The sequence below is a fragment of the Methylobacterium sp. J-048 genome (assembly GCF_022829515.1).
Lineage (GTDB): Bacteria > Pseudomonadota > Alphaproteobacteria > Rhizobiales > Beijerinckiaceae > Methylobacterium.
Genome location: NZ_JAKSYL010000190.1, coordinates 1 through 57531, shown reverse-complemented (window position 1 = coordinate 57531; position 57531 = coordinate 1). Strand labels below are relative to the sequence as shown.

The 57531-nt window shown below is 69.3% G+C and carries 48 protein-coding genes and 2 pseudogenes (1 of these 50 only partly in view); 20 read left to right on the top strand and 30 right to left on the bottom strand.

All coding sequences use genetic code 11. The features are described 5' to 3' along the window. From MKL09_RS19595 to MKL09_RS19585, 3 genes are all read left to right on the top strand, one after another. On the top strand, positions 1-375 hold the final stretch of the coding sequence (locus tag MKL09_RS19595) for a MetQ/NlpA family ABC transporter substrate-binding protein (RefSeq protein WP_409566952.1). The gene continues 441 nt to the left of window position 1, outside the view; only the last 375 of its 816 coding nucleotides appear in the window; its start codon lies beyond the left edge, outside the window; its stop codon occupies positions 373-375. A gap of 185 nt (positions 376-560) precedes the next feature. Beyond that, complete coding sequence (locus MKL09_RS19590) at positions 561-1898, top strand: LLM class flavin-dependent oxidoreductase (protein ID WP_244022889.1); 1338 nt, start codon at positions 561-563, stop codon at positions 1896-1898. 18 nt (positions 1899-1916) lie between these two features. After that, positions 1917-3257 carry an LLM class flavin-dependent oxidoreductase gene (locus MKL09_RS19585; protein ID WP_244022887.1) on the top strand — a complete coding sequence of 447 codons (1341 nt, stop codon included), beginning with the start codon at positions 1917-1919 and terminating at the stop codon, positions 3255-3257. 191 nt (positions 3258-3448) lie between these two features. On the opposite strand, the gene MKL09_RS32375 is transcribed toward MKL09_RS19585, so the two are convergent. The 11 genes and pseudogenes from MKL09_RS32375 to MKL09_RS19525 form a co-directional block, all read right to left on the bottom strand. Further along, positions 3449-3958: an FAD-binding protein gene (locus tag MKL09_RS32375; protein WP_409566951.1), complete on the bottom strand. Its 510-nt coding sequence runs from the start codon at positions 3956-3958 to the stop codon at positions 3449-3451. A gap of 45 nt (positions 3959-4003) precedes the next feature. After that, positions 4004-4204, bottom strand: coding sequence for a hypothetical protein (locus tag MKL09_RS19570; RefSeq protein WP_409566953.1), 201 nt, complete (start codon positions 4202-4204; stop codon positions 4004-4006). Between the two features lie 37 nt (positions 4205-4241). After that, complete coding sequence (locus MKL09_RS19565) at positions 4242-5972, bottom strand: dipeptide ABC transporter ATP-binding protein (RefSeq protein WP_244022885.1); 1731 nt, start codon at positions 5970-5972, stop codon at positions 4242-4244. Continuing rightward, positions 5951-6817: an ABC transporter permease gene (locus MKL09_RS19560; protein ID WP_409566950.1), complete on the bottom strand. Its 867-nt coding sequence runs from the start codon at positions 6815-6817 to the stop codon at positions 5951-5953. Before MKL09_RS19560 ends, MKL09_RS19565 begins: the two co-directional genes overlap by 22 nt. Beyond that, positions 6814-7824, bottom strand: a complete 1011-nt coding sequence (locus tag MKL09_RS19555) for an ABC transporter permease (protein ID WP_244022881.1) — start codon at positions 7822-7824, stop codon at positions 6814-6816. The genes MKL09_RS19560 and MKL09_RS19555 overlap by 4 nt, the downstream gene beginning before the upstream one ends. Before the next feature lie 38 nt (positions 7825-7862). Further along, positions 7863-9518 (bottom strand): ABC transporter substrate-binding protein, encoded by a 1656-nt coding sequence (locus tag MKL09_RS19550; RefSeq protein ID WP_244022879.1) that lies wholly within the window; start codon positions 9516-9518, stop codon positions 7863-7865. Beyond that, entirely contained in the window at positions 9515-10762 is a 1248-nt protein-coding gene (locus MKL09_RS19545; RefSeq protein ID WP_409566949.1) for an acyl-CoA dehydrogenase family protein, read from the bottom strand. Before MKL09_RS19545 ends, MKL09_RS19550 begins: the two co-directional genes overlap by 4 nt. A 19-nt stretch (positions 10763-10781) precedes the next feature. Further along, entirely contained in the window at positions 10782-11882 is a 1101-nt protein-coding gene (locus MKL09_RS19540) for an LLM class flavin-dependent oxidoreductase (protein ID WP_244022876.1), read from the bottom strand. Positions 11883-12237: 355 nt separating this feature from the next. Beyond that, positions 12238-12441: pseudogene (locus MKL09_RS19535) on the bottom strand (transposase); the annotation flags it as partial. Positions 12442-12892: 451 nt separating this feature from the next. Next, positions 12893-15667: a PAS domain-containing protein gene (locus MKL09_RS19530; protein WP_244022874.1), complete on the bottom strand. Its 2775-nt coding sequence runs from the start codon at positions 15665-15667 to the stop codon at positions 12893-12895. A gap of 490 nt (positions 15668-16157) precedes the next feature. After that, a pseudogene (locus MKL09_RS19525) lies at positions 16158-16496 on the bottom strand (integrase core domain-containing protein); the annotation flags it as partial. A 303-nt stretch (positions 16497-16799) separates the two neighbouring features. Here MKL09_RS19525 and solA point away from each other — a divergent pair. Together solA and MKL09_RS19515 are read left to right on the top strand one after the other, a co-directional pair. Then, on the top strand, positions 16800-17969 hold the full coding sequence (gene solA, locus MKL09_RS19520) for an N-methyl-L-tryptophan oxidase (protein WP_244022872.1): 1170 nt from the start codon (positions 16800-16802) through the stop codon (positions 17967-17969). A 353-nt stretch (positions 17970-18322) separates the two neighbouring features. Then, positions 18323-19666 carry an APC family permease gene (locus MKL09_RS19515; RefSeq protein ID WP_244022871.1) on the top strand — a complete coding sequence of 448 codons (1344 nt, stop codon included), beginning with the start codon at positions 18323-18325 and terminating at the stop codon, positions 19664-19666. Positions 19667-19691: 25 nt separating this feature from the next. On the opposite strand, the gene MKL09_RS19510 is transcribed toward MKL09_RS19515, so the two are convergent. The 5 genes from MKL09_RS19510 to MKL09_RS19490 all read right to left on the bottom strand — a co-directional run bounded on the left by MKL09_RS19510 (position 19692) and on the right by MKL09_RS19490 (position 25195). Next, on the bottom strand, positions 19692-20432 hold the full coding sequence (locus MKL09_RS19510) for a class I SAM-dependent DNA methyltransferase (RefSeq protein WP_244022869.1): 741 nt from the start codon (positions 20430-20432) through the stop codon (positions 19692-19694). 79 nt (positions 20433-20511) lie between these two features. Further along, complete coding sequence (locus MKL09_RS19505) at positions 20512-21270, bottom strand: ABC transporter ATP-binding protein (RefSeq protein WP_244022867.1); 759 nt, start codon at positions 21268-21270, stop codon at positions 20512-20514. A 5-nt stretch (positions 21271-21275) separates the two neighbouring features. Beyond that, a complete protein-coding gene (locus MKL09_RS19500) occupies positions 21276-23126 on the bottom strand; it encodes an ABC transporter permease subunit (RefSeq protein WP_244022865.1) in 1851 nt (616 codons plus the stop codon). Continuing rightward, the gene (locus MKL09_RS19495; protein ID WP_244022863.1) at positions 23123-23998 is read right to left on the bottom strand and encodes a branched-chain amino acid ABC transporter permease; all 876 of its coding nucleotides are present in this window, start codon (positions 23996-23998) and stop codon (positions 23123-23125) included. The genes MKL09_RS19500 and MKL09_RS19495 overlap by 4 nt, the downstream gene beginning before the upstream one ends. A gap of 33 nt (positions 23999-24031) precedes the next feature. Next, complete coding sequence (locus MKL09_RS19490; RefSeq protein WP_244022861.1) at positions 24032-25195, bottom strand: ABC transporter substrate-binding protein; 1164 nt, start codon at positions 25193-25195, stop codon at positions 24032-24034. Positions 25196-25369: 174 nt separating this feature from the next. Between MKL09_RS19490 and MKL09_RS19485 the strand changes: the two genes are divergently transcribed. Further along, a complete protein-coding gene (locus MKL09_RS19485) occupies positions 25370-26440 on the top strand; it encodes a malate/lactate/ureidoglycolate dehydrogenase (RefSeq protein WP_244022859.1) in 1071 nt (356 codons plus the stop codon). 392 nt (positions 26441-26832) lie between these two features. On the opposite strand, the gene fghA is transcribed toward MKL09_RS19485, so the two are convergent. Further along, entirely contained in the window at positions 26833-27666 is an 834-nt protein-coding gene (fghA, locus tag MKL09_RS19480; protein ID WP_244022857.1) for an S-formylglutathione hydrolase, read from the bottom strand. Positions 27667-27844: 178 nt separating this feature from the next. Next, positions 27845-28981, bottom strand: a complete 1137-nt coding sequence (locus MKL09_RS19475) for an S-(hydroxymethyl)glutathione dehydrogenase/class III alcohol dehydrogenase (protein WP_244022855.1) — start codon at positions 28979-28981, stop codon at positions 27845-27847. Positions 28982-29497: 516 nt separating this feature from the next. Between MKL09_RS19475 and MKL09_RS19470 the strand changes: the two genes are divergently transcribed. From MKL09_RS19470 to MKL09_RS19455, 4 genes are read left to right on the top strand one after another with little or no spacing between them, the layout of a single operon-like run. After that, entirely contained in the window at positions 29498-29974 is a 477-nt protein-coding gene (locus MKL09_RS19470; RefSeq protein ID WP_244022852.1) for a MarR family winged helix-turn-helix transcriptional regulator, read from the top strand. Continuing rightward, positions 29971-32013, top strand: a complete 2043-nt coding sequence (locus tag MKL09_RS19465) for an FUSC family protein (RefSeq protein ID WP_244022850.1) — start codon at positions 29971-29973, stop codon at positions 32011-32013. The genes MKL09_RS19470 and MKL09_RS19465 overlap by 4 nt, the downstream gene beginning before the upstream one ends. Next, on the top strand, positions 32010-32219 hold the full coding sequence (locus tag MKL09_RS19460; RefSeq protein ID WP_244022848.1) for a DUF1656 domain-containing protein: 210 nt from the start codon (positions 32010-32012) through the stop codon (positions 32217-32219). Before MKL09_RS19465 ends, MKL09_RS19460 begins: the two co-directional genes overlap by 4 nt. A 58-nt stretch (positions 32220-32277) precedes the next feature. After that, positions 32278-33219 carry an HlyD family secretion protein gene (locus MKL09_RS19455; RefSeq protein ID WP_244022846.1) on the top strand — a complete coding sequence of 314 codons (942 nt, stop codon included), beginning with the start codon at positions 32278-32280 and terminating at the stop codon, positions 33217-33219. Positions 33220-33447: 228 nt separating this feature from the next. Here the strand turns inward: MKL09_RS19455 and gudD are convergent, their stop codons facing one another. The 3 genes from gudD to kdgD form a co-directional block, all read right to left on the bottom strand. Continuing rightward, positions 33448-34797, bottom strand: coding sequence for a glucarate dehydratase (gudD, locus tag MKL09_RS19450; RefSeq protein ID WP_244022844.1), 1350 nt, complete (start codon positions 34795-34797; stop codon positions 33448-33450). Between the two features lie 114 nt (positions 34798-34911). Then, positions 34912-36267, bottom strand: a complete 1356-nt coding sequence (locus tag MKL09_RS19445; RefSeq protein WP_279605992.1) for an MFS transporter — start codon at positions 36265-36267, stop codon at positions 34912-34914. Between the two features lie 99 nt (positions 36268-36366). Further along, positions 36367-37281 (bottom strand): 5-dehydro-4-deoxyglucarate dehydratase, encoded by a 915-nt coding sequence (gene kdgD, locus MKL09_RS19440; RefSeq protein WP_244022842.1) that lies wholly within the window; start codon positions 37279-37281, stop codon positions 36367-36369. Between the two features lie 107 nt (positions 37282-37388). On the opposite strand from kdgD, the gene MKL09_RS19435 reads away from it, so the two are divergent. The 4 genes from MKL09_RS19435 (at position 37389) to paoC (ending at position 42403) form a co-directional block, all read left to right on the top strand. Beyond that, positions 37389-38294, top strand: coding sequence for a LysR family transcriptional regulator (locus tag MKL09_RS19435; protein WP_244022840.1), 906 nt, complete (start codon positions 37389-37391; stop codon positions 38292-38294). A gap of 306 nt (positions 38295-38600) precedes the next feature. Beyond that, entirely contained in the window at positions 38601-39233 is a 633-nt protein-coding gene (gene paoA / locus MKL09_RS19430) for an aldehyde dehydrogenase iron-sulfur subunit PaoA (protein WP_244022838.1), read from the top strand. After that, positions 39230-40180, top strand: coding sequence for an FAD binding domain-containing protein (locus MKL09_RS19425; protein ID WP_244022836.1), 951 nt, complete (start codon positions 39230-39232; stop codon positions 40178-40180). The genes paoA and MKL09_RS19425 overlap by 4 nt, the downstream gene beginning before the upstream one ends. Positions 40181-40183: 3 nt before the next feature. Next, positions 40184-42403, top strand: coding sequence for an aldehyde oxidoreductase molybdenum-binding subunit PaoC (gene paoC, locus MKL09_RS19420; protein WP_244022834.1), 2220 nt, complete (start codon positions 40184-40186; stop codon positions 42401-42403). A 158-nt stretch (positions 42404-42561) separates the two neighbouring features. Here the strand turns inward: paoC and pcaD are convergent, their stop codons facing one another. From pcaD to pobA, 6 genes are read right to left on the bottom strand one after another with little or no spacing between them, the layout of a single operon-like run. Continuing rightward, positions 42562-43755 carry a 3-oxoadipate enol-lactonase gene (gene pcaD / locus MKL09_RS19415; RefSeq protein ID WP_244022832.1) on the bottom strand — a complete coding sequence of 398 codons (1194 nt, stop codon included), beginning with the start codon at positions 43753-43755 and terminating at the stop codon, positions 42562-42564. Further along, on the bottom strand, positions 43746-45125 hold the full coding sequence (locus MKL09_RS19410) for a lyase family protein (RefSeq protein WP_244022830.1): 1380 nt from the start codon (positions 45123-45125) through the stop codon (positions 43746-43748). Before MKL09_RS19410 ends, pcaD begins: the two co-directional genes overlap by 10 nt. Continuing rightward, positions 45122-45835 (bottom strand): protocatechuate 3,4-dioxygenase subunit alpha, encoded by a 714-nt coding sequence (pcaG, locus tag MKL09_RS19405; RefSeq protein ID WP_244022828.1) that lies wholly within the window; start codon positions 45833-45835, stop codon positions 45122-45124. The genes MKL09_RS19410 and pcaG overlap by 4 nt, the downstream gene beginning before the upstream one ends. A gap of 1 nt (position 45836) precedes the next feature. Then, positions 45837-46544 (bottom strand): protocatechuate 3,4-dioxygenase subunit beta, encoded by a 708-nt coding sequence (gene pcaH / locus MKL09_RS19400; RefSeq protein ID WP_244022826.1) that lies wholly within the window; start codon positions 46542-46544, stop codon positions 45837-45839. 43 nt (positions 46545-46587) lie between these two features. Next, positions 46588-47958 (bottom strand): MFS transporter, encoded by a 1371-nt coding sequence (locus MKL09_RS19395; protein ID WP_244022824.1) that lies wholly within the window; start codon positions 47956-47958, stop codon positions 46588-46590. Further along, the gene (pobA, locus tag MKL09_RS19390; RefSeq protein ID WP_244022821.1) at positions 47955-49163 is read right to left on the bottom strand and encodes a 4-hydroxybenzoate 3-monooxygenase; all 1209 of its coding nucleotides are present in this window, start codon (positions 49161-49163) and stop codon (positions 47955-47957) included. Before pobA ends, MKL09_RS19395 begins: the two co-directional genes overlap by 4 nt. A 133-nt stretch (positions 49164-49296) precedes the next feature. Between pobA and MKL09_RS19385 the strand changes: the two genes are divergently transcribed. Continuing rightward, entirely contained in the window at positions 49297-50160 is an 864-nt protein-coding gene (locus MKL09_RS19385; RefSeq protein ID WP_244022819.1) for a helix-turn-helix domain-containing protein, read from the top strand. 109 nt (positions 50161-50269) lie between these two features. Further along, positions 50270-50647 (top strand): PH domain-containing protein, encoded by a 378-nt coding sequence (locus MKL09_RS19380; RefSeq protein ID WP_244022817.1) that lies wholly within the window; start codon positions 50270-50272, stop codon positions 50645-50647. A 90-nt stretch (positions 50648-50737) separates the two neighbouring features. Here MKL09_RS19380 and MKL09_RS19375 read toward each other — a convergent pair whose 3' ends face one another. The 3 genes from MKL09_RS19375 to serA form a co-directional block, all read right to left on the bottom strand. Beyond that, on the bottom strand, positions 50738-51298 hold the full coding sequence (locus MKL09_RS19375; protein WP_244022815.1) for a cytochrome b: 561 nt from the start codon (positions 51296-51298) through the stop codon (positions 50738-50740). After that, entirely contained in the window at positions 51295-52350 is a 1056-nt protein-coding gene (locus tag MKL09_RS19370; RefSeq protein WP_244022813.1) for a catalase family peroxidase, read from the bottom strand. Before MKL09_RS19370 ends, MKL09_RS19375 begins: the two co-directional genes overlap by 4 nt. A 216-nt stretch (positions 52351-52566) precedes the next feature. After that, complete coding sequence (gene serA / locus MKL09_RS19365; RefSeq protein ID WP_244022811.1) at positions 52567-53790, bottom strand: phosphoglycerate dehydrogenase; 1224 nt, start codon at positions 53788-53790, stop codon at positions 52567-52569. A 510-nt stretch (positions 53791-54300) separates the two neighbouring features. Here serA and MKL09_RS19360 point away from each other — a divergent pair. The 4 genes from MKL09_RS19360 (at position 54301) to MKL09_RS19345 (ending at position 57375) form a co-directional block, all read left to right on the top strand. Then, positions 54301-55344 carry an ABC transporter substrate-binding protein gene (locus MKL09_RS19360; protein WP_244022809.1) on the top strand — a complete coding sequence of 348 codons (1044 nt, stop codon included), beginning with the start codon at positions 54301-54303 and terminating at the stop codon, positions 55342-55344. Then, on the top strand, positions 55341-56120 hold the full coding sequence (locus tag MKL09_RS19355; RefSeq protein WP_244022807.1) for an ABC transporter permease: 780 nt from the start codon (positions 55341-55343) through the stop codon (positions 56118-56120). Before MKL09_RS19360 ends, MKL09_RS19355 begins: the two co-directional genes overlap by 4 nt. A gap of 3 nt (positions 56121-56123) precedes the next feature. Continuing rightward, positions 56124-56936, top strand: coding sequence for an ABC transporter ATP-binding protein (locus MKL09_RS19350; protein ID WP_244022805.1), 813 nt, complete (start codon positions 56124-56126; stop codon positions 56934-56936). 166 nt (positions 56937-57102) lie between these two features. Then, complete coding sequence (locus MKL09_RS19345) at positions 57103-57375, top strand: usg protein (protein ID WP_244022803.1); 273 nt, start codon at positions 57103-57105, stop codon at positions 57373-57375. Positions 57376-57531 lie beyond the last annotated feature (156 nt).

The following is a 57531-nucleotide window of genomic DNA, read 5'->3' as shown; positions in this document are numbered from 1 at the left end:
GACCTCGGGTGGATCGAGCTGAAGCCCGCGGCGAACCCGGTCGACGTGACCGAGCTCGATGTCGTGAAGAACCCGAGCGGGATCAGGCTCACGCTGCTTGAGAGCGCGCAGGCCCCGCGGGCCCTCGATGACGTCGACTTCGCCGCGATCCAGGGCAACTTCGCGATCGACAGCGGGCTCAAGCTGACCGAGGCGATCGCGCTCGAGAAGATGACGTCGCCCTATCTCAACGTCGTGGCCGTGAGACGGGGCAACATCGAGTCCCCATGGGCGCGCGACATCGTTGCGGCCTACCGGGGCCCCTTCTTCCGCGACGCGATCAAGGGCAACCGCATCTATGACGGTTTCGCGCTGCCCGACTATTTCCCTTCCTGACGCCGCTGCCCCGACAGCTCGCCTGGTGCGGACACAATCGCGATCGGGTCGATCTTTCTGCGATTGCCTGCGACGGCAGAAGAGCGGGTCGACACAGCCTCTGAATTTGAACGAACATTCTATGGACGGGAAAAGTTTTTCTTTGTCTTATTCGACGGACTGACTCCCGGTTCGGCCATCGCCCCATGTCGCGCAGACACTTGCATCTGAACGTGAACATTCTGCATGCCGGCTTCTTCGCGTCGGCGTGGCGGTTGCCGGACAGTCGGCCGAGCGCCTTCACCGAGATCGCGCATTACGTAAGAACGGCGCAGATCGCTGAGCGCGGCAAGCTCGATGCGGTCTTCCTAGCCGATACGCCGTCGCTCGCCGAACGCCCGGACCTGCGGTCGTTCCTCTCCCTCGAGCCGACGATCGTGCTCGCGTCCATCGCGGCGGCCACCGAGCGCATCGGACTGATCGCGACGGCCTCGACGACCTACAACGAGCCCTACAACGTGGCCCGCCGCTTCGCGACGCTGGACCATGCCAGCGGCGGCCGGGCGGGCTGGAACGTCGTCACCACGGCCGACGCCCAGGCCTCCGCCAATTTCGGCCTGGAGGCGGTGCCCGATCACGCCACGCGCTACGCCCGAGCCCAGGAATTCACCGAGATCGTGCGGCTCCTCTGGGACAGCTGGGACGACGACGCGCTCGTCGGCGACAAGGCGGCCGCCCGCCTGATCGACCCCGCGCGTCTCCATGCCATCGACTATCACGGGCGGCACCTGTCGGTTGCCGGCCCGCTCAACCTGCCGCGCTCGCCGCAGGGGCGGCCGGTCCTCGTCCAGGCAGGCGGATCGGAGGACGGGCGCGACCTCGCGGCGCGCTTCGCGGAGGTCGTGTTCAGCGTCGGCCAAACGCCGGAGGAGTCGCGTGCCTACGCGGACGATCTGCGCCGCCGCGCGGCCCGGTACGGACGAGGGCCGGACACGCTGGTCGTCCTGCCGGGTCTTGCCACGGTGATCGGCTCGACGGAGGCCGAGGCGAAGCGGCGCCGGGAGGAGCTGACCGAGCTCATCCCCATCGCCTACGGCCTGTCCCGCCTCGGCGCGACGCTCGGGGTCGACCTGACGCGATACGACCTGGATGCGCCGCTGCCGGAGATCGCGATCCCGGCGAACGGCAGCACGACCTTCGCCCAGGCAATCCTCGCGCATGCGCGGCGTGACGGCCTGACCCTGCGCCAGCTCATAGGCTCGCTCGGCGGCGGCACGGGCCACCGCATCGTCGTGGGCACGCCCGAGCAGATCGCCGACGATATCGAGCATTGGTTCCGCGCCGGCGCGGCGGACGGCTTCAACCTGATGCCGGACGTGCTCCCGACCGGCCTCGAGACCTTCGTCGACACCGTGGTGCCGATCCCGCAGCAGCGCGGTCTGTTCCGCCGCGCCTACGACGGCGTCACCCTGCGCGACCATCTCGGCCTCGATCGGCCCGCAAACCACTTCGCGGCGCGCACCCCGCACCGCCTGTCCGCCTGACCCAGCCGAGGATCCCGCATGCCGAAGCGGCAGCTCTCCCTGAACGTCTTCGTCTATCCGGGCGGCCACCACGAGGCGGCGTGGCGTCATCCGGATTCAGACCCGACACGTGTCCTCGATATCGGCTTCTACCAGGATCTGGCGCGCAAGGCGGAGGCCGCCAAGTTCGACGCCGTTTTCTTTGCCGATACTCCGGCGCTCGCCGACAACATCCGCTACGCCGCGCGCTTCCGCCTCGAGCCGCTGACCTGGCTGTCCGCGCTGGGCGCTGTGACAGAGCGCATCGGCCTGATCGGAACGGCCTCCACCACCTACTACGAGCCCTACAATCTCGCCCGGCTGTTCGCCTCCCTCGATCATCTCAGCCACGGTCGCGCGGGCTGGAACATCGTCACCACCTCGGCGGCCCAGGCGGCGCAGAATTTCGGGCTGGGCGAGCACCCGCCGCACGGCGACCGCTACGAGCGGGCACGCGAGTTCGTGGAGGTCGTCGGCAAGCTCTGGGATAGCTGGGCCGACGACGCCGTGCTGGCGGATGCTGCCTCCGGGATCTACGCGGACACGACGCGCATCCATCCAATCGACCATGCCGGCCGGCACTTCCGGGTGCGCGGCCCCCTGAACATCCCGCGCACGCCGCAGGGCCGCCCCGTCTACGTCCAGGCCGGCGCGTCGGATGACGGCCGCTTCTTTGCCGCGCAATACGCCGAGGCGATCTTCACGGCGCATCAGACCTTCGCCAGCGCGCAGGCCTTCTACGCCGACATCAAGGACCGCGTCGCCGCCCTCGGGCGCCGCCCGGAGCACGTGAAGATCCTGCCGGGGATCAGCCCGGTCATCGGCAGCACGCAGCGGGAGGCGGAGGCGCTGGAAGAGGAATTCAACGCGCTGATCCAGCCGGAATACTCGTTGACGCAGTTGCGCAACATGACCGGTCTCGACCTCGCCGGCCACGACCTCGACGCGCCCTTCCCGCGCCACCTCATCGACACGGACACGCGCTTCGGCGTCGCGAGCCGCTTCAAGCTGATCGTGGACATCCTCAACCGGGAGAAGCCGACGCTGCGGCAGCTCATCCAGCGGCTCGCCGGGGCGCGGGGCCACTACGTCTTCGTCGGGACGCCGGAACAGGTCGCCGACGAGATCGAGCATTGGTTTGTGAACGGCGCCGCCGACGGCTTCAACGTCATGCCGCCCTCGCTGACGGGCGGTCTCGACGCGTTCATCGATCATGTGCTGCCGATCCTGCGCCGACGCGGCCTGTTCCGTACGGACTATGCCGGGCGGACGCTGCGCGACCATTACGGCCTGCCGCGCCCGGAGGTGCCGTCTCTCTCGGAGGTACGCGCGAGCGCCTGAGCCGAGCCCCAGGCCATGCCCGACGTTCCGCACCTCGCCCGTATCCTAGTCGGCGCGCTGGCGCATGCCGCTCCCACCGTGATCGGCATCGGCATCCTCTTTTTGCCGTCTGCGCCTATCCGCCGGCAAAGGCGCCGGCATGCTGGCGGCCGATAGGCGCCGCGACGGAAGCGGCCGCAGCGGCGCTCCGCTCAAGGATCCTGGCACCGCCCGATCGCCCAGCGCACGAGCTTGCGCACATCCGGATCGGGATCGTCGAAATCCGCTTCGAGGGCGGGCAACGCGCGTGGATCGGCGATCGCTGGCAGCATTCGAGGTCCGCGAGCCGCGCGCCCGCGGTAGGCCATGGCGTAACCGTCGCCGCAATTGGCCGCGTTCTCGTAGGTGCCGAACAGGTAGCCGGAGGTCGGCAGCCCGAGCCGCCCGGCCGCGCCGCAGGCCAGCACCACGGCCTTGGCCTTCACTACCAGAAACTGTGAGGTGCGGGTGTTGACGCCGACCGTGCCCGCGATGCGCCCGTCCGGACCTTTCGGCAGCCGGGTCGCCATGTAGCGGTTGGTCAGGCCGACCTGGAGGCGACGCAGCTCCCGATAGAGCACCTTCTTGACGTTGTGCCCTTCCGGCATCGGCAGCACGTAGGTCCCCAGATGATGGACCTTGCGCATGTTGTATTCGCCGGAGCCATCCTTCTCGAATGTCACCCCGAGCTTGTCTGTAGCCGCGCTCGCCTGCCACTCCCAAACCCCTCAACGTATGGCTCGCGCATCCACGCCATAGCCGGTCGGGCTGGCCTCGCGTCTGACCCGCTCCCGGTCAGCCCTCGTGAGAGCGGGGCGCTCGAACACGCATGCCTGAGACGGGCGCGAGAATCCGCAATGCACCCTGCTCCATGGTGGGAAGTCCAGCGGCAGGGGGCGCCAAGCGCAGCCGGCGCGCAGCACGGACAGGACGGCGTGGATTGGGTGCTCAAGCGTGCAAAACCGGTCAAGCTACACACGCCTCGTTCCTGACGGCTTCAAATCGCGGGTGCGGCCAGCGGGCACGCTCTGCGATGCCGGATGGGACCGCCGCCAGCAGAGAGGCAGTGTAGGCCTGCCGTGGGTTGTCGAAGATATCGGAGACGCTCCCGTGCTCCACGATTCGCCCGCGGTGCATCACCGAGACGGTGTGGGCGAGTTGGCGCACGAGCGCCAAGTCGTGGGACACGAACAAGTAGGTCAGGCCGAGATCGGCCTGCAGCGTGAGCAGCACCTCGACGATGTCGGCCTGGACGCTAACGTCGAGCGCCGAGGTGGGCTCGTCGAGCACGATGACGTCGGGCTTGAGGACAAGCGCGCGGGCTATGGCCACGCGCTGGCGCTGACCGCCCGACAGGGCATCCGGCCTGCGGGCGAGGAGGTGCTCGCCGAGACCGACGTCGGCCAGCGCCTCGCGGACCCGCACAGCCCGCTCGTCGCGGGTCCCGATCCTGAACCGGTCGAGCGGCTCGCGCACCAACCCCTCGACTTTCCAGGTCGGGTCGAGCGAGGTGAAGGGATTCTGGTAGATGAGTTGAAGGTGGCGGCGTACCGTGCGCAGCGCCTCGTGCGACCGTCCCGTGACCTGTTCACCGGCAACCCGGATGTCGCCAGTATCGGGTTGGTCGAGCCCGAGCAGCAGCCGGATCGTCGTCGTCTTACCCGAGCCTGACTCGCCGACCAGCGCGTGCGTGGTGCCGGCTCGGACCGTGAACGATACGTCGTCGACAGCCGTCAGCGCCATGCCGTCCACCGTGAAGGTCTTCGTGACGGCGCTGACTTCGATCTTCGGTACCGCGGCACCGGTTTCGAGGCGGCGGAAGCCGGCGGCGCGCAAGCCGGCGTAGCGGTCGGGGTTGAGGGCCGGGACGTCGGCGTGAAGCTTGCGCGCGTAGGCCGAGGCTGGCGAAGCGAACACGGCCGCCGTACGCCCCGCCTCTTGGACGAGACCGTCTTTCAGCACCACCAGCGCGTCCGCCCGCTCGGCGGCGATCGCGAGGTCATGGGTAATGAGGAGCAGGCTGATGTCGAGGTCCTGCCGCAGCCGCGAGAGCAGGTCGAGGATCCGTTTCTGGATCGTGACGTCGAGGGCGGAGGTCGGCTCGTCTGCGACCAGCAACGCAGGCCGCGGCAGGACCGCAAGGCCGATCAGCACGCGCTGCAGCATGCCTCCGGACAACTGGTGGGGATAGGCATCGTAGACGCGCCGGGGGTCGTCGAGTCCAACCTGAGCGAACGTCTCCAGGATGCGTCCCGTGCGAAGCGCCTGATCGGTCCCGTCGAGGAGCGCGGCCGATTCCTCGGCTTGCGCGCCGATCGTGCGGACCGGGTTGAGCGCATTGCCGGGGTCTTGAGGGACGAACCCTATGGCCCGTCCGCGCAGGGGCCGGAACCGGCGCTCGGAAAGTCCGAGCACCTCCTGGCCGTCGAACTCGATCCGGCCCGTGGCATGCCCCCCGCGGGGGAGCAGCCGCAGCACCGAGCGGGCGATAGTCGACTTGCCCGAGCCGGACTCCCCGATGAGGGCGAGGCTCTCGCCGCGGCCCAGCGCGAACCCGACGTCGGTGACGACCTCGTTCGGCCCGTAGGACACCGACAGGCCATCCACGCGGAGCAGCGGCCCCGACGGCCGCGTCGTCGGTTCGGGTGAGGCCTCGGCGGGGGGGAGCGTCACGCTCAGTCCGTCTCGCGCAGCCATCGGCTGATCCTGTTGAGGGAGAGGACGGTTGCGATCGTGACGAACGCGGGTGCGTACACCAGCCACGGCCACCTGAGGTAATCCTTGCCCGTCGCGATCAGCAGGCCCCAGTCGGAGGCGGGTGGCGGGTCCCCGTACCCGAGGAAGGCGAGGCTCGCGATGACCAGGATCGACAGGCCGAATTGCAGCACCGCGAGGGTGAGCACCGAGCGCGACGCGTTCGGCAACACGTGGCGCCATAGGACGTACCAGCGCGAGCCGCCCTGCAGGAACGACGCTTCGACGAAGGTCGCCTGCCGGGTCTTGATGACCTCCGCGCGCATCACTCGGGCGAAGACGGCCACCGCCGAAACACCGGTGGCGATGGCGGTGTTCACGGTGTCGAAGCCGAGCGCGGTGACGACGATAACGGCGAGCAGGAATCGCGGGATGGCGAGCAGGATGTCGACGAGGCGGGCGAGGACGGTGTCGACCCAGCCGCCGAGGAAGCCGGCGAGCAGGCCCATGAGGCCGCCGACGGCGACGCCGATGACGACCGCAATGAGCGCGCTCGTCACCGAGGAGGCCGCGCCGTAGACGACGCGGGCGTAGACGTCGCGTCCGAGATGGTCGGTGCCGAACCAGTGCGCGGTACTGGGGCCGAGCAGCTTGTGGGCGGGGACGCCGTTCACCGGATCCTGGCTCGTGAACAGATGGGGGGCGAGCGACCAGGCGATCACAAGCGTGACGATTGCCAACGCCAGGGCGACGGTCGGCGACATCTGCAGGGGCGACCACCGGGGCCGTAGGGCCGACCGGCGGTCGGGCGCCGCTTGCACGGCCGAGGAGAGGGAGACGACGCTCATCCGGTCACGGACCCCGGGGCGGGGGCAGCGCTCTCGTTCGCGCTGGTTGGCCGGCGCTCGGTGCCGCCCACGAGCTTGAGGCGCGGATCGAGCAACGGATAAAAGAGGTCCGCAATCAGGTTGACGAGTACGAAGACCACCGCCGCGAGCGAAACGACCGCTTGCAGCACGGGCAGGTCCTGCGCCGCCGCCGAGCGCTGCACCAGGCTCCCGATTCCGGTGCGTCCGAACACCGTCTCGGTGATCAGTGAGCCGCCGAGTAACTCACCGACGGTCAGAGCGATGACGGTCACGACCGGGAGCGAGGACGGCTTGAGCAGGTGCTTGGCGAAGAGGCGCACTCGCCCGAGGCCGCGGCTGCGCGCGACGGCCGCATATTCTTGCCCGGACTCGTGATCGAGGTTGGCGATGAGTACCTCGGCTATCTGGGCCGAGATCGGGATACCGAGCGCGACTGCGGCGAAAACCGTTGCCCAGGCGCTGTCGGGCTCGATCACCCGGAAGAGGCCGAGTTGGAAGCCGAAGGCGTGGATCAACACCAGACCGATCACGAAGCCGGGCACCGAGAGGAACAGGGACGGGAAGGCCCGCACGATGCCCTGGCCTAACCGTTTCGGCAGGAACTGGGTCCCATAGGCGATCGCGGCGGCCAGCAGCAGCGCGACGGCAAGACCCGCGGACGCCAGAATCAACGTCGAGGGGAGCACCTCGGCGATCAGGGTCGTCACAGGCCGTGTCGAGCGCATCGACACGCCAAAATCGCCGACGAGGAAGCCGGAGAGGGATGTCCACAACTGGACTGAAATGGGCTGGTCCAGTCCCTGAGCGGCGATGATCGTCTTGATCTGCTCCTCGGTGAACCCGTTCTGGGGGTCGCGCAGGACGTTGGTGACCGGATCGCCGGGCAGGATGCTGACGACGACGAATGTGAAGAGGTAGGCCAGGAGGACGACGACGACGGCCTGGACGAGGCGAATCCCGGCGTAGCGCAGGTAGGCGTTTCTCATGCCGATTGCCTCATCGCGCGGCCCGGACGCGGCATGGTCTACTTGTCTTTCGCGGCCGTGTAGTAGCTTGCATAGGCAAGGCCATTGTACGTCTCGCCCTTGAGGTTCGGGGATTGCACGTAGATCCGCTGAACGATCTGTGTGCGCGGAATGAAGTAACCCTGCGCGAGGACGTACTTCTGCAATTCATCGAGGATCGGAGCGCGGCTCTCGGCGGAACTGGCACCGGCGATCCTGTCGCGCAGCGCGTTGAGCGTCGCGTCGCTCTCACCGAGCGCGAACCAATTCTCGCCGTTGTTGGCGTCGGTCAGGATGCTGGCCACGCTGCCGGCATCGATGAAGCTGCGCGTCACTTCGTAGGCTGGCACGGCCGGGCCGCCGAAGGCGACCTTCTGGCCGAAGGTCACCACGTCGTAGGCCCGGATGTCGACCTTCCATCCGAGCTTGCCGAGCTGCTGTGCGATGAGCTCGTCGACCGCCTTCGCGGTCGCGAGGTATGGATTGGGGTAAAGTGTCAGGGTCAGCGGCTTGCCGGCCTTGCTGCGGATGCCGCCGCGGCCGCGGGTCCAGCCCGCTTCATCCAAGAGCTTCTCGGCCCTGCCGGGGTCGTAGGCAAGATATGCGCTCTGGTCGGTCGCGCCGGGTACGTTGCCCTGAAGGAACGACGCCGCGAGCTTCCAGTCCGGTGTGTAGACGGTGTCGATGATTTCCTGGCGGTTGATGGCGGCCTGGAGCGCCTGGCGCACCTTCACATCGTCGTAGGGGGCGAGCTTCGTGTTGATCGCCCAGCCGTTCACGAAGCCAAGGTAGCGCGGCGTGGCGATGGTGAAGCCCGCATCTTTCAGGGACTTCAGCTCCTGTGGGGACGCATTGTAGGCGACATCGGCTTGGCCGGACTGGACGGCTGCTACGCGCAGGGAGGGCTCGCTGACCACCTTGTAGGTGATCGTGTCGAGGTAGGCCGGGCCGGTGTGGCCGACAGCCTCCGGACCCCAGTTGTAGTCCTTGCGCTTAACCAGCTTGACGAAGTCGCCCTCCTTCCACGCCGCAACCCGGTACGGACCGCTGCCGGCGGTCTTGGCGAGGTCGGCCTGCTGGATGGCGGGCAGCGCGAGGGTCTTCGGCGAGATGAGGATCGAGCCGTGGTAGCCGAGCGTCGGGATGAAGCCGAGCGTCGGTGCCTTGAAGAACACTTTCACGGTCGTCGGATCGACCGCTTCGGCGCGGTCGTAGGTCTTCGGGAAGAGGCCGATCGGGTTAATGCCGTCCTTGATGCGGCCCGCATACCAGATGTCGAGGTTGGCGACGACGGCAGCTGCGTCAAGCGGGGTGCCGTCGGAGAAGGACACGCCATCCTTGAGGTGGAGCGTGAACTCGGTCGCGTCGGCGGTCTGCTCCCAGCGCGTGGCGATCCAGGGGCTGATCTTGCCCTCCGCATCGACGTAGGCGAGCTTATCGGTCACGTGGCCCCAGACGTGGCCCTGGAAGCTCGAGATCGCGCTGTTGTTCGGGATCCAGGTTGGGCCGAGCGTGTCGATCAGGAAGACGAGGTCACCACCGTCTCGCGGACTTCCGTGAGGTGACCCGTTCGCCGCGCGGATTGCGGGCGCAAGCGCGACGGCAGCGACCAGCGCGGCCGCGCTTCTGAGAAGGCGGCGGCGCGACGGGGAGCGCGCATCGGAACGATCAATCACGAAGGAATCCTGATTGCAGCGGTGGCGGCTTCGAGGGGCGGTCGCGAGGCCTGCGGCAGACCCACGAATGCGGTTGCATCCGGCAGGGCCGCGTTCGGCCCGTGTCTCGGCCCTTGCGAACCGGCGGCATCGGTCCGGGCGAAGGCGGTCCGTCCGAGGATCGCGATCAGCGTGTCCTCCTGCGGCGCGTGCACGAGCACGGACTGAATGTCGCGGAAGTGCCGTTCCAAACCGGTGCTGGCGCTTAGACCCGGATTGCCAAGCGTTCCGACAGCGAGTTGCACCGCTTGCCGCAACTGTCGGCCGGCGAGCAGGCGAGCGCGCAGGAGTTTCTCCGGCTCGTCCGCCGCGTGATCGAGTGCATCGAAGATGAGTTGTCGGGCGCCGCCCACGAGCAGATCGATCTCGCCTGCGAGCGTGATGAAGCGTTCGGTGCGCGCGATCGGGTACCCGAGGTTGGCGGGAACGCGGCCCTCCGCGAAGCCGAGGAAGACCTCCTGCGCCGCCTCGGCCACGCCGAGGTAGAGCGCTGTCAGCACGAGCGTGCTTGCCGCGTGGGCGCGATTGTCCTGTCCGGCGACATCCGCGCTGGTCAGGCCGATCACGTCGTCGCAGCCGACCTCCACCGCGTCGAACGCGACGTCGTGGGAGCCGGTTGCCCGCAGGCCGAGGCTCTTCCAGGTCTCGACGATGCGGATGCCCTGCGCACCGGCGGGAACGATGAAGGTGCCGACCCGCTGCGGGGTCTCATCCGTGCTCGCCCAGACGAGGAAGTAGGCGAGACCCTCGCAGCCGGTGACGAAACACTTGGTTCCGCTGATCGACCAGCCATGGGCGGTGCGCCGTGCGCGCGTCTGCGGTAGGCCACCCCGCGCCGGAGACCCGAGCTCAGGCTCCGCGCGTGCGGCGTTCAGGAGTACCGGGGCCCGACGGCTCTCGGCCAGCACGCGCGCGTAGAGCGCTTCGGGCCACTGGCTGCGCTGGGCCTGCTGCTGGTGAGCGAAGAGAGTCATCAGGCTGATGAGCGCGACTGAGGGGTCGCCGCGACCGAGGGCGGCGATGAGCCGGGCAACATCGCCGAGCGCAAGCTCGCGCCCGCCGTAACGCTCCGCCACCGTCAGTTCGAGCAGGCCGGCCTCGTGGACCACGCGGATGCCCGCGTGAGGGAAGGCGGCCGCAGCATCCGCCGTGGGCGCCCCTGCCGCAAGCCTTTCCACCACACCGGCCAGGTCGATCCCGGCCACGTGCGATACGGTCGTGGTGCTAGGCATAAGCACGCGTCGTGACGGCGCGACGGTCGAGTTCCTCCCGCACGAGCGGCAGGACGAAACGGCCGTAGTCGATGGCGTCGTTGAGGTTGTCATAGCCGCGGATCGAGATCAGTTCGGCACCGAGATCCACGTAATCGAGGATCGAATCGGCGATGGTCCGCGGCGATCCGACGAGCGCGGTGGAGGCGCCGCTGGCGTTCGTCGCCGTGACGGTCGGATACCAGAGCGCCCGGTCGTGGACGTCGCCGCGCGCGGCGATGTCGAGGAGGCGCTGCGAGCCGACATTGGCGGGGGGCGGCGCCGCGGCCGGCGCCTTGCCGAGGCCCTTGGCCCGATTTCGGTTGAGCGCGTCTAGGGTGCGGTGCGCCTTCGCCCAGGCGAGATCGTCGGTCTCGGCGACGATCGGCCGGAAGGTCACCCAGATGCGGGGACGATCCGTCCGTCCGGCGCGCTTCGCCGCGGCCTCGATGCGTTCGATCTGATCTTTCGTCTCGGCAAGCGGCTCACCCCAGAGACCGAAGATGTCGGCATGCGCGCCGCCGACGCGATAGGCTGCGTCAGACGAGCCACCCACCGAGACGGGAATGGTGCCCGCTACCGGCCGCACGGCGTTCCGGAATTGCTTGAACCGGTAGTACGTGCCCTCGAAGTCGAAAGGCTCCGCTGAGATCCAAGCGCGCCGTAGGATGCGGATGTACTCCTCCAGGCGCGCGTAGCGCTCCTCCTTCGAGAGGAAGTCGCCCTCGCTCGCCTGCTCCGCGTCGCTGCCGCCGGCGATGAAGTGGACGACGACCCGGCCTTCGCTCAGTTGATCAAGGGTAGCGAGCGCCTTGGCTGCAACCGTCGGGAAAATCGTGTTGGGACGCAGAGCGACGATGATCTTGATGTTCTTCGTGTGCGCTGCGATCGTCGCGCCAATTGTGAAGGGATCGAAGGACGACGAGGCGTAGGGAACGAGCGTATAGTTGAAGCCGTAGTCATCGAGCGTGCGGGCGTAACGCACGAGAAAACGAGGATCGATGGCGGGATCGCGAACGGGCGCCAGCTCGTTCGACGTGTTCGTAAACGTAATGCTTATGAACTCGGCTGTCACTTTCGCTCCGCAATCGGCACGTCAATCTTCTAACAGTAGTTCGGCCACTATCAGCGTAGAAGACAAGACTTTTCATTTTGCCGTGGAGCGAGAGAAAGGGCTTCCAAAGTTCTTGAAGTTCGGGGAGTGAAATACGATTCGACCCGATCGATCGAGGTCGATTGCCAGATCGGTGCGCCTAGGTCTCGCGTCTCAGCCAAGCGTGATCTCGGAACGGGCGTCGACAACAAGGGCCTTTCAAACGGGCCTTCTCCAAAGCGAACGAGCCGCTTTCGACCGAGGCCATGTCAAAACGCATTGATCGTGGCCGCCGGCGCCGATCAGCAGGATGAAGACGGCAGCGCGGTGGGCCGCTTCAGGCTCGAATGGCCTGGATGGGCCAGGTTGCGCCGAACAGGCGGATCATCCGCTTCACGTTGTAGGCGAGGATCGCGAGGCTCATCTCGGTTCTCACGCCTTTCGAGCCCTTCGTCAGGAAGGGCGTACTGCCCATCCAAGCTTCCAGCGTTCCGAAGACGTGCTCGACCGTGGCGCGCCGTACCGCCATGGCGTCGGGCACACGAACCGGGTTGTCCCCGGTCACGTAGTCGTCCAGCGAACTGGGCAGCAACCGGGATTGCCGACGGTCCTGCCCTTCGACGAACCGACCCATGCCGACCTCCACAGATGAGGCCGCGAGGCTAGCACTACCGGGGCACTTTGATGTCAGAGGTCAGCCTGAAACGCCTTCGACAGTGAGGGCACAGGATAAGCGGGACGAGCTTGGCGAACAGCCGACCGATGATGGCCTGTCGCACGGCGGGCAGGCTCGGTGACGGCGGCCATCCAGGCTTGAGACCCGCGCCTTCGATCTGCGATGCTCTCAGGGCATTCGACCCAAGCCTGACGAATCTGCGTTTTCACAGAGCCTAAACTCATACGAGACGTTTCATGCCTCGCATGGGCTCCCCCCACACCAGCGCCAGAGCCAGTTGGACGCAACCGGTGGTGGGCGGACTGCCCGACATGCTTCAATGGATAGGCTCTGTGGTCTCGCTGGCCATGAGGCCGCGCAGTGGCGCAACGATGGTGCAGACGACACCTGTGGCCGGGTAAATCAGCGCCACCTCCCCGTCGAAGCTCCCAGCGAGGCCCCGTCCGATCAACCGAGTCCCGAACCCGGTGCGCTTGGGTGCCACGACCGAAGGGCCGCCAGCCTCGACCCAACGGATCGTGACCGGGGCGTCCCGGCCATCTTCATCGATGCGCCAGGTGATCGTGACGCGACCGTTTGCGTTCGACAGCGCACCATACTTGGCGGCGTTGGTAGCCAGCTCGTGCAGCATCAACGACAGCGATAGAGCTGCCTTGGAGCCGATCATCACGGTCGGCCCGTCGATCACGAACCGATCCGAACGGTCGCGATGGATATCGAGCACGCGCTCGATCAGACTGGTCAGTGGGGCCTGCGACAGGGTGCCCCCCAGCAGGAGATCGTGCGACTTGCCGAGGGCGATCAGCCGGTTGGCCAGTACGTCCCTGGCCGTGTCCAGGTCGGCGGCCCCGCGCATCGTCTGCGTGGCGATGGACTGCACCATCGCCAGCATGTTCTTCATGCGATGGCTGAGTTCGAGGTTGAGCGTCCGCTGCCGGGCCTCGGCCTCGATCCGGGCGAGCGTCGCCCGAGTCCGGTCGGCCACGTTGCGAACGAAGCTGATCTCCTCGGGCGTCCAGGCGTGGGGAGCGCTCTTGGCGACGTACAGCACCGCCTTGAACTGTGCGTGCTCCATGAGGGGCAGGTTGAGGAGCGCGCGGATGTCGATGGCGGCGAGCGTATCGGCATCCGCGGCGGTGCGCGGATCGACGGATACGTCGTCGATCACGACAGCCTCGCCTTCCTTCAGCTCCTCGATGTAGGAGCCGTAGTCGCGGAATTGAAACAGGCCATCCAGGCCGCTGAGGCCGGGGGCGGCCCACCCCTGAGTGACCGAGATGGTTTCCCGGTCCTGATCGACCTCGCCATACCCGGTATGGGCCAGCCTGAGCGCAGGCCCCAGTACCTGGGCCGCCACCTGCAAGACCTCGGCCTTATCACTGAGGTCGCGCAACCGATCGCCCAACTCGGTCATCGCCGCGCGCCGCACGTCGCTGAGCTTGCGCGCGCTGATGTCGAGGAACAGGCAGCTGAACCGCTCGCCCCGGTCCTTGCCGATGCGCACCTCGAACCATCGGTCGAGGCCCGGCACGTCGACGTCGACCAGCGTCGGATCACCGGTCTCGACCACCCGCGCGACGTTGTCGATCAGGCCCTGATCGATATCCGGCACGTAGGTGCGGATCGTCTTCCCGATGCAGTCGGCCGGCAGGCCGGATTGCCGGGCGAAGGCCGGATTGATCTCGAGGAAGCGGTAGTCGATCGCGCGTCCGCCGGCGTCCCGGACCAGCTCGCCCAGGAAGAAGCCCTCCTGCATGCTGGTGAACAGGCCGCGCCAACGTTCCTCGCTCGCCGCGAGCTTGGTCTCGGCCGTCTTCTGCTCGGTGATGTCGCGGGAAACCGACAGCAGCCTCTCGGGCTTGCCGTCCGCACCGAGGATCGGCGTGACCTGAACATCCCACCAGCGCGGATTGCCGGCCATCGTGTCGGCGCCGCCCTGGAAATGGCCGACGCCGCCAGCGCGTGCGGCCGCGACGGCCGCGATGGCGTCGGCGTTGCCTTGACCCGCCCAGAAGTCCGGCCAGGGACAGCCCTTGATCGCGTTGAAGTCGCTGACCTCCATCACCCGCATGCCGCCCTCGCTCATGAAGGTGAGGTTGGCGTCGAGATCGAGCACCTTGATGCAGTCGGCCGAGGAGGCGAGCACGCCGCGCATGAATTCGGCGTCGGCGCGCTGCGTCTCGGCGGCCAGGCGCTGCTCGGTGTGGTCGCGCAGGATCTTGATGAACCCGTCCGGTGCCCCGTCCTCGTCCTTGAGCGGCATCATCTCGCCGAGGGCGTAGAACCGGCTCCCGTCCTTGCGCCGGTGCCAGCGCTCGTCGTTGCCGCGTCCGTGGAGCAGGGCCTGACCCATCTCCTGCTCAGGAATGCCGTCCCGTATATCCTCGTCGGTGAAGAACAGGTGCGCGGGCTGCCCGCACATTTCGGCCTCGGTCCAGCCGAGGATGCGCTCGGCGCCGATGTTCCAGCTGGTCACGTGGCCGGTGAGGTCCAGGGAGACGATCGCGTAGTCGACCGCACTCTCCAGGATGGCCTTGCTGCGATGATCGCTACGCCTGTGTTGCCGGAGCATCACGCGCAGTTCCAGGGCGGTCATCACCTGTTGTGCGAGCGTTCGGAGGATCAGGCGCTGTGCATCGGTGAGCTGGCCAGGCTTGTCGTCGGCCACGCACAGGGTGCCGATGGCGATGCCTTCGGGCGTCTTCAGCGGCACGCCAGCGTAGAAGCGCAGATGGCTTTTACCGGTCACCAGCGGGTTGCCGGCGATGCGCACATCCTGAGTCGCGTCGGGGATCTCGAACCCGTCATCGTACGCGATGGCGAGTGCGCAGATCGAGGTGCTGAGTGGCAGTTCCTTGGGGCCGTCGCCGGCCATGGCCTTGGCCCACTGCCGGTCCCTGTCGATGAGGTTGATCAGTGACAGCGGCATCCCGCAGGCGGCCGCTGCCGCCTTCACGATGGCGTCGAACTCGGCCTCCAATCCGGTATCGAGGATCTCGTAGCGGGCGAGGGCGAGCTGACGTCGATGACGGTCCTCGATCTCGTCTTCAAGAGAAGCGACGACCCGGCCTTCATGCCTGACTGCGTTCATTGAAATCGTTTGCTGCCCCCCTCGCTTCATGACCCCGAAATCCTGTGCGAGCAAGACAAATCACCTGACGGGATCGGCCCAAAGATACTTGTATTTCTCATCGAGAGCCGTCAAACATTGTAAAGATTTATGTGTATCATCTAGAAGTTGAATTATCGGCATTCAATCGATCCGGCTTCGACACCAAAACGTGATCTTTGCATTTTGGTTCGTATAACAATCCGTAAAGGTGATGGCGGCAATTCTCAATCACTCGAAAACTTGACGCGCGTTTGCACAGCACGGCGTTCTATTTTTTCCCCTGCGCTGGATCGGACTACACGCTTGCATTTGTTCCTCAAAGCTTCTCTTGCTACTGCCTTCGGCCTCCTCGCGCGCATCTGCGCCGGCCAGGGCGCACACTCCTTCGTAAAGCTCGCCGGTATCCGACATTCCATCACCAAGGTCGCTACTGTCCGCCGTCAGCACTTCTGAGACAGATCGAGGATCTTCACGAACGGAGGATGTCTGGTTCATCGTATCCCAGTGAGGCGTGCAGGCGCACGGTGTGGTCGTGACGTCTCCAGCTTTCGATGACGATTTGCGCCTCCTTGAGTATGTAGAAGATCTCGCCGTTGAGGATTTTGTCTCGTGGGCGCGCGTTGAAGCTTTCGACGCAGCCATTTTCTCACGGTGAGCCGGGAGTGATGTAAGTCATCTTGCGGCCGGCGCCGGTGATTCAAGCTTGGACAGCGTTCGCGACGAACTCCGGCCCGTTATCCGAACGGATATGGCCCGGTACGCCGCGCAGGATGAACAGGTCCGAGAGCATGCCGATCATGTCGACCGCGCAGCTTGCTCACGATCGTCTCGGGCTTGGGTCGTTGAGCCATCGGCTCCGTCCTCTGTCGGCTCAAAAGCCATACTTCAGGGCGCCCCACGCCCATGGGGCCGATCAATCCGACATCTCCGCTTCACCTCGGCTCATCGATGCAAAAAACCGTCTCTCCCTTGATCAAGCGCAACCGCCCGGGCGCGTCATTCTCCTTGCTGCCTCACCGTGTCGCATGAGATTGCCAAGGATGCCTGGCCCCGCCGCTCTGCCCCCGTTCGCGAATGCCCCCCGTCACCACCCTGTGGCGGGGCACAAGCGATGAGCCGCCGGGTCGACGTCGCCGTGCTGGGCCTGGGCGCGATGGGCAGTGCCGCCCTCTACCAGCTCGCCCGCCGGGGCGCCGCAACGGTCGGGCTCGACCGCTTCGCGCCGCCTCACGCCTTCGGTTCGAGCCATGGCGAAACCCGGATCACCCGCCAGGCCGTCGGCGAGGGCAGCGACTATGTCCCGTTCGTCACCGCGTCGCACCGCATCTGGCGCGAGTTGGAGGCGGAGACGGGTGAGACCCTGCTGAACGCCTGCGGTGCCCTGGTCATGGCCCCCGGCAACGGCGTCTCGTCCCACCACGGCAAGCCGGACTTCGTCGGCCGCTCGATCGCTGCGGCGCGGGGCGCCGGAATCGCGCACGCGGTGCTCGACGGTCGCGAGGTCACCCGCCGGTTCCCGCAGTTCCTCAACCTGTCGGGCGACGACAGGGCCTATTACGAGCCGGGCGGCGGCTACGTCTTTCCGGAACGCTGCCTCGCCGCACAGCTGAGGCGTGCCGGCGAACTGGGCGCCGCGATCAGGACAGGCTGCGAGGTCCTGGCCCTGCGACAGGACGCTGGCGGCGTCCGCATCGAGACCGCGGACGAGGTGATCCACGCGGACCGCGCCATCGTCACCGCCGGGGCCTGGACCGCCCCGCTTCTGGGCCGTCCGTTCGACCGGCTGCTGACGGTGCGGCGTCAGGTGCTGCACTGGTACGCGCTGGAAGACGATTCGGCCTACGGGCCGCGGGCACCGGTCTTCATCTGGATGTACGGGACCGGGGATACGGATTACCTCTACGGCTTCCCGCCCATGCCGGGCTGTCGCTCCATCAAGGTCGCGACGGAGCAGTACAGCACCATGACCACCGCCGAGGCGGTGGAGCGCCGTGTCGCCCCGCCGGAATCGGCCGAGATGTATCGTCTGCGCGTCAAGGGCCGCTTGGCCGGCGCGACGCCCGACATCGTCCGGGCCGCGGCCTGCCTCTACACGGTGACGCCCGATCGCGGCTTCATCATCGACCGGCACCCGGACATGGACCGGGTGCTTGTGGTCTCCGCCTGCTCCGGTCACGGGTTCAAGCACTCGGCCGGCATCGGCGAGGCCGTGGCCGCCAACTTGGCGGGCGGCGGCAGCCCGGTCGACCTTGCGCCCTTCGCCCTCGCGCGCTTCCATTGACGGGTGGGCCGATGGCTCGTCGAGGGCTTCAGGCGAAGGTCCAGCCTGCCCTCCCGAACAGGACCGATCCGGGGTGACAGACGATCCGCGCCATGACGAGAGCCGGCGCGCTCGCCGCCGAAGGGGGCACTGGTCCGGCGTGAGCGAGCGCGTCGAGTTGAAGACGTGGAGGCAAGCGCGATTGCAGCGCGATCGGGGACGACGCTAGACGCGGCAAACAGACACCCCTGCAAGAGCTGTCATCGCCCCCGGATTACTGCGATCTACAAGCAAACGCGCACCACGAAGACGCTGCCGCGCGGACATCTTCCAGGCCGCCGCGTTCCGGCGTCGGGCCGTGGCGAACAGGAGTCATGACCGGCACATCCCGCTCTGCTCCAACAGTACCGGCCGTCTCGACCCTGGCCGCGACGGCCATCGTCGTGGCCGACATGATCGGCATCGGCGTCTTCACCAGTCTCGGCTTCCAGGTGACGGACATCCCGTCCGGCCTCACGGTGTTGCTGTTGTGGCTCGTCGGCGGCGTGGTCGCCCTGTGCGGGGCGCTCTGCTACGCCGAACTCGCCACGATGTTTCCCCGCTCCAGCGGCGAGTACAATCTCCTCACGCGGATCTACAGCCCGGCCATCGGGTTCATGGCCGGCTGGCTCTCGGCCACCGTCGGGTTTTCGGCGCCGGTGGCCCTCGCCGCCATGGCGCTCGGCCAGTACGGTAAGGCGGTCCTGCCCGGCGCCCCGCCGCTGCTGCTCGGCCTGGCCGCGATCTGGATCGTCTCGCTCGTCCACCTGCGCGGGACGCGTCACAGCAGCGCCTTCCAGATCGGGTTCACGCTGCTCAAGCTCGCGCTGATCGCGGCCTTCATCGGGGTGGGTCTTTCGCGAGGGGGCGGCCAGGCGATCAGCTTCTCGCCCGCTTCGTTCGATCCGGCGCAGATCGTGAGCGCCGGCTTCGCCATCAGCCTCGTCTTCGTGATGTACGCCTATTCGGGCTGGAACGCGGCGACCTACATCGTCGGCGAGATCGCCGACCCGCCGCGCAGCCTGCCGCGGGCGCTCGTCGTCGGGACCGGCATCGTCGTCGCCCTCTCCATCACGCTGAACGCGGTGTTCCTCTACACGACGCCGGTGGCCGAACTCGCCGGCCAGGTCGAGGTCGCGCTGATCGCCGGCCGTCACGTCTTCGGCGAGGCGGGCGGGCGCATCGTCGGAGGCCTGATCTGCGCCGGCCTGATCCCGACCATCAGTGCGATGATGTGGATCGGCCCGCGCGTGACCGTGGCGATGGGCGAGGACGTGCCGCTGCTGCGCCTGTTCGCCAGGACGTCACAGCGCGGCGTGCCGGCCGCCGCGATCCTGCTTCAGGCCGGTGTCGCGACCGTCCTGCTGTTCACGCAGAGCTTCGAAGCGGTGCTCGACTTCATCCAGTTCGGCCTGCTCCTGTGCTCGTTCCTGACCGTGATCGGGCTGATCAAGCTTCGGATCACCCGGCCCGAGCTGCCGCGGCCGTTCCGGGCCTGGGGCTACCCGGCCACGCCGCTGATCTTCCTCGCCGTCACGCTGTTCATGCTGGTCCACCTCGTGACCGTCCGGCCGCTCCAGTCCCTGGCGGGCCTGGCCCTGATGCTGGCGGGCCTCGTGCTGTACGGCGTCGCGACGGCACGGGAGCGGAAGACGGCGCGCCTCGCCTCTCCGCGCTGACGCGGTGGCGTCGGCTTCACGCCGCTCAAGGGGCAGGTTTCGGATCGGCTTTGGTCACCCGCAGCACGTCGAGCCGGTACTCGGGGGTTCGCGACTGCGTCAGGACCCGCGCGAAATCGCGGGCGTCCGCGATGAAGCCTTCGGCCGCCTCGTCGCCGGAGAGCGGGTAGTGGGTGACGCCGAGCCAGTGGACCAGCACGATGTCCGCGTCCGGCAGCACCGCGCCCTGCACCCGCGCGACCAGGCGGGCGAGGTCGGCGCGGTCGAGATAATAGGCCACCTCGGAGATCACTATCAGGTCGAACCGCCCGTCCGGCCAGGCCCCCGGGACGGCGGCCAGCTCGAAGCGCGCGTTCGGGCAATCGGCGCAGCGTGCCCGGGCGGCGTCCAGGACCGACGGCACCACGTCGAGGCCGACCAGCGCGTCGCAGCGGGGGCAGAGCTCGTGCGTGAACACGCCGATCGAGCAGCCGATCTCGAGGCCCGACGCGTAGCGGGCCCGCGGCAGGGCGGCGAGCGTCGCGGCGTACTTGGCGCGCTCGTAGGGGCTGGAGGCGAAGCGCCACGGATCCGATTCCGTGGCGTACATGCCCTTGAAGTACTCGGTATCGAGAGACTTCGCGCGGCGGCCCGTCGGCGTCTCGGCAGGCGCGCCGGGACCGGACTCCGCAGCTGCCGCGGCGCGGATTCCGAGCATCGCGCTCGTGACGACGGCGCCGCCCGATTGCAGCAGAGCTCGCCGGGATTCTGGCTTGCGGTCGCGCACGATAGGCCTCACCGCCCCGTCGGGAATTCGAAGGGGCAACCGGGCGCGGTCGGGGCGGTTCCGGGGTGCGGCGGCAGGGTCAGGCGGCGCTGCCCTGCGCTGTGCAGCCTCCGAGATACGCGGCGCGAATGTCGTCGTTGGCCCAGAGCGCCTGCGGGTCGCCTTCGAGGACGAGGCGGCCGGTCTCCAGCACGTAGCCGCGGTCGGCGACCGACAGGCCCATGCGGGCGTTCTGCTCGACCAGCAGCACCGTCATGCCGCGGCGGCGCACCTCCGCGATGATCGCGAACACCGCCTGGACGATCACCGGGGCGAGGCCCAGCGACGGCTCGTCGAGGAGCAGGAGGCGCGGCTTGGCCATCAGGCCGCGGGCGAGCGCCACCATCTGGAGCTGGCCGCCCGACAGGGTCCAGCCGAGGGCGTCGCCGAAGCGCCGGATGTCGGGGAACAGCTCGAACATCGCCTCGACCTCGTCGCGCAGGGCGCGCTTGGGGATGCCGGGGCGGTTCGAGGCACCGAGCATGATGTTCTCGCGCACGGTGAGCCCCGGGAAGACCCGGCGGCCCTCGGGCACGTGGGCGACGCCGAGGCGCACGATCGCCTCGGGCTTGAGGCCGTGGAGCGGCTCTCCGTCGAGCAGGATGCTGCCGCCCGCCGGCTTCACGAGGCCGGAGATCGCCTTGAGGGTGGTCGACTTGCCGGCGCCGTTGGAGCCCAGCAGGGTCACGACCTCGCCCGTGCCGACGACGAACGAGAGCCCGCGCACCGCCTCGATCTCGCCGTAGCGGACGGTGAGGTCGCGGATCTCGAGGACCGGGTTCGACAATGCGGTGCTCATCGGGGTCAGGCCGGGGCCAGATCGGTCTTCAGCGCGGTCTTGAGCCCGGCATCCGGCCCGGTCGCGGCGTCCTCGCCGAGATAGGCCTCGATCACCGCGGGCTCGCGCAGCACGGAGGCGGTGACCCCGTCGGCGATGCGCCGGCCGAAGTTCAGGACGGTGACGTGGCTCGCCACGTCGCTGACCAGGGTCATGTCGTGGTCGATGATCAGGATGGTCAGGCCCTTGGCCGCCATCCGGCGCAGCAGCACCGTCAGGGCGTTCTTCTCGCTGGAATTGAGCCCGGCCGCCGGCTCGTCGAGGAGCAGGAGCGTGGGGTTGCCGGCGAGCGCCCGGGCGATCTCGATCAGCCGCTGGTGCCCGTAGGAGAAGCCCGAGATCGGCTCCTGCGCCCGCGCCTCCAGCCCGACGAAGGCCAGGGCCGAGCGCGCGCGGGCCTCCAGCGCCGGCCGGTCGCTTGCGCCGAGGGCGTTGTTCGGGCGCTCGGCGCCGATCACCACGTTCTCCAGGGCGCTCATCGAGCGGAACAGGCGGATGTTCTGGAACGTGCGCCCGATCCCGACCGCGGCGCGCCGGTGCGGGGGAAACCCGGTGATGTCCTGGTCCTGAAGGCGCATCGTGCCGCCGGTCGGGGTGTAGAGGCCGGACAGGACGTTGAGCGTCGTGGTCTTGCCCGAGCCGTTCGGGCCGATCAGTGCGTGGATGCCACCGCGGGTGACGGTGAAATCGATCGCGTCCACGGCCTTGAGGCCGCCGAAATGCTTGGACAGGCCGGACACGGTGAGCAGCGTTTCCGAGGCGTCGCGCGCCTGGGTCAGCGTCAGCTCCGGGGCGGGCGGCGGCGCGGGCTTGGCGGGCCGCAGCCGGCGGACCTGATCGCCCAAAAATCCCCAGATGCCGTCGGGCATGAACACGACGATCAGGATCACCGCGAGTCCGTAGATCGCCAGGTACAGGCCCGGGATCTCCTTGAGGAAGCGCAGCCATTCGGGGATGAGGATCAGCAGGCCTGTGCCAATCACCGCTCCCACCGGCGAGCCGACGCCGCCGAGCAGCGCCATGGTCAGGAAGACGATCGACTCGGCGAAGGAGAACTGGTCCGGGCTGATATAGGTGAAGCTGCCCGCGAACAGCCCGCCGCCCAGCCCCGCCAGCAGCGCCCCGATGGCGAAGGCCGCGACCTTGGTGCGGTAGACGTCGATGCCGCTGACGCCCGCGGCCAGCTCGTTGTCGCGCACCGCCCGCATGGCGCGCCCGAGCCGGGTCCGCGGCAGGTGCCAGACCAGCCAGCCGACCACCGCCAGGACCAGCACGCACAGCGCGAGATAGCTCTGCCCGTCCGCGAACAGGGCGGGGCGGCGGATGTTGGGCACCCCGTCCGGGCCGTGGGTGACCGGGATCCAGTTGGTCAGGACCAGGGTCAGGATCTGCTGGAACGAGATCGTCACCATCGCGAGGTAGTGGCCGCCGAGCCGCAGCGTCGAGGCGCCGAGGATCGCGCCGAGCACGACCGCCAGCGCCAGCCCGATCGGCAGGCACAGCCAGAAATTCAGGCCGTGATCGACCGTACCGAGGCCGACCGCGTAGGCGCCGATGCCGAAGAAGGCGGCCTGGGCGAGGTTGATCTGGCCGCACAGCCCGAGCACCACGGTGAGCCCGATCACCGCGATCGCGTAGGTCGCGGCCTGCATCAGGATGTTGAGGACGTAGCCGCTGAACGGCGTCGTCGCGGCGAGCGCCACCGCGGCCGCTGCGAGCCCCGCGTAGGCCAGGCTACCGAGGGGCAGCGGCCGGGCGGCCCGGGAGGCGGTGCCCGGGAGGGGTGCGGCGGCGGTCGGTGCGGGATCGGCGCTCATGCTTTCTCCGCCACGCGCTCGCCGAACAGCCCCTGCGGGCGCACGACCAGGAAGGCCACGAGGACGATGAAGGCGAAGGCGTCCTTGTACGGCACCGAGACGTAGGCCGCCCCGAAGGTCTCGATGATGCCGAGCGCCAGCCCGCCGATGATCGCGCCGGTCACGTCGCCGAACCCGCCGATGATCGTCGCGGCGAAGGCTTTCAGCGCGATGGTCGCGCCCATCTGGATCGACACGAACAGGACGGGCGCCACGAGGATGCCGGCGATGCCGCCGAGCACGGCGCTGTAGACGAAGGTCAGCATGATCATGCCGGCGACCGGGATGCCGAGAAGCGCGGCCATCTCCTTGTCCTGCGAGGTCGCCTGGAGCTTCTTGCCGACCAGGGTGTGCTCGAAGAACCAGTACTGGAACGCCACGAGGGCGGCGGTCACCGCGATGATCAGCAGGTACTGGCTGTCGAGGAAGACCAGCCCGAGCAGGAAGCCTTGGGTCTCGAACACCGGCGGCAGGACCTGCGGCTGCGGCCCGTAGAGGGCGAGCGTGGTGTTGGCCAGGAAGATCGAGGCGCCGATGGTCGAGATGATCACCGGCAGGTAGGTGCGGTGGCGCAGGGGATAGTAGACGCCGAGATTGAACAGGGCGCCGAGCAACGCCATCCCGCCGATGGTGAGCAGCACCGAGAGCCAGTACGGCCATTCGAGGTCGACCGCGAACACCACCATCAGGAAGGCCGCGACCATCGAGAACTCGCCCTGCGCGAAGTTCACGACGTTGGTGGCGCGGAAGATCAGCACGAAGCCCAGGGCGACGAGGGCGTAGACCGAGCCGATGCCGATCCCGGTGAAGAGGAGCTGGAGGATCAGGTCCATGTCTGCGTCCGTTCCCCGTCCGCGGCCCCGGATTCAGCCCTGATAGAAGTCGATGCGCCGGTCGAAGGTGATCGTGCCCTTGTCGTTGCGCACGACGTTGTAGCCGTGCAGGCCGTCGCCGTTCTTGTCGAAGTTGTAGGCGCCCTCGGCGCCCGCGTGGCCGCGCACCGCCAGCAACGCCTCGCGGATCGCCTGCGGATCGGTCTTGCCAGCCTTGTTGATCGCCAGCGCCAGGACGGTCACCGCGTCGAAGGTCCAGGACGACTGGTTGTCGGGGGCGATCTTGGTGGCGGCGCGGTAGGCCTTGCCGTAGGCCCGGGCCGCGTCGCTCGATTCCTCCGCGTAATCGGCCACCCCGTAGGTGCCGTAGAGCGAGGGCCCGGCGAGCTTCAGCGCCGTGACGTTGGTGATCGAGGGCGAGCCGACCCAGGGAGCGGTCACGCCGAGCTGGCGGAGCTGGCGCGCGAAGATGCCGAGGTCGTTCTCGAAGGTGAAGTACGAGCCGATCACGTCGGCCCCCGCCTGCCGGATCGCCAGCACGACGGGGGTGAAGTCCTGGCCCTGGTTGGCGTAGCCCTGGTCGAGCACGACCGTGGCGCCGGCCTTGCCGAGGCTCTCGGTGAGCGCCTTGGCGCCGCTGGTGCCGAAGGCGTCGGTGGAGTGGATGATCGCCCATTTCTTCTTGCCGAGCCCGTTGACGCCGTGCTCGGCGATCACCCGGGCCGAGAAGCTGTCGTTGGGCCTGAAGCGGAACAGCCATGGATTGCCGAGCTGGGTCAGCACCGGGTCGGTGCCGCCGAAGCACATCGGCTTGCCGGTCTTGAGGATATCGGGCGCCATCGCGTGGTTCTGCGTGGAGCGGACCGAGCCGAGGAAGCCGACGAGATCGGGCTGCGAGGCCAGCTTGGAGAAGGCCAGCACCGCGCCGGGATTGGTGGTCTGGTCGTCCTCGGTGACGATCTCCAGCGGCTTGCCCAGCACGCCGCCGGCCTTGTTGACCGCCTCCAGGGCGATCTTGGCGCCGTTGAGGGCGAAGCGCCCCGCATCCGCGCCGGGCCCCGTCACCGGCAGCACCATGCCGATCCGGATTGTCGCGCCGGCGCCCTGCGCCTGGCTCGACCGGATCACCCCCGGGGCGAGGCCGCTCGCAGCCGCGCACGCGGCACCCGTCAAGAAAACGCGGCGCGTCGTCTTCATTGGCGCATCCATCCCGTCGCCGAGTCTTACGCCCGGCGTTGCTGGTATTGGGGCATGCGGGGCGCTTCAATGTCTATCCCGCGTCACCCGAGGCGGTCGCCTCGCGGGTTAAGAAAGCCTACGATCGTTACCCGAACGCGCCCGGCGAGGCGCGACGACGGGAGATGAACCATCATGCGGATCGATGCCGCCGGACTGACCGCCTACGTGCGGGACATCTTCGTTCGGGAGGGCTGCTCGGAGGCCGAGGCGGGGCGGATCGGCCGGTTCCTGGTGGCCGCGAACCTCACCGGCCACGACAGCCACGGGGTCATCCGGGTGCCGCGCTACGTGGCGTGGCTGCGCGACGGCGAGCTGGTGGCCGACCAGACCCCCGAGGTGCTGATCGACGGCGGCGCCTTCGCGCTGGTGGACGCCCATTACGGCTTCGGCCAGACCGCCGGCCCCTTCGCCACCGATCTCGGCATCGCCAAGGCCCAGGAGCACGGCGTCTCGGTCATCGCCCTGCGGCATGCCGGGCATCTCGGGCGGATCGGCGAATGGGCCGAGCGCGCCGCCGCCGCGGGCCTGATCTCGGTGCATTTCGTCAACGTCGCCGGCAGCCTGCTCGTGGCGCCGTTCGGCTCGGTGGAGCGGCGCTTCTCCACCAACCCCGTGGCCGCCGCCTTCCCGGTGCCGGGGCGTGACCCGATCGTCCTCGACTTCGCCACCTCGGCGGTCGCCGAGGGCAAGGTGCTGGTGGCCTCGCAGGGCGGCAAGCCCCTGCCCGCGGATGTGTTGATCGAGCCGGACGGGCGCCTCAGCGCCGATCCGGCCACCTTGTTCGGCCCGCTGGACGGGCCGGAGCGCGACAACCAGAGGGGCGCGGGAGCGATCCGGGCCTTCGGCGAGCACAAGGGCTCGGGCCTGTCGCTGATGTGCGAGTTGCTGGCCGGCGCGTTGACCGGGTCCGGCACGGCGGGACCGGGCAAGCGCCGGGTCTGCAACGGCATGCTCTCGCTCTACATGACGCCGAACGCCTTCGGCTCGGACGACGCGATCGCGGCCGAGGCGCGCAGCTACCTCGATTTCTTCGCGTCCGCCCAGCCGGCGCCGGAGGGCGCGGTGCTGCTGCCCGGGGAGCCCGAGCGCCACATGAAGGCGGAACGCCTCGCCGAGGGCGTCCCGCTGCCCGCCCCCGTCTGGGAGACGCTGCTGGCGGCCGGTCGCCCGCACGGCCTCGACGGACAATCCTACTGCGCCTGAAGCGTCAGATCGTATGAGTCCGGCAGCCGAGCCCGGACCTCATACGCATCTCGTCAGCAGAGACATCGCTGCAGGTAGGCGCAGGTGATGCACGTGATTAGCGCGTCTCGATGCAGCTCGGTCTAGGACCGGCCCTCGAAATGATCGAGCCGAGTTCTTCCGTGAGCTGCTGGTGGGCCTGCTCGCAGACCCAGCGCGCCTTGATCGTACCGGCCAGCGCGCGTCGTGACGGAAAGCGGCGCTGACGTCCGCAGCCGGTCAGCCCGCTTCCGCTTCATCGAGCCGACCGCCGCCGAGACCGGCTCGGCGATCAACGGAGGGACATCGACGGGGTTCGCCGGCCTGCCGGGCCGAGTCGGATCGAATCCCGCTGCCCCGTCGCTGCAGCGATATCACTTCAGGCGCGCGGCGGCCCAGGCGATGTGGTCGGCCATGAAGGTCGAGATGAAGAAGTACGAGTGATCGTAGCCCTCGCGCATGTTGAGGGTCAGCGCGATGCCGGCCTTCTTGCAGGCCTCTTCCAGCAGCCAGGGGCGCAGGCCGTCCTGCAGGAAGCTGTCGGCGGTACCCTGATCGACCAGGAATTCGGGGAAGCGCTTGCCGTCCTCGATCAGCGCGGTGGCGTCGTGGGCGCGCCAGGCGGCCGTGTCGGACCCGAGATACTTCTCGAAGGCCGGCTTCGACCAGCCGGCCGTGGAGGGCTGGGCGATCGGCGCGAAGGCGGAGCAGGACTTGAAGCGCTCCGGGTAGGTCAGCGCGATGGTGAGCGCCCCATGGCCGCCCATGGAATGGCCGAAGATGCCCTGGCGGGTCATGTCGGCCGGGAATTCCTTCGCGATGAGCGCCGGCAACTCCTCGGTCACGTAGCTCCACATCTTGTAATTCGTCGCATAGGGCGCCTGCGTGGCGTCCAGATAAAAACCGGCGCCGGAGCCGAACTGCCAGTTGCCGTCCTCGTCCGGGATGCCGGGGCCGCGCGGGCTGGTATCCGGGGCCACGATGATCACGCCGTGCGCGGCCGCTGCTGCCCGGTACTCGCCCTTGTCCATGACATTGGCGTGCGTGCAGGTGAGCCCGGACAGGTACCACAGCACCGGGACCGGGCCCTTCTCGGCCTGGGGCGGCACGAACACCGCGAAGGTCATCGGGCATCCCGTGGTCCGGGCATCGTGCTTGTAGACGCCCTGCGTGCCGCCATGGGCGCGGGCCTTCGAGATGGTTTCCATCGGCTGTGATCTCCTGCTCGGGAGGCGAAGGTCCCGCTCCGGTGCCGGATCGCGGGCTTGGGGCTTCGAGAATGCGGGGCGGCGCTGGGATCCGTCGGATCGCGCGACGGGAACGATCCGCTCGGCCGCCGGGGCTCCCCTCCCTCACGGAAGGAGAAGAGCCCCGGATCTGCCTCGCTCAGTAGACGACGACGGAGCGGATCGACTTGCCCTCGTGCATGAGGTCGAAGCCGTGGTTGATCTCCTCCAGCGGCATGGTGTGGGTGATCAGATCGTCGATGTTGATCTTGCCCTCCATGTACCAGTCGACGATCTTCGGCACGTCGGTCCGGCCGCGGGCGCCGCCGAAGGCCGAGCCGCGCCAGATGCGACCGGTGACCAGCTGGAACGGACGGGTCGAGATCTCGCGGCCGGCCTCGGCCACGCCGATGACGATCGACTCGCCCCAGCCGCGATGGCAGCACTCGAGCGCCTGACGCATCACGTGGACGTTGCCGGTGCAGTCGAAGGAGAAATCGGCGCCGCCGCCCGTGAGATCGACGATGGCCTGGACCACCTTGTCGGTGCCGATCTCGCTCGGGTTGATGAAGTCGGTCATGCCGAATTTGCGGGCCATGGCCTGCTTCTCCGGGTTGATGTCGACGCCGATGATCTTGTCGGCCCCGACCATCCGGGCGGCCTGGAGCACGTTGAGGCCGATGCCGCCGAGACCGAACACCACCACGTTGGCGCCGGGCCAGACCTTGGCGGTGTAGATCACCGCGCCGATGCCGGTGGTCACGCCGCAGCCGATGTAGCAGATCTTGTCGAAGGGAGCGTCTTCGCGGATCTTGGCCAGCGCGATGGCGGGCAGGACCGTGAAGTTCGAGAAGGTCGAGCAGCCCATGTAGTGGAACACGGTGTTCGAGCCGGAGGGGCTGCCGCCGGTGGAGACGCAGGAGAAGCGGCTCGTGCCGTCCGGCATAACGCCCTGGCCCTGGGTCGCGCGGATCGCGGTGCACAGGTTGGTGCGCTGGGACAGGCAGGATTTACAGTTCCGGCATTCCGGCGTGTAGAGCGGGATGACGTGGTCACCGGGCTTCAGCGTGGTGACGCCGGCCCCGACCTCGCGGACGATGCCCGCGCCCTCATGGCCGAGGATCGCCGGGAACTTGCCCTCGGAATCCAGGCCCGAGAGGGTGTAGGCATCGGTGTGGCAGATGCCGGTGGCCATCAACTCGACGAGAACTTCGCCGGCCTTGGGCCCTTCGATGTCGATGGTCTCGATCGTGAGGGGCTTCTTGGCCTCCCACGCGACCGCGGCGCGCGTCTTCATCACGTGTTCCTAGTGTCTGGACGATCACGGACGGCGTCGAACGGCCGACTCTTCGGCGCACCTCGCTCAAGGGCTGCACACCGAACGGTCCGAAAATCTGCCGCGTGTGTGATGGTTCTGGCGCCAGGATGCAACGTCTGCGTCTGGGTTTCGGGCATGCCCGTTCCGTTTGCTTCAGACCACCGGTCCCGTCAGCGCCATGTGCGGATCGGCTGCCGGTCTGGATGGGCATGCCCCGACCAGCGTGCAGGGAATGCGGTCGGGCACGGCGACTTCGAGGCGCCGACGCCCCGCAGCCCGCGCACGCTGCGCACCGGCTTTCGCCATCGACGGCACGGGATCCGCAACGCTTTCCCTGCCTAAAGATTGCATGCTATCTATCAGCATGCATGCGATGCGCGCATGCCGAATGGGCTTGGCAAAAGCCGTCGGCGCGACCTGATAGATAGAACGCTATCTATTAGGTCGAACGGTCTTGGACGGTACCGAGCCCGAGGCAGCGAGAGGTCTCAACGGATGTCCAAGGCATTCGACCATCAGCGCCAGACCTACACCCACACTCTGCTGTTGGCCGGGCGCCAGTGGCGGCGGGCGGCCAACGCCGTGGCCGAGGCGCATGGCCTGTCGGACGCGACCGCTCTGCCCCTGATCCTGATCGGGCGCCTCGACGGGCATCCCCGGCAGAACGCGCTGGCCGAGGCCGTGGGCATCGAGGGACCGTCCCTCGTGCGGCTCCTCGACCAGCTCGGCGCGGCGGGCCTGATCGTGCGCACGGAGGATCCGACGGACCGCCGCGCGAAGGTTCTCAGCCTGACGCCGGCCGGGAAGACGGTGGTCGCCCAGATGGAGGCCGAGCTCACCAGGCTGCGGGACGCGGTGTTCGCCGAGGTCGACGGCGCCGATATCGAGGCCAGCCTGCGGGTGTTCCAGGCGATCCAGCGCTACAGCCGCAACCTGCCCGAGGGCGCGGCACCCGAGGAGGCCGCGGAATGAGGCTTCCCGGGTGGTCGGACTGGGCCTTCGCGATCAAGACCTTCGCGGCGGCGATGCTGGCCCTGTACCTCGCCCTATGGATCGACCTGCCACGGCCGTACTGGGCCTTGAGCACGGTCTACATCACCAGCCAGGTCCTGGCGGGCGCGACCCGCTCGAAGGCGCTCTACCGGGTGCTCGGCACCGTGCTGGGCGCCACGGTGACCGTGATCCTGGTCCCCAACCTCGCGAACGCCCCTGAGCTCCTGACGCTGGCCATCGCGTTCTGGGTCGCCCTCTGCCTGTACGTCTCGCTGCTCGACCGGACCCCGGGCAGCTACCTGATGATGCTCGGCGGCTACACCGCGGCGCTCATCGGTTTCCCCGCCGTGGGCGAGCCCGGGGCGATGTTCGATACCGCGGTCGCCCGCGCCGAGGAGATCCTGCTGGGCATCCTGTGCGCCAGCCTCGTCTCCACCCTCGTCCTGCCCCGGTCCGTAGCCCCCCTGATCGCCGGGCGGCTCGACCTCTGGCTGCGCGATGCCCGGGGTTGGGCCGCCGACGTGCTCGGCCGGACCGGCTCGGACCGGGATACGCACGCCCGCCGTCTCCAGCTCGCCTCCGACGCCTTGGCGTTCGATGCCCTGGCGACGCCGCTGCGCTACGACATGACCGGCGGCGAGCGCTCGGCCGCCGCCATGGCGACCCTGCGCCAGCACATGCTGATGGTCCTGCCCATCGTCTCCGCCGTCGCGGACCGCATCGCGACGCTGGAACGGGCCGGAGCGCTTCCCGCACGCGTCTGCGGCGTTCTCGACGACATGGCCGCCTGGATCGCGTCCGGGACGATGGATCCGGACGCCGCGGCGCGGATGCGCGCGGCTGCGGACGCCGTCGACCCGCGCCTGGGTCGGGGATCGAGCTGGTCCGATCTGGTCCTCGCGAGCCTGGTCGCGCGCCTGCGCGACTTCATCGACCTGCGCCAGGATGCGCGGCTGCTGCAGCGGCACGTCGTCGACGGCACCCCCGTCACCGAGGACCTCGCCTTCCCGTACACGGCCAAGGCCCGCTCGATCCGGCATCGCGATCACGGCATGGCGCTGCTGTCGGCGATCGGCGTGTTCCTGTCCGTCCTGCCCGGCTGTGCGATCTGGATCGCCACCGGCTGGCCGGACGGATCGGGCGCTCCGATGATGGCGGCCGTCGCCTGCTGCTTCTTCGCCGTCCAGGACGACCCGGCCCCCTCCATCGTCAGCTTCGGCAACTCGGCCATCGTCGGCAGCGTCGGGGCCGGACTGTACCAGTTCGCCGTGCTTCCGAGCGCGACCAGCTTCGAGATGCTCGCGCTCGCGCTGGCGCCGGGCCTGATCCTCTGCGGCGTCTTCATGACCCAGCCGAGGACTGCGCCGATGGCGATGGGCGCCGCCGTCATCGGCCCGACCGTTATCGCGTTGCAGGGCAGCTACACCGGCGACTTCGCGGCCTGCGCCAATGCCTCGGTCGCCGTGATCACCGGGATGTGGATCGCGGCGGTGGTGACGCGGCTGGTCCGGTCGGTCGGCGCCGACTGGACGGCGCGACGCCTGCGCGTCGTCAACCGCCGGAGCCTGGCGGACGCCGCCGAGCGCCGCGGCGCCGAGAACGGCCTCGAACTCGCGGCGATCATGCTCGACCGGGTCGGCCTGATCGCGCCGCGGCTCGCCGCGCTCCCGCCCGAAGACGCCGCCTGGACCGCCGACCTCGTCGCGGAGGTGCGGGTCGGGATCAACGTCGTCGAGTTGCGCCGGGACCGCCGTCGGCTCTCGCCCGAGGCGCGGACGGGCGTCGAACGCCTCCTGGCCGCCCTGGCGGAGTATTTCCGCACGCGCGCGTCGCATCCGCCCGTCGCGCTGCTGGACACGATCGACGCCGCGCTGGACGCCACCGCGACGCATCCGCAGCAGGCGTCCCACCGGGCGGCGCTGCTCGGACTGGTGGGGATCCGCCGGGGTCTGTTTCCCGAGGCGGCCCCCTGGCGGCCGAGCCTGTCGATCACCACGCAACCGGGGCTCGCGGCATGACCGGCGAATTCGACCTCTACGGGGTTTTCGTCCCGTGCCTCGCGGCTTGGATGCTGCTCGCCTTCCTGATCAGCCTGGCGGCTCGCGGCATTCTCGAAAAAACCGGGTTCTACCGCCTGGTCTGGCACCGCCCGCTGTTCGACCTCGCGCTCTACGTCGTGCTGCTCGGGTGCGTCGTCTCGGTGGCGCTGCCGCTGATGTCATGACCGCGCGGCGACCGCCCCCCCGCACTCCGCTCCTGTCCCCGACCGTACGGCTCCTCCCATGACCCGGCTGCTCGCCCTCTCGCTCCGCCTGATCGTCACCCTCGCCATGGTGGCGGCCGCGATCGTCGTCGGGCTCGCCCTGTGGGACTACTACATGGAGGCCCCCTGGACCCGCGACGGGCGCGTGCGCGCCGACGTGGTCGCCGTGGCGCCCGACGTTTCGGGCCTGGTCACCGAGGTCCTGGTCGAGGACAACCAGGTGGTGAAGCGCGGCGACGTGCTGTTCCGGATCGACCCCGAGCGCTTCACCCTGGCCCTGCGCCAGGCCGAGGCCATGGTCGAGGGCAGACACGCCAGCGCCGAGCAGGCGGCCGCCGACTACGTCCGCTATTCGAGGCTCAGCGACGCCGCCGTCTCGCAGCAGAAGGTCGAGCTCGCCCGGGCGACGGACCTGTCGGCGAAGGCCGCCTACGACCAGGCTGTGGCCGACCGGGACGTGGCCAGGCTCAACCTCGACCGCTCCGCCGTGAAGGCCTCGGTCAACGGCCGCATCACCAACATGGAGCTGCGGCCGGGCAGCTACGTCAACACCGGCAGGGGCGTGATGGCGCTGGTGGACAGCGACACGCTCCGGGTCGAGGGCTATTTCGAGGAGACCAAGCTGCCGCGCATCCATGTCGGCGACCGGGCCAGCATCCGCCTGATGGGCGATGCCGGGGTCATCACCGGCCATGTCGAGAGCTTCGCGGGCGGCATCGAGGACCGGGAGCGCACCGCCGGCGCGAACCTGCTCGCCAACGTCAACCCGACCTTCGCCTGGGTGCGGCTGGCGCAGCGCATCCCGGTGCGGATCAAGCTCGACGGCGTCCCCGACCAGACCCGGCTGGTCTCCGGTCGCACCGCGACGGTCTCGATCGCCGCGGACGGTCAGGCTCCGCGGCTCGACGTCCTGGGCATCTGGCGCAAGGTCCTGGTCGTCGCCGACCGCACGCCGAGATGACGCCCGCCGATCCGCGCCGATCCCGGAACGCGGAGGGCTGTCCGGTCGGACCGGGAAGGAAATCGAGCATGCCGGCCGACCAGGATCGTTGAACCACCGGGTCACCGCATCGTCGGCGGCCTTCGTCGGTGGTTCGGCGCGGGCACCGACTCGGGGAGACCTGATCGGGGCCGAGGCGCGGCACGAGCGGGGTCGATGTCGTGCGCGCGCGACGACATCACGGCGCCCTCAGCGGACGAGGCAGGGCTTCTTCGGATCGAAGGTCCAGCCTGGGATCAGGAACTGCATCGCCGCCGCGTCGTCGCGGGCACCGAGGCCGTGATCGCGGTAGAGGGCGTGCGCCCGCTCGACGCCCGACCAGTCGAGCTCGATCCCGAGTCCCGGCCGCTCCGGCACCTGCACCAGGCCGCCGCGGATCGCGAGCGGCTCCCGGGTCAGGGCCTCGCCGTCCTGCCAGATCCAGTGGGTGTCGATCGCCGTCACGTTGCCCGGGGCCGCCGCGGCCGCGTGGGTGAACATGGCGAGCGACACATCGAAGTGATTGTTCGAATGCGAGCCCCAGGTCAGGCCGTGATCGCGGCAGAGCTGGGCCACCCGGACCGAGCCGGCGAGCGTCCAGAAATGCGGGTCGGCCAGCGGGATGTCGACGGCGCCGAGCTGGATGGCGTGGTTCATCTGCCGCCAGTCGGTGGCGATCATGTTGGTGGCCGTGGGCAGGCCGGTGGCGCGGCGGAACTCCGCCATGATCTCGCGTCCGGAGAACCCGCCTTCGGCCCCGCAGGGATCCTCGGCGTAGGCCAGAACGTGGCCCTGGCCCTTGCAGAGCCGGATCGCCTCGTCGAGGGACCAGGCGCCGTTCGGATCGAGGGTCACGCGCGCCTTCGGGAAGCGCTCGTGGATGGCGGTGACGGCGGCGATCTCGTCCTCGCCGCGCAGCACGCCGCCCTTCAGCTTGAAGTCGTTGAAGCCGTATTGCGCATAGGCCGCCTCCGCGAGCCGGGCCACGGCCTCCGGCGTCAGCGCCTCCTCGTCGCGCAGGCGGAACCAGCCGTCGCGGGCCTCCGGCGCCCGATAGGCGAGGTCCGTGCGCGTGCGGTCGCCCACGTAGAACAGGTAGCCCAGCATCTCGACGGCGTCGCGCTGCTGGCCCTCGCCCAGGAGGGCGGCCACCGGCACCCCGAGGAACTGGCCGAGCAGATCGAGGAACGCCGTCTCCACGGCCGTCACCGCGTGGATGGTGATGCGCAGGTCGAAGGTCTGCAGGCCGCGCCCGCCCGTGTCGCGGTCGGCGAAGCGCATCCGCATGGCGTTGAGGACCGCGTTCCAGGCCCCGAGCGGCCTGCCGATCACGAGGTCCCGGGCATCCTCCAGCGTCTTACGGATGGCCTCGCCGCCGGGGACCTCCCCGAGGCCGGTGGCGCCGGTCGAGTCGGTGAGGACCACGAGGTTGCGTGTGAAGAACGGGCCGTGCGCGCCCGAGAGATTGAGGAGCATGCTGTCGTGGCCGGCGACCGGCACGACCTTCATCTCGGTCACCGTCGGCGTATTGCGCGCGGCGTGGCCCTGGTCGTTCAGCATGGCGTTCCTCCTCGATGCATGGGGTGGTTGAGCCGCGCGGCCGGTCTCCGCCGAGCGCGCGCGGCCATGTCGGAGCGGGATCGGACCGTTCTGAGATCGATCCGGTCTCGGAGGTCAGCTCGCTTTGAGCTCGACGCGGCGGATCTCGCCGACAACCACAAGGTAGCAGAAACAGGCCACCAGGGCGTTCAGGCCGACGAAGACCAGGGCGCCGTTGAACGATCCCGTGCTCTGGACGATGTAGCCGATCACGATCGGCGTGGTGATGCCGGCGGTGTTGCCGAAGGTGTTGAACAGGCCGCCCGAGAGGCCACCGCTCTCCCGCGGCGAGGTGTCGGCGACGACCGCCCAGCCCAGCGCGCCGATGCCCTTTCCGAAGAAGGCCAGCGCCATCAATCCGACGACGACCGCATCCGTCTGGACGTAGTTGCAGCCGATGATGCTCATCGAGAGCAGCATGCCGCCCACGATCGGGATCTTCCGGGCCGCGGTCAGCGAGAAGCCGCGCCGCAGCAGCATGTCGGAGATCACGCCCCCGAGGATGCCGCCGATGAAGCCGCAGAGCGCCGGCAGCACCGCCGCGAATCCGGCCTGCAGGATCGACAGGCCGCGCTCCTTGACGAGGTAGACCGGGAACCAGGTCAGGAAAAAGTAGGTCAGCACGGTGATGCAGTACTGGCCGATATAGATGCCGAGCAGCATCCGGTTGGCCAAGAGTTCGCGCAACGTCTTGCCGGCATTGCCCTGGGTCGTGGTGCCCTGCCCGTCCATGTCGAGCAGCGCGCCGCCGGCCTCGATGTAGTCCCGCTCCGCCTGATTCATCGACGGGTGGCTCTTCGGGCTGTCGACCACCCGCAGCCAGATGATCGCGAAGGCGATGCCGAGCAGGCCCATGCTGGTGAAGACATGATGCCAGCCGAAATTGTGGACGATCCAGGCCATCAGCGGTGTGAACAGCACCGTTGCGAAGTACTGCGCCGAGTTGAAGAACGCCGAGGCCATGCCGCGTTCGCGGGTGGGGAACCACGCCGCCACGATCCGGGCATTGGCCGGGAAGACCGGGGCCTCGGTGAGGCCGACCGCGAGGCGCAGGGCGAACAGCATGACGACGGCGGTGAGGCCGGTGAAGAAGCCCACGGCCCCCTGGATGAGGGTGAAGCCGGACCAGAGGGCGACCGCCGTCGCGTAGACCCATTTGATGCTGTAGCGGTCGAGGAGCCAGCCCCCGGGGATCTGGGCGAGGACGTAAGACCACGCGAAGGCCGAGAAGACGTAGCCCATCTGCACGGGCGTCAGGCCGAGCTCCTTGGCCATGTCGGGGCCGGCGATCGAGATGGTGGCGCGGTCGGCGTAATTGATCGTGGTGGCGGCAAACAGCATCACCACGATGAGCAGGCGGACGCGGGTACGGCGCGCCGCATCGGCAGCGTCGAGCATGGTGCTCGCCGTGCCGCTCGTGAGGGCAGTCATGGACGTTCTCCCAGGATGGATGCCGCCCGATTGCGCCCGGGCGTCGGGTCGGGCCGCCGTTGGTTCGGCAGCTCCGGTCTTGGCGAGGGTGCGTAGGCGCTAGCGGCGATCGCCGATCAGCGCCTTCAGCTCGGCGAGTTCCGCGGCGTCGAGTTCGGTGAGCGGCGGCCGGACCGGACCGGCGTGGCGGCCGACGGCGGTCATGCCCGCCTTGACGATCGAGACCGCGTAGCCGCGCTTGCGGTTGCGGATCGCGATGTAGGGCAGGACGAAGTCGCGCAGCTCCCGGTAGACCGCGTCGCGGTCGCGCCGGCGCACGGCCTCGTAGAAGGACAGCGCCCATTCGGGCAGGAAGTTGAAGATCGCCGAGGAGTAGGTGGTGACGCCCATCTCCAGATACGGCAGCGCGAAGGTCTCGGCGGTCGGCAGGCCGCCGACATAGGTGAGGCGGTCGCCGAGGCCGGCATAGATCCGCGTCATCAGCTCGACGTCGCCGACGCCGTCCTTGAAGCCGACGAGGTTCGGGCAGCGCTCGCACAGGCCCGCCAGGGTGTGCTCGTTGAGCTGGGCGTTGGCCCGGTTGTAGACGATGACGCCGAGAGCGGTGGCGCGGCAGACCGCCTCGACATGGGCGGCGAGGCCCGCTTGCTCGGAGCCGACCAGATAGGGCGGCAGCAGCAGGAGGCCGTCCGCGCCGGCCGCCTCGGCCGCCTGGGCGAGCTCGACCGCGAGGGCGGTGCCCTGGCCGGCCGGGGCGATGACCGGCACGCGGCCGCGGGTCTCCTCGACGGCCGCGCGCAGGACGCGATCGATCTCGGACGGCGTCAGCGAGAAGAACTCGCCGGTGCCGCCGGCGGCGAACAGGCCCGAGACCTTGTAGTCGGCGAAGCGACTGAGATTGTCCCGGTAGGCGGTCTCGTCGAAGCCGAGGTCGTCGCGGAAATGGGTGACCGGGAAGGAAAGCAGGCCCGATCCCAGCGCCTGGGCCATCTCGGCCGCGGTCATCCTCGACATCCGTTTCACTCCCTGATCTGCGCTATTCAGCGTTGCATCATGGGTAGATCGGCGGTTTAAATGCGTCCAACGCTCATTATAGCTGGATTATCCCGGATCCTGCATCAATGTTCGATCTCGGCCATGCCCGCAGCTTCATAGCCGTCGCCGAGGAAATGCATTTCGGTCGGGCTGCGGCGAAGCTCAACCTGACCCAGTCGCCGCTGTCGCGGCAGATCCAGATGCTGGAGCAGACGCTCGGCGTGACGCTGCTCGACCGCACCACCCGGGCGGTCCGGCTGACCCCGGCCGGACGCACGTTCCTGGCGGAAGCCTACCGGGTCCTGGCGGCGGCCGAGAGCGCCGCGCGCATCACGCAACGCGCCGCGCGGGGCGAAAGCGGCGTGATTCGTCTCAGCTTCACTGCGGCCTCGGCCTATCGCACGCTGCCCCGTGTCGTGGCCCATGTGCGTGCGCGGCTGCCCGAGGTCGATCTCGTGCTGGCGGAAATAGTCTCCGACGAGCAGATCCTGGCGTTGGAGGAGAACCGCACCGATCTCGCGATCCTGCGGCCGGCCCCGATCCTTCAGGATCCCAAATCGTCGATCGCGACGGCACCGCTGGTTAGCGAGCGGCTCCTGCTCGCGGTGCCGCGCGACCACCGCCTGGCGACAGGCCAGGTCCCGACGCTTCAGGATCTCGACGGCGAGGCGTTCGTGACCTGGTCGCCCAAGGGCGGCCGATACTTCATCGACCTGCTCGACACCCTGTTCGAGACCGGTGGCGTCGCGCCGCGGATCGTGCAGCGGGTGAACCAGGTCCACGCCATGTTGGCCCTGGTCGGAGCCGGCATCGGGATCGCCCTGGTTCCGGCGAGCACCCGCGGGAACAGCATGGCGGATATCCGATTGCGGCCGATCTCGCTCCCCGCAACCGCCCGGCCGGAGCTTTTGCTCGCGTGGCGCCGTGACAATTCCAATCCATCCCTGGTTTCGGTCCGGACCATCGCCCTGGAGATCCCGATCGAATCGTGACGCCGGCCCGGCGGCCTCGATGGACGGCACCGTCGCGTCCTCGGCGAGATCTGCCAAGCCGACGGCACCCAGCGGCACTGCCATGGCTAACGGCGGGCGCGCCCGCCGAGCCAGGTGAGCCCGATGCGGCGAACCCGCGGCGTTCATGAGCGGCGCTCATGGCCCCATGCCGATTTGACCCACTCATCCCCGGGCGTTCGCGCGGTACATTGGATCGTATCCAAGCTGCTCGTGTTGCCTCGGGCATTCCGCTATCGATGGATGGTCCCCGGCCCGCCATCTCCCGCAACAGGCTCGGAGACCATGATGGGACGACCTGGAGACTTAGCTATGAGTCGACGTGACATGGTCGCCGGCGCGACCGCCGCCGCCCTGACCACGCTTCCGTCCGGCGCCCGTGCCGGGTCCGCCGCAGCCGACAAGCCGGTGATGGCCAAGGTTGGATTGACGGTGAACGGGCAACGGCGCGAGCTCGAACTCGACATCCGCACCAGCCTGCTCGACGCGGCGCGCGAGCACCTGCACCTGACCGGCTCGAAGAAGGGCTGCGACCACGGGCAGTGCGGCGCCTGCACGATGATCGTCGATGGCCGGCGCATCAACGCCTGCCTGACGCTTGCCGTGATGCATCAGGGGTCCGAGATCACCACCATCGAGGGACTTGGGCAGCCGGACAACCTGCATCCGATGCAGGCGGCCTTCGTCAAGCATGACGGCTACCAGTGCGGCTACTGCACGCCGGGCCAGATCTGCTCGGGCGTCGCCGTCCTGGCCGAGATCAAGGCCGGCATCCCCAGCCACGTCACCGCCGACCTGAACGCGCCGACCGTGGTGAGCGAGGCCGAGATCCGTGAGCGCATGAGCGGCAACATCTGCCGCTGCGGTGCCTATTCCAACATCGTCGAGGCGATGACCGAGGTCGCCGGGAGGCAGGCATGAGGTCCTTCACCTACGAGCGTCCGAGCACGCCCGCCGAGGCCGCCGCCGCGGTCACCCGCACGCCGGAGGCCAAGTTTATCGCCGGCGGGACCAATCTCCTCGACCTGATGAAGCTGCAGATCGAGACCCCGGCCCACCTCGTCGACGTGAACGGGCTCGGTCTCGACCGGATCGAGGCGACGCCGGAGGGCGGCCTGCGCATCGGTGCGCTGGTGCGCAACACCGACCTCGCCGCCGACGCGCGGGTGCGCAAGGATTACGGGGTGCTGTCGCGGGCCCTGCTCGCGGGCGCCTCGGGCCAGCTGCGCAACAAGGCGACGACGGCCGGCAACCTGCTTCAGCGGACCCGCTGCCCGTATTTCTACGACACCGCCCAGGCCTGCAACAAGCGCCAGCCCGGCACCGGCTGCTCGGCCCTCGACGGGGTCAGCCGGCAACTCGCGGTCATCGGCGGCAGCGACGCCTGCATCGCCACACATCCGGGCGACATGGCCGTGGCGATGCGCGTCCTCGACGCCACCGTCGAGACCGTCGACGCCCAGGGCACCGCGCGCAAGATCCCAATCGCGGAGTTCCACCGCCTGCCCGGCGACGAGCCCGAGATCGACACGACGCTCAAGACCGGCGAGCTCATCACCGCGGTGACGCTGCCCAGGCCGGTGGCCGGCACGCATATCTACCGCAAGGTCCGGGACCGGGCCTCCTACGCCTACGCCCTGGTCTCGGTGGCGGCCATCCTCGGCAAGGACGGAACCGGGCACGTGGCCTTCGGCGGGGTGGCGCACAAACCCTGGCGGGTCGAGGCGGCCGAGGCCGATCTGCCGCGCGGCGCCAAGGCGGTGACCGACACGGTCTTCGCCGGGGCCAAGCCCACCCACGAGAATGCCTACAAGCTGAAGCTCGCCGAGCGGACGCTCGGTGCGGCGCTCAACCAAGCGAGGGCCTGAGCCATGAAGTTCGACACCCCCGCCGGCCAGAACCCGATCGACCAGCTCAAGGTCGTGGGCAAGCCGACCGACCGGATCGACGGCAAGTACAAGACCACCGGCACCGCGCCCTACGCCTACGAGCGTCACGACGTCGTGCCGAACCAAGCCTACGGCTACGTGCTCGGCGCCGGCATCAGCAAGGGCCGCGTCCGGGCGATCCATGTCGAGGACGCGAAGCGGGCGCCCGGCGTGCTGGCCGTCGTGACCACCCTGGAGACCCCGCGGCTCGAGCGCGGCATGATGAACACCGCCTACCTGTTCGGCGGCGACGTGATCCAGCACTACCATCAGGCCATCGCGGTGGTGGTGGCCGAGACCTTCGAGCAGGCGCGGGCGGCCGCCTTCCTGGTCGAGGTCGACTACGCCGCCGAGGCCGGCAAGTTCGACCTCGCGGCCGAGGCGAAGGGCGCGCCGCCGGTCCCGAGCGACAGCGGCGAGGGCAGCGGCGGCGACGGCGAGGAGCGGGTCGGCGATTTCGAGGGCGCCTTCGCGCAGGCGCCGGTCACCCTCGACGAGACCTACAGCACCGCCGACGAGAGCCACGCGATGATGGAGCCCCACGCCACCGTGGCGGCCTGGGACGGCGACAAGCTCACACTCTGGACCTCGAACCAGATGATCGCCTGGGGCCACGGCAGCGTCGCCAAGATCCTGGGGATCCCCAAGGAGAACGTCCGGATCGATTCGCCCTACGTGGGCGGCGGTTTCGGCGGCAAGCTGTTCGTGCGGGCCGATGCGGTGCTCGCCGCCCTCGGCGCCAAGGCGGCCGGGCGTCCGGTGAAGGTGGCGCTGACCCGCCCGCTGATCGCCAACAACACCACGCACCGGCCCGCCACCATCCAGCGCGTGCGCATCGGCGCGACCAGGGACGGCACGATCACGGCCATCGCGCACGAGAGCACCTCCGGGAACCTCCCCGACGGCGATCCGGAGACGGCGGTGAGCCAGACCAAGCTCCTGTATGCCGGCGCCAATCGCCTGACCGCGATGAAGCTCGCCCATCTCGACCTGCCCGAGGGCAATGCGATGCGCGCGCCCGGGGAGGCGCCCGGCCTGATGGTGCTCGAAGTCGCCATGGACGAGATGGCGGAGAAGCTGGGTCTCGACCCGGTCGCGTTCCGGATCCGCAACGACACCCAGGTCGATCCGCAGGCGCCGGAGCGCCCGTTCTCCCGCCGCGACCTCGTCGGGTGCCTCAGGCTCGGCGCGGACAGGTTCGGCTGGGCCAAGCGCAACCCGAGGCCCGGCCAGGTCCGGGACGGCCAGTGGCTCGTCGGCACCGGGATGGCCGCCGCCTTCCGCAACAACATGGTCCTGAAATCCGGCGCGCGGGTGCGCCTGGACGGCGCCGGCACGGTGACGGTCGAGACCGACATGACCGACATCGGCACCGGCAGCTACACCATCATCGCCCAGACCGCGGCCGAGATGATGGGCCTGCCCCTCGACAAGATCGTGGTGCGGCTGGGCGACTCGGACTTCCCGGTCTCCTCGGGGTCGGGCGGGCAGTTCGGGGCCAACTCGTCGACGGCCGGCGTCTACGCCGCCTGCGTGAAGCTCCGGGAGGCGGTGGCGCAGAGACTCGGCATCAACTCGGCGGACGCGGTGTTCGCCGACGGGGAGGTGCGCGCCGGCAACCGGGCCGTGCCCCTCGGCGAGGCCGCCGCCCAGGGCGCCCTGTCCGCCGAGGACACCATCGAGTTCGGCGACCTCTCCAAGAAGCAGCAGCAATCGACCTTCGGCGCCCACTTCGTCGAGGTCGGGGTCGATGCGGATACGGCCGAGATCCGGGTGCGGCGGATGCTGGCGGTCTGTGCGGCCGGGCGGATCCTCAACCCGAAATCGGCCCGCAGCCAGGTCATCGGCGGCATGACCATGGGCACCGGCGCGGCCTTGATGGAGGAGCTTGCCGTCGACACGAAGCGCGGCTTCTTCGCCAACCACGACCTCGCCGGCTACGAGGTGCCGGTCCATGCCGACATCCCGCACCAGGAGGTGATCTTCCTCGACGAGGTCGACCCGATGTCGTCGCCGATGAAGGCCAAGGGCGTGGGCGAACTCGGGATCTGCGGCGTCGGCGCGGCGGTGGCGAACGCGGTCTACAACGCCACCGGTATCCGCGTGCGGGACTATCCGCTCACCCTGGACAAGTTCCTCGAACGCATGCCGGACGCGGCCTGAGCGGAGCCGGAGGACGGGCCGGTTCCGAAGCTGACACGGCGTTCGGATGAGATGGGTCGCCGCCTTGCGAGGCGACCTGCGTGTTCGGCGCAGGGCGCGTCAGCGCAGCCAAATTGATCCCCGGCGCAGCGGAAAGCCGCGCACCTTGGCCAGGCCTCTCAGCTCGTCGGGACCACAGACGCATCGGCCCCCAGCGTGTCCCGCACCCAGCGGAACGCCCCGTTGGCGGCCGGGACGCCGGCGTAGATCGCGATCTGGAGGAGCAGCGCCTGCAATTCCTCCGGATCGACGCCGTTGGCGAGCGCGGGGCGGATATGGAGCTTGAACTCCTCCTCGTGCCCCAGGGCCACCATCAGCGCGAGGGTCACGAGCGAGCGCGTCTTCCACGGCAGGCGCGGGTCGCCCCAGACCTCGCCCCACGCGGTCCGGGTGATGAAATCCTGCCACGGCCCGGCAAAGGCGCCCGCGTTGGCGAGCGAGCGCTCGACATGGGCCTCGCCGAGGACGGTCTTGCGGTTGGCGAGGCCGGTCTCGAACGCCACTGCGCCGGTCGAAGCCGCCGCTCCGCGATGGCGGTCGAGGAAGCCCAGCAGATGGGCCGCGGCCGCTTCCGGGTGCTCGACCGCCAAGAGGTGCGCGGCCCGCGGGATCAGGACCAGCTCCGCCTGGGGGATGCCCGTGCAGATCTCCTCGGCCATCGTGGGCGGCGTCGCCGGGTCGTCCCGCCCGGCGATCACCAGCGTCGGCGCCGTGATCCGGCCGAGCACCGGCCGCAGGTCCATCCGCCCGATCGCCCCGCAGGCGACCGCGTAGCCGGCCCGGTCGCAGGCCGCGAACGCCTCCCGGATCGGGCCCACCACCGTCGGCGCCCGCTCGGCGAAACCCGGCGTGAACCAGCGCCCGAGCGTCGCGTCGACGATCGCCGCCGTGCCCTGCGCCCGCACCGTGGCGGCCCGCTCGTTCCAGCTCGCCTCGCTCGGCATGTAGGCGGCGGTCGCCATCAGGGTCAGGCTCAAGACCCGGTCCGGCGCCGCGGCGGCCAGGGCCTGCACCGTCATGCCGCCGAGCGAGAGCCCGACGAAGTGGGCCCGGCCGATGCCGAGCCCGTCGAGCAGGCCCGATAAGTCTCCGGCCAGGTCGGCGATCTCGGCCGGCGCATCGCGGGTGGCCGAGGCGCCGTGGCCGCGCGTGTCGTAGCGCAGCACCCGGTAGCGCCCGCGCAGGGCGGCGGCCACGCCGTCCCACATCGCCCGGGTCGTGCCGAGCGAGTTCGAGAAGGCGACGACCGGCGCGCCGCTCGGGCCGGTGAGGTCGTAGGCGATGTCGAGGCCGTTGACGGGGATCAGGGGCATGTCGGCTCCGGGGTCGAAGGAGTGAGGCGGGAGGCGAGCCGGTCGAGCTGCGCCAGCGCCCGGTCGGTCGCCGCGGCGGCGGCCGCGACCGGACGGTCGATGTCGAAGGCGCGGTCGAAATCGACGTCACGCGTCTCCGGCATCCCGGCCAGGACGCTGCGCAGGTCCCGGCCGGTGTCGCGGACCTCTCCGGCCGCGCGCTCCACCAGGGCGTGGGCCGCCCCGGCGCCGAGGGTCCGGGCGCAGGCCGCGGCGGCCGCGTCGGCGAAGAGCAGGCCGCGGGTGAGGTCGAGATTGGCGGCCATGCGCTCCGGCGCGATCACCAAGCCTTCGGCGAGACTGCGCGCCTCGCGCAGCGCGCCGGAGGCGAGGCCGAAGAGCTGCGGCAGGGCGTGCCACTCGGCGTGCCAGGGGCCGGCGGCGCGCTCGTGGGCGCTCGCCATCGCGTCGAGCAGCGTGGCCGCATGGCCTTTGGCGGCACCGAAGGCGGCGAGGATCACGGTGGCCGAGACCGGATTGCGCTTGTGTGGCATCGCCGAGGAACCGCCCCGGCCCGGCACGTGCGGCTCGGATACCTCGCCAACCTCGGTCGAGGCGAGGTGGGCGACGTCGCCAGCGAATTTCGCCAGGCTGCCGAGCAGCCGTGCCAGCCAGGCGCCGGCCTCGGCGATGCGAGCGCGGCGGCTGTGCCAGGCCACGGTTTCCGGGGCGAGGCCGAGATGCCCGGCGTAGGACAGAGCCACCGTCTCCGCCTGCACACCGAGACCCGCCAGCGTGCCGACCGGGCCGCCGAGCGAGGCGGTCAGCAGGCGCGTGCGCAGCTCCGGCAGGTGCGAAGAGACTTCGGCGAGGCCGAGCGCCCAGGTCGCCGCCTTGTAGCCGAAGCTGATCGGCGCCGCGTGCTGGCCGTAGGTGCGCCCGGCGCAGGGCGTCGCACGATGCGCCTCCGCGATCCGCCGCAGGCCGGCGAGCACAGCGGCGCTCTCGGCCGCGATCAGGTCGAGGCCGTCGCGCATCTGCAGGACCAGGGCGGTGTCGGCGATGTCCTGGGTCGTGGCGCCTTTGTGGAAGCCCGCCTCCAGATCCGCCGGCAGAAGCTTGCGCACCGCCGACACGAACGGGATCACCGGCACGCCCGCGAGCGCGGTACCGGCGCCGAGGGCCTCCAGGTCGAGCGCCGCGGGCGTGAGCGCGTCGAGGGCGTCGGCGAGCGCGGCTGGCACCAAGCCGACATCCGCTTCGGCCCGCGCCAGGGCCGCCTCGGCCCGCAGCATGGCCCCGAGGCGCGCCGCGTCGGAGAACACGGCGCGCATCGCCTCGGTGGCGAAGAGCGGCCCGAGCAGGCCGGAATCGAGGGCGGAGAAGGTCATAGGTCGAAGAACACGGTCTCGCCGTCTCCGCTTAGAACGATATCGAACCGGTAGGTCGGTGGATCCTCACTGATGCGGGGCGCGACCAGGGTCTGCCGACGCGCCTCGGGAACGCACGCGAGGATCGGATCCTCTTCATTCGCGTCGGCATCGGCGAAGTAGACGCGCGTGACCAGCCGCTTGAGCAGGCCGCGCCCGAACACGCCGACGGCGATGTGCGGGGCCTGCCAGCGGTTGCCGCCGACCTGGATCGGCACGGGGCCCGGCTTGACCGTGAGGAAGCGGAAGCTGCCCTCGGCGCTCACCGCCGCCCGGCCGAAGCCGATGAACCCCGGGTCGAGCGCCACGTCCGCGCGGTCGTCGGCCGCCCCGTGGTAGCGCCCGGCGGCGTTGGCGCCCCAGATCTCGATCATCGCGTCGGGGACCGGGCGGCCTTCGCCGTCGCGCACCGTGCCGACGAGCGCGATGATCTCCCCCCGTACCGGCCCGCGCGGCGGCGCAAGATGGAGGAGGTTGTGCTCCTCCGGGAACAGGTCGGTGCGCGCGCCGCTGTCGCTGCCGCCGACGAGGTCGGCGCCGCCCTTCCAGGGCAGACCGTAATGGAAGAACGGGCCGACCGTCTGCCAGGGCGTCTGGCCGAACAGGGCCGGATCCTGGTTGTCGGGCCGCGGGTCGGGGTTGCGGGGCAGGCCGATGGAATCGTCGGTCATCTCAGGGCTCCCAGGGCGTCGCGTCGCGCCCGCGCAGGACGATGTCGAAGACGTAGCCGAGGGCGTGGTTCGGCTCGGTCGAGTCGAAGTCGAACCGTGCCACCAGCCGGTTGCGGTAGGGCAACGGCACGGCGTTGGCGATCGGATCGATCTCGATCAGCGGGTCGTCGGGGAAGTAGAGCTGGGTCACCAGACGGGTCGCGAAGGCGGGGCCGAGCAGCGACAGGTGGATATGGGCCGGCCGCCAGGCGTTGCGATGGTTGCCCCACGGATAGGCGCCGGGCCGGATCGTCGTGAAGCGGTAGCGGCCCTGCGCGTCCGTGACCACGCGGCCCGTGCCGGTGAAGTTCGGATCGAGGGGGGCGTTCCACTGGTCGTTGCGGTGGATGTAGCGCCCGGCGGCGTTGGCCTGCCAGATCTCCACGATGGTGTCGGGCACCGGCCGGGCATCCTCGTCGAGCACCCGGCCGGAGACGATGATCCGCTGCCCGACCGCCTCGCCCGGTCCGCGCGCGTGGCGGGTGAGGTCGGCGAGCGCTGGCCCCATCAGCGCCTCCCAGGTTCCGGCCGGCCCGGTGATCTCGGTGAGCGTCTGCGGCACGCGCACCAGCGGCTCGCGCGGGCTGCGCAACGCCGTCGAGCGATAGGGCGGGAACAGCGAGGGCGGCTGGCCCGGATCCTCGGCTCTGTAGGGTCTGGCATCCGGCATGAGGATCCTCCTGTCCGGCGGGTGGCGACGAGGGGCGGGTAGGTCAGTGGCCGAGCGCTTCGGCCGGCGCGGTGGGCACTGGGCTTGGGCGACCGCCGGCGAGGCGCTTGACGACGATGGCCAGGGTGGCGAGCACGGCCGGGATCGCCACGACCGCGAAGGTCGCGCTCAGGCTCCAATCGGATAAGCCCCCGACGAGGAAGGAGCCGGCGATGCCGCCGAAGCGACCGAGCCCCAGCATCCAGGCCACGCCGGTGGCCCGTCCCCGCGTCGGGTAGAAGGCCGCCGCGAGGGCGGGGAGCGAGGATTGCGCCATGTTCATCAGGGTGCCGGCGACCAGCACCGCCGGGATCAGCAGGGCGAGATGCCCGACCGCCTGCCCGATCAGCGCGACCGCCACCGCGGTCAGCGCGAAGGTCGTCGCGACCACGATGTCGGCGTCGAGCCGGTCCATCAGCGCGCCCAGCAGGACGGCGCCGACGCCGCCCAGCGGAAACAGGGCCGCGATCAACGCCGCCGAGCGCGGATCGAGGCCGGTCTCGCGGAACAGGATCGGCATCCAGTTGACCAGGGCGTAGAAGATCGTGAGGCCGCAGAAATAAGTGATCCACAGCATCACCGAGCCGAGGCCGTAGGCCGGCGACAGGACGAGGCGCAGGCCGCCCGGCCCGTCCGGGGCGGCCCCACCGGGTGTCGCCTCGCCCAGCGTGTAGCGGCCGGCAGCCGCGACGCCGGGCACGACCCGCCGCAGGATCGCCGCGACGCGCTCCGCCGGCGCCCCGTGGGCCACGAGGTGGCGGATCGATTCCGGCAGGAGCGTCCCGAGCAGCAGGGCCAGCAGCAGGGGCGCGACGCCGCCCAGGATCAGGACGCTGCGCCAGCCGAAGGCCGGGATCATCCAGGCGGCGAGAAAACCGCCGAACGCCGCCCCGAGCGGGAAGCCGGAGAACATCAGGTTGATCAGGAGCGCCCGGCGGCGGGCCGGGACGTATTCGCTGGTCAGCGTCACGGCGTTCGGCATCGCCGCCCCGAGGCCGAGGCCGGTCAGGAACCGCAGGATGCACAGCCATGTGATGTCGGCCGCGAAGGCGGAGGCGAGGCAGGCGACCCCGAGCTCCGCGACGGCGGCGACCAGGACGGCCTTGCGGCCGTAGCGGTCGGCGACGGGGCCGGCCGAGAGCGCGCCCAGCGCGAGGCCGATCAGGGCGGCGCTGAGCACCGGCGCCAGCGCCCCGCGCGGTACGCCCCACTCGGCCATCAGCGAGGGCGCGACGTAGCCGATCGCGGCGGTGTCGAACCCGTCGAGCAGCACGATCAGGAAGCACAGGCCGAAGGTCAGGCGTTGCAGGCCCGAGACCGGGCTCGCGTCGATCAGGGCCGGCACGTCAATGGCCGGTGACGCATCGCGGATCATCGGCGCGCCTCCGGCGAGAGCCGCCCCGTGCTCGGATCGAGCGGCAGGCCGATATAGTTCTCGGCAAACGCCGTCTGTGCCGCGCGCGAGGTCCGCAGATAGGCGAACTCGGCCACCTGCATGCGGCGGTCGAAGCCGGTCGCCTCGGGGAAGCGGTGGGTCAGCCCAGTGAACCACCAGGAGAAGCGCTCGGCCTTCCAGACCCGGGCCAGCGCCCGCGCCGAGTAGCCGTCGAGGCCGGATTGGTCATGCCGGGCGTAGAAATCCTCCAGGGCCTCGGCCAGCATGAGCACGTCCGACACCGCGAGGTTGATGCCCTTCGCGCCGGTGGGCGGCACGCTATGGGCGGCGTCGCCCGCCAGGAACAGGCGGCCATGCCGCATCGGCTCGCCGACGAAGCTGCGCAGCGGCGCGATGCTCTTCTCGAAGGCCGACCCGCGCACGACGCCTGCGGCGGTCTCGGGCCCGAGGCGTAGGCACAGCTCGTCCCAGAAGCGATCGTCCGGCCAGTCCTCGACCCGTTCGTCGATCCCGCACTGGATGTAGTAGCGGCTGCGCGTGGGCGAGCGCATGCTCGACAACGCGAAGCCGTTGGCATGGCTGGCATAGATCAGCTCGTGCGCCGCCGGCGGCACCTCGGCCAGGATGCCGAGCCAGCCGAACGGATAGACCCGCTCGAAAGTTTTTCGGACGGCCTCGGGGATGGCCTGCCGGCAAGTCCCATGGGAGCCGTCGCAGCCGGCGACGAAATCGCAGGCGAGATGTTTTGGACCGGCGGCGGTCCGGTAGCTGACGGACGGGGACGCGCTGTCGATGTCGTGCAGCCGTACATCCTCCGCCTCGAAGACGATCGGCATCCCGTGCGTCTCGGCCGCGTCGAACAGATCGCGCATCACCTCCTGCTGGCCGTAGATCGTGACGGCGCTGCCGGTGAGGTCGGCCATGGCGATGCGAACGGTCTCCCCATCCATGGCGAGGTTCGTGCCGGTATGCACCAGGCCCTCGGCGCGAAGCCGCCGGTCGAGGCCGAGTCGGGCGAGCACCGCGACGGTGCCCTGTTCCAGCACCCCGGCTCGGACACGACCCTCGACGTAATCCCGCGTCCGGCGCTCGATCACGACGCTCTCGATGCCCGTCGCGCGCAACAGATGCGCGAGGACGAGGCCCGCCGGCCCGGCGCCGACGATCGCCACCTGCGTTCGCATGTTTCCTCCCGATTCGGGCCGATCTCTGGCGGATCGGTCTCCGGAGGCATCTTGCCGGGGCGGGCGGGCCGTGTGGATGGAGATGCGCGCGATTCCCTTGTACTTTTTTACCGATTCCAGTCGCGCCCCGCCGATGCCGAGACCCCTCGTCCCGCACTATCTCCTCTACGGCGAGCCGCCCCGGGCGATCGACGACCGCTTCCTGCACGTCGAAGACCTGGACGATCGCAGCCGGCCGGCGGCCTGGCGGATCACGCCGCACGCCCATGCCGACCTGCACCAAATCTTCTTGATCCGGCACGGGCATGGAACCGTGACCGCCGAGGGGGAGGCGACCGCGTTCGCGGCGCCCTGTGCGCTGATCATCCCGGCCGGCGTCGTGCACGGCCTCGTCTACGAGACGATCAGCGAAGGCCGGGTCGTGTCCGTCTCGGATACGTTCCTGCAGGCGCTGACGCGCGAGGAGCAGACCCTGTCGGGCGTGTTCGGCTCGGTGCGACGCCTCGCGCTGTCGCTGCCGAGCCGTCTCGACGCCGCGATCGAGGCGCTCTGGGCCGAGCAATCCCGGCCGGCCCCGGCCCGGAGCGCGGCCGTGGCCGCCCGTCTGACGCTGCTTCTCGTCGAGATGGCGCAGCTGATGGACGAAGCCGGCGCAGGCGCGCCGACGCAGCTCGCCGCCCAGACGCGGATCGTCGCCCACTTTCGCAGGGAGGTCGAGACCAGCTTCCGGACCGGCATCGACCTCAAAACCTATTGCGACCGGCTCGGCACCACGCCGGGCCGGCTGCGCGCGGCCTGCCGGGCGGTCGCCGAGACCACGCCCGGCCAGCTCATCGCCGACCGGATCGTCCTCGAAGCCAAGCGCGGCCTGCGCTACTCGACGCTGCCAGTCTCCGAGATCGCCTACGCGCTGGGCTTCCAGGATCCGGCCTATTTCTCACGGTTCTTCGCCCGCGCGGTCGGCATGACGCCCTCGGCCTTCCGCAACGGCGCGTGAGCCCGCGCGGCTGGGGCGGCGGGCCAGAGCTGAAAGCGCGCGTCCTGTTGCCGAAGCGGAGCCCGGCCGGCATGCTGCCGCCCGAAGCGGGCGACGGCGAGCGGTGGGCATGGGACTCCTCGACGGATTGCTGGGCCACGGCAGCGAGGTCGACGCCGCATCCCTCGAGCGGCGGCTCGCGGGCATCCTGATCGACGGCGAGACGGCGCGCCTGGCCTTCAAGATCATCCGCGACGTGTTCGTGTTCACGGAGCGGCGGATCATCCTGATCGACGTGCAGGGCGTCACCGGCAGCAAGGTCGAATTCACCTCGATTCCCTACCGGGCGGTGGTCCGCTTCTCGGTGGAGACGGCCGGCACCTTCGACCTCGACGCCGAGCTCAAGATCTGGGTCTCGGGCACGCCTCAGCCGATCGAGCGCACCCTGAAGAAGGGGACCGACGTGCACGGCATCCAGCGCGCCCTGGCGGAGGGCGTGCTGCGCTAGGCCTTTGGTTTTGCATCGCCTTTTTCCGAAAGCCGGCAACCACCTTTCGGGGTGATGCCTAGAGCCTCGTCCCGACCGCCGGACGCCGGCTCACCGGGGGGACGCGCCGGTCCGCGATCCGACGGGGGCCATCGCCTCGAAGACGCCGTCCCGGCGAACCAGCGCGTGGAACAGCGCCGCCGCGACATGGGTCAGCACCAGGGCGAAGAACGCGAAGGCGAGGTAGGAATGCGCGTTCCAGAGCAGCGTATGGAGCGCGGCGTTCTGCGGTAGGATCGCGGGCAGCCGGATGTCGCCGTAGAGCACGACCGGGTAGACGCCGGCCGACAGCATCGCCCATCCGAGCAGCGGCAGGGCGAACATCAGCCCGTAGAGCCCGTAATGGGACAGGTGCGCGGCGAGCTTCATCGGGGCCGGCAGGTCCGCCGGCAGGGGCGGCGCCCCGCTCCGGGCCCGCACCGCCAGGCGGACGAGGGCGAGGACGAAGATCGCCACACCCAGGGTCTTATGGGTCGCCAGCAGCGGCACGTATGTCGGCATGATCGTCGAGACCATGCCGACCCCGATGAAGAACATCGCGATGATGCACACGGCCATCGACCAGTGCAGGAGCCTTTGGCCGCCTGTGAAGCGCTTCTGTTCGGTCGTCATCGCCTCGCCTCCGACGTGCGCTCGGGATAATCCTTCGCCTCGGCGGTGCGCAGATCGTAGGATCGCGCGTAGGCCGCCGAGCGCGCCGCCGGGAACGGGTCGTCGGAGACCCGGATGCCGTCCGGCAGGATCGTCGGATCGAAGTTGATGTCGCGGCACGGGCCGTCCGCCTCGGGCTCGATGCGCTCGACCACCAGGGTGCCGGCCTCGACGCTGCGCCGTCCCTCCGGCCAGGCGCGGCTCGGATCCGCGGTCGGGTCGCCGGGCTCGGCGACGGTGAGGATCAGGCTCCAGCGCTGCGGCGCGGCCGCGACCCGCTCGGTGATCTCCCGCTCCAGATAGGCCTCGCCGCGCTTGGCGAGGTCCTCGGGCGCGATCCGCTCGGCCTGCGCCTGCGGACGGAACGACCAGCGCACGGCCTGCTCGGCGCCCGACGCGTTGATGAACAGGAAGGCGTCGAGGCTGTTGTAGGGCTCCTGCGCGTAGCTCGCGGTCCAGTCGGGGCTCTTGGCCCAGGCGCCGAACGGGGCGAATTCCGGATGCGCGGCGACGAAGGCCGCCATCGCGTTCGGCTCCTGGCTCGCGGGCACCCGCAGCAGGGCATAGAAGGCCTCCGGGTTGGAGACCGGGAAGACCGGCGCGTTGATCATGGCGGCGCGCCACACCGCACCGTCCTCCGTCGCGATCTGCAGCCCCAGGCCCCGCACCCGGACGGTGGCGTCCGGCGCGTCGGGATTGGGGGTGCCGAGGTTGAACCGCCCCAGGGTCGGATGGCGCCCGGTCTCGAACGCCCGGGCCCGAGACAGCGCGGTCCCGTTGCCGTTGGCCTCGAACATGCCGGTGAAGCAGATGCCCTTGGCGTGGTTGCGCCGATACCCGGGAACCGGCCCCGTCGGCGGCGCGAGCGCGTCGACGAGCTTCGTCGGTGTCAGGCGGCCGGGCGAGAGCCAGCCCGCGGTGTAGGCGAATGCGCCGGTCGCGCCGGCGCAGACCGCCGCGATGACGGCGAGGGAGGTCAGGGTCGAGCGTGGCCCCGACGATGGCAGCGGCATGTGACGGTCTCCCTTGGACGTCGCGCGGCGCCGGCCGCGGACGGCCCCGGCGCTGCGCGACGAACGATCCCGGTCCCGGACGGCGGCGGAGACCGGCTCCGCCCGCGTTCGAGGCCTCACACGCTGCCAGAAATTTTGAATTCAGGAAAGCAAAGCTTCAGCGCGCCGCCGAATATGCGCCGCGGTCGCGGAAAGACGGGTTTTCGCCCGCGCTGCTTACCCGGCCCGCTGCGCGAGGTGCCGCGCGCGCACCGTGCCGTCGATGCTCCGAAGCGCCTGGAGAACCGCGGCCGCCTCCGGCAGCTGCACCGACGCATCCACGACGACGTAGCCGAATTCCCCGTCGGTCTGCAGGTACTGCGCATCGATGTTGAGCGCGCGGCTCGAGAAGATCGCGTTGATCTTGCCCAGGACGCCCGGCACGTTCCGGTGCACGTGGAGGAAGCGCGCCCCGGAGAGGCGCGGCGGCAGCTGCACCTGCGGGAAGTTGACGGCGCCGAGGGTGGAGCCGGTCTGCGCGTAATCGACCAGCTTGCGGGCGACTTCCGCGCCGATCCGGTCCTGCGCCTCCTCGGTGGACCCGCCGACATGCGGGGTGAGGATGACGTTCGGGAGGCCCTGAAGCGGCGAGACGAAGCGCTCCGCGTTGGATTTCGGCTCGACCGGGAAGACGTCGATCGCTGCGCCGCCCAGCCGCCCGTCCCGCAACGCCTGCGCCAGGGCCTCCAGATCCACCACCGTCCCGCGGCTATTGTTGATCAGGTAGGCGCCGGGCTTCATCGACCGGATGCGGTCCGCGCTCATCAGCCCGTGGGTCGCGGGCGTCTCGGGGACGTGCAGGCTGACGACGTCGCTGGCGGCGAGCAGGCTGTCCAGGCTCTCCACGGGCTCGGTGTTCCCGTGCCGCAGCTTGTCGGTCAGGTCGTGGAAGATGACCCGCATGCCCATCGCCTCGGCGAGGTTGGATAGCTGCGAGCCGATATTGCCGTAGCCGACGATCCCGAGCGTCTTGCCGCGGACCTCGAAGGATCCCGAAGCCGACTTGTCCCAGCCGCCCGCGTGGGCGGAGGCCGAGCGGGGCAGGATGCGCCGGAGCAGCATGACGATCTCGCCGATCGTCAGTTCGGCGACGCTGCGCGTGTTCGAGAACGGTGCGTTGAAGACCGGCAGGCCACGGATCCGGGCGCTCTCGAGATCGACCTGGTTGGTGCCGACGCTGAAGCAGCCGATCGCGGTCAGGTTGGGCAGCGCGTCGAGAAGCGCCGGGGTGATCTGGGTGCGCGAGCGGATTCCGAGCACGTTGGTGTCGGCGAGGCGCTGCGCGTCGGGCAGCGTGATGGCGTGCGTCAGCAGCTGGACATCGTCGAGGCCCGCCTGCGCGAAGACCTGACGGGCCGTGGACGCGATGTTCTCGGTCAGGACGATACGATCCGTTGGCAAAACCGGCACCTCTGTGGATGGAAGGGCGCAGATTATCACGTTCCCGGCTTTTGGCTGCGCCGGCCATTTTCTTCGCGTGGGCGACGATGATCGATCGGACGATCGCCGTGCTCTTAAGTTGTAGGATCGCGTTGATGCGATCAAAGTCGGTAAGACCAGCCGGCGGTCGCGTTCCCGTCGGGACTCGACCGCGCAACTGCGGTACCGATCCGCGCCCGAAGCGTAACGCGACGCCGGGAGAAGAGCATGCCAAATACAGATCCCGTCGGGGCAGGGATTTCCAGCTTGGCCGCTTGATTTAAAGCACACATTCTGTTGACCTTGGACGCGTTGAGGCGAGAATATCGCCGATGCTTTTTCGCGTTGTCTTCCGCAGTAGGGTCGCTTTCATCGGGCTCGCCCGATCGCGGGCCCGGGATTGCTGACGGCAACTGGGTGGGCAGGTGTGCCTGCGCATCCAAGACACGTCCCCCAGAGCGTTCTCCAAGTCACTCTCCAAGGCACGCCCCGATGACACGCGATCTCACGACCCTGTCCCGCCGCCGCGCGCTGGCGTTCGGCGCGGGCGCGCTCGGGGCCGTGGCCCTGCCGGTCATCGGCGGCGCCCAGCAGGGTACGAGGCCTTCGGTGGTCCGGATCGGCTATCTGACGGCCCCCCGGGCCTGGGTGATCGGCAAGCATGACCGCGCGTTCGAGACCGCGCTCGGCGCGCCGGTCGAGTGGATTCTGTTTCCGTCGGGCGGTCCGGCCCTGCAGCTGCTCGCCGCCGGCAAGCTCGACTTCGCGATCTTCGGCAGCACGCCGATCGCGGCGGGCCTATCCCGTGGGCTGCCGATCCAGATCCTCGGCTCGCCCGAGGTGGTGGCGACCAGCGAACGCCTCGTGGTCAGGCCTGAGATCACGCAGATCAAGCAGCTGGAGGGCAAGCGCATCGCCGTGGCGCCGTCCTCCACCATGGCCTTCGCGCTGGAGGCGGTGATCCGGATCAACCGCCTCGATCCCGCGAAGATCAAGCGCCTGCCCCTCGGCCAGCCGGAGACGATCGCCGCCTGGAAACGCGGCGACATCGACGGCACCTACATCAACGGGCCGTTCTGGGGCGACCTGCTCGGTTCGGGCGGACGGCAGCTCCTCGTCTCCGGTGATCTTCAGCCGCACGGCTTCTTCTTCTGGAACTCGGCGGTGGTGCGGACGGACTTCGCGCAGCGCTTCCCTGAGACCGTGGTCACGTGGTTGCGGACCGTACAGGCCCAGTTCGATCGCTACCGGGCGGATCCCGAGGGCGTCGCCCGAACCTTGGCCGAGGATTTCGGCGCGCCCTTCGAGGCCGTGCGGGACACGCTGGCCGGCCTGTCCTATCCGACGTTTCAGGAGCAGCTGAGCCCGAAATACTGGGGCCGCACGGCGACGGCGAGCGGCGCGCCGTTCCTCAAGGCGCTCTCGGACACCGCCGACTTCCTGGCGGAGACCGGCGAGATCAAGCGCGGCGGCATTCCGGCCTCCTTCGGGCCGTTCGTGAACTACGGCTTGCTCAACCGCGCCTTCCCCGCGTGAGCCGGCTCTCGCTCCTCCACCGTGCCCTGCTCGGTGCGGCGTCGGTGCTGCTCATGCTCTTCGTCTGGGAGGCGGCGTCCCGCCTGTCGCTGGTCGACACGCTGCTCGTACCGCCGCCCTCGGAGATTCTCGCGACGGCGGCGGACCTGATGCGCGACGGCTACCGGCAGACGCCCCTCCGGGACCATCTGCTGCTCAGCCTCGCGCGATCGCTGGCCGGCTTCGGCGCCGCGATCGTCATCGGCATCCCGCTCGGCATCGCCATGGGCATGGCACCGGTCCTCGGTGCGCTGGTCGACCCGTTCGTCCAGTTCCTGCGCCCGCTGCCGAAGCTCGCCCTGATCCCCCTGGTGGTGCTCTGGTTCGGCATCGGCGAGACCTCCAAGATCCTGCTGATCTACCTGTCCACCGTCCTGACCATCGTCGTCGGGGCGGCGGCGGCCGTGAGCCAGATCCGGCGGCAGCAATTGCGGGCGGCGCGCGCGCTCGGTGCGCGTGGATTCACGATGTTCCGGTTCGTGATCTTGCCGGCGATCCTGCCCGACCTGTTCGTGACCGTCCGGCTCGCCTTCGGCATCGGCTGGACCACCCTGATCGCCGCCGAGATGATCGCTTCGGAGGCCGGCCTGGGCTGGATGGTCGTCAACGCCGGCGCCTATCTGCGCACCGACGTGGTCATGCTCGGCATCGTACTTCTGGGCGCCACCGGCTACGGGCTCGATCTCGCCCTCGTCGGGCTTCAGCGCTGGGCCACGCCCTGGGCCGGCAGGAGCTGATCCGTGAACCTGCAGGTCTTGATCGCGCCCGATCGCCGGGCGCCGCTCCCCGCGCCGCTGATCGTCGTGGAGGATGTGGCGAAGCGCTTCGTCGACGGGCGGACGGGGCGCGTCACCGCGGCCCTGGAGCATCTCTCCTTCGCCATTCGGGAGGGCGAGTTCGTCTGCCTGCTGGGACCCAGCGACTGCGGCAAGTCCAGCGTGCTGGACCTGCTCTGCGGCTTCGAGCAGCCCACCGAGGGGCGCATCGTCGTCGAGGGCGGTCCGGTCGGAGAGCCCGGCCCGGACCGGGGCATCGTGTTCCAAGAGGCGCTTCTGTTCCCCTGGCTGTCGGTGTTCGACAACATCACCTTCGCGCCCCGCCTCGCGGGCGTGCCAGCCGCGCTCTACCGCCCCCGGGCGGCCCGCCTGATCGCCCTGATGGGCCTCGACGGCTTCGAGAACCACGCCCCCTACGAGCTGTCCGGCGGCATGCGCCAGCGCGTGGCCATCGCCCGGGCCTGGATCTCGGAGCCACGCATCCTACTCATGGACGAGCCCTTCGGGGCGCTGGACGCCCAGACGCGGCTCGCGATGCAGGAGCAATTGCTGATCGCCCGGGAGGCGACTGGCGCGACGGTGCTGTTCGTCACCCACGACATCGAGGAGGCGCTGTTCCTGGCCGACCGCATCCTGGTCCTGAGCGGGCGGCCCGGGCGCGTCGCCCGCGAGATCGCGGTCCCGTTCGGCCGGCCGCGCCACTACGAGGCGCTTCTGACCGACGCGCGCTTCGGCCGGCTCAAGCGGCAGATCGTCGAGGAACTCCGCGCCGGCTGACGGCGGCGCTCACCGGGCCTTCCCCGGCAAGCCTTCACGTCCGAGAGGGCCCGGAGTGGCATAAGCACCTGCCGACACGAGGGAATATGGCGAACCGTTTCCTTGAGGCGGCAAACCGCCCGAGTTAGCCTGACGCCTCGGTCAACCGGCTTGAGTGAGTTGGGTGATGGCAACTGCGAAAAAGCGTCCGTCCTGGATCGACGGCTACAGCCTGACGACAGCAGAGATCTTCTATCACCTTCCCGATTATCCGCATCTTCTCCAGACCTTCGTCTGGCAGCAGCTCGACCTGTTCCCCCATCTCCCCGAATTGAAGAAGTTCCTGGCGTTCTGGCAGGAGCAGCTCGACGGCCCCGTGCATTCCGTGAAGGTGATGCATTGCCAGCTCCTGAAGCCGGCCGAGCTACGGGCCGTATCGGGGGATTTTTTGCTTCACTGAGGGCTTGCTTGATCTTGGCAAGACCGCTTCGGCTGTGGGGGGCAGTCGCGGTTTCTGCTGGATGAGTCTGGATGCGCCGGGGATGGATTCGGCGCACCGCGGACCGAGTGCGCAGACGAAGGCATCGCTGAGAAAATCTTTCCGACCCCACCGGTT

Coding starts and splice junctions, on each gene's coding strand:
- kdgD (WP_244022842.1), bottom strand. CDS start 37,281: ATGTCGAGGATGACCGCGGCCGAGATGGCCCAGGCGCTGGGATCGGGC.
- MKL09_RS19485 (WP_244022859.1), top strand. CDS start 25,370: ATGCGGATCGATGCCGCCGGACTGACCGCCTACGTGCGGGACATCTTC.
- pcaD (WP_244022832.1), bottom strand. CDS start 43,755: ATGCCCCTGATCCCCGTCAACGGCCTCGACATCGCCTACGACCTCACC.
- MKL09_RS19370 (WP_244022813.1), bottom strand. CDS start 52,350: ATGCCGCTGCCATCGTCGGGGCCACGCTCGACCCTGACCTCCCTCGCC.
- MKL09_RS19460 (WP_244022848.1), top strand. CDS start 32,010: ATGACCGGCGAATTCGACCTCTACGGGGTTTTCGTCCCGTGCCTCGCG.
- MKL09_RS19375 (WP_244022815.1), bottom strand. CDS start 51,298: ATGACGACCGAACAGAAGCGCTTCACAGGCGGCCAAAGGCTCCTGCAC.
- MKL09_RS19345 (WP_244022803.1), top strand. CDS start 57,103: ATGGCAACTGCGAAAAAGCGTCCGTCCTGGATCGACGGCTACAGCCTG.
- paoA (WP_244022838.1), top strand. CDS start 38,601: ATGGGACGACCTGGAGACTTAGCTATGAGTCGACGTGACATGGTCGCC.
- MKL09_RS19515 (WP_244022871.1), top strand. CDS start 18,323: ATGACCGGCACATCCCGCTCTGCTCCAACAGTACCGGCCGTCTCGACC.
- MKL09_RS19590 (WP_244022889.1), top strand. CDS start 561: ATGTCGCGCAGACACTTGCATCTGAACGTGAACATTCTGCATGCCGGC.
- MKL09_RS19380 (WP_244022817.1), top strand. CDS start 50,270: ATGGGACTCCTCGACGGATTGCTGGGCCACGGCAGCGAGGTCGACGCC.
- solA (WP_244022872.1), top strand. CDS start 16,800: ATGAGCCGCCGGGTCGACGTCGCCGTGCTGGGCCTGGGCGCGATGGGC.
- MKL09_RS19470 (WP_244022852.1), top strand. CDS start 29,498: ATGTCCAAGGCATTCGACCATCAGCGCCAGACCTACACCCACACTCTG.
- fghA (WP_244022857.1), bottom strand. CDS start 27,666: ATGGAAACCATCTCGAAGGCCCGCGCCCATGGCGGCACGCAGGGCGTC.
- MKL09_RS19410 (WP_244022830.1), bottom strand. CDS start 45,125: ATGACCTTCTCCGCCCTCGATTCCGGCCTGCTCGGGCCGCTCTTCGCC.
- pobA (WP_244022821.1), bottom strand. CDS start 49,163: ATGCGAACGCAGGTGGCGATCGTCGGCGCCGGGCCGGCGGGCCTCGTC.
- paoC (WP_244022834.1), top strand. CDS start 40,184: ATGAAGTTCGACACCCCCGCCGGCCAGAACCCGATCGACCAGCTCAAG.
- MKL09_RS19445 (WP_279605992.1), bottom strand. CDS start 36,267: ATGACTGCCCTCACGAGCGGCACGGCGAGCACCATGCTCGACGCTGCC.
- MKL09_RS19565 (WP_244022885.1), bottom strand. CDS start 5,972: ATGGCTGCGCGAGACGGACTGAGCGTGACGCTCCCCCCCGCCGAGGCC.
- MKL09_RS19360 (WP_244022809.1), top strand. CDS start 54,301: ATGACACGCGATCTCACGACCCTGTCCCGCCGCCGCGCGCTGGCGTTC.
- MKL09_RS19500 (WP_244022865.1), bottom strand. CDS start 23,126: ATGAGCGCCGATCCCGCACCGACCGCCGCCGCACCCCTCCCGGGCACC.
- MKL09_RS19455 (WP_244022846.1), top strand. CDS start 32,278: ATGACCCGGCTGCTCGCCCTCTCGCTCCGCCTGATCGTCACCCTCGCC.
- MKL09_RS19385 (WP_244022819.1), top strand. CDS start 49,297: ATGCCGAGACCCCTCGTCCCGCACTATCTCCTCTACGGCGAGCCGCCC.
- MKL09_RS19495 (WP_244022863.1), bottom strand. CDS start 23,998: ATGGACCTGATCCTCCAGCTCCTCTTCACCGGGATCGGCATCGGCTCG.
- pcaH (WP_244022826.1), bottom strand. CDS start 46,544: ATGCCGGATGCCAGACCCTACAGAGCCGAGGATCCGGGCCAGCCGCCC.
- MKL09_RS19530 (WP_244022874.1), bottom strand. CDS start 15,667: ATGAACGCAGTCAGGCATGAAGGCCGGGTCGTCGCTTCTCTTGAAGAC.
- MKL09_RS19425 (WP_244022836.1), top strand. CDS start 39,230: ATGAGGTCCTTCACCTACGAGCGTCCGAGCACGCCCGCCGAGGCCGCC.
- MKL09_RS19475 (WP_244022855.1), bottom strand. CDS start 28,981: ATGAAGACGCGCGCCGCGGTCGCGTGGGAGGCCAAGAAGCCCCTCACG.
- MKL09_RS19505 (WP_244022867.1), bottom strand. CDS start 21,270: ATGAGCACCGCATTGTCGAACCCGGTCCTCGAGATCCGCGACCTCACC.
- MKL09_RS19555 (WP_244022881.1), bottom strand. CDS start 7,824: ATGAGAAACGCCTACCTGCGCTACGCCGGGATTCGCCTCGTCCAGGCC.
- MKL09_RS19490 (WP_244022861.1), bottom strand. CDS start 25,195: ATGAAGACGACGCGCCGCGTTTTCTTGACGGGTGCCGCGTGCGCGGCT.
- MKL09_RS19585 (WP_244022887.1), top strand. CDS start 1,917: ATGCCGAAGCGGCAGCTCTCCCTGAACGTCTTCGTCTATCCGGGCGGC.
- pcaG (WP_244022828.1), bottom strand. CDS start 45,835: ATGACCGACGATTCCATCGGCCTGCCCCGCAACCCCGACCCGCGGCCC.
- gudD (WP_244022844.1), bottom strand. CDS start 34,797: ATGCTGAACGACCAGGGCCACGCCGCGCGCAATACGCCGACGGTGACC.
- MKL09_RS19465 (WP_244022850.1), top strand. CDS start 29,971: ATGAGGCTTCCCGGGTGGTCGGACTGGGCCTTCGCGATCAAGACCTTC.
- MKL09_RS19435 (WP_244022840.1), top strand. CDS start 37,389: ATGTTCGATCTCGGCCATGCCCGCAGCTTCATAGCCGTCGCCGAGGAA.
- MKL09_RS19395 (WP_244022824.1), bottom strand. CDS start 47,958: ATGATCCGCGATGCGTCACCGGCCATTGACGTGCCGGCCCTGATCGAC.
- MKL09_RS19560 (WP_409566950.1), bottom strand. CDS start 6,817: ATGAGCGTCGTCTCCCTCTCCTCGGCCGTGCAAGCGGCGCCCGACCGC.